This window comes from Devosia sp. YR412 (assembly GCF_900110945.1).
In the GTDB taxonomy this organism is placed as follows: Bacteria; Pseudomonadota; Alphaproteobacteria; order Rhizobiales; family Devosiaceae; genus Devosia.
The window spans coordinates 1-55,128 of record NZ_FOFL01000008.1 but is presented as its reverse complement, the minus strand read 5'-3'; the positions used below and the strand labels follow the sequence as shown (position 1 = coordinate 55,128).

Here is a 55,128-nt window from a genome sequence, read left to right as displayed (position 1 = left end):
CAAAGTGATGCTGCCGAACAGCCGCTGCGATTTTTCCAGCAGCATTGCCGTCAACCGCTCCGGCCCACTCTCCCTGGCCGCCAGCAGCGTCGCATGATTGTCGATCCACACCAGATTGGCGCGCTTGCCGCCGGCCGGCACCAGCGTAAACGGACCCTGCGGATAGTGGAATTCCACCGACGTGCCGCCCACCGAACGGCCGAGGTCGAGATCGCAGACCAGCGCCGACTGGCTGAACGCAGTTTCCCGCGCCCGAAGACCCGCCGCGCCGCGCACCAGCGACTTCTTGCCATCGGCTCCGATGATCAAAGGCGCCGTAAGGGTTGTGCCATCCGTCAGCGTGACCGTAGTGCCCTGCAGAGCGGTAACGCCGAGGTCACGGGTTTCGAGATTGCCCAGCGTCGCCGCCACGGCATGAAAACGCTCCAGCAGCGTGGTATTGGCAAAATTCCAGCCAAACGCCTCAAGCCCGGCTTCGCCCGCATCGAACAGCGTCTCCGGCGCACGGATCAGCCGCCCGGTGGCATCGATGATGCGGATCTGCGTCAGGGCATGCCCGAGCTGGGCCGGGTCATCCACCAGGCCGGCCTGCTTGAGGAAATCCACGCTCGGCATCATCAATGCGGACGTGCGCCGGTCCGGCGGCCCGACGGGCGCAAGATGAATGGTCTTGAGCCCCGTCTGCGCTACGGCAATCGCCGCAGCCACACCAGCCAGCCCGCCACCGACCACGATGGCATCCGCGTCATAGGCACTCATTGGACGGTCACCGTTGTTTTGGACCCGCTCGTGCCCAACAGGCTGCCGGCAAAGGAGCCGGCAAACATGGCGACGAGGAAGATCCAGAGATTGTCAGGCAGGAAGGCGATCAGCGATAGCGCCGGGCCCGGGCAGATGCCGGCCATACCCCAGCCGATGCCGAACAGCGCTGCGCCACCGATCAGCCGCGCGTCAATCGTCTTGGCCTGCGGCTCATGGAAGCTTGTGTCGAACACCGGTGCCTGCCGCCGTTTGCCGATCTGCACGGCAATGAACATGACGAGGATCGCCGGGCCGATGACAAAGGCCAGGCTCGGGTCCCAGCCGCCGCTCGGAATGGCGCCGAAATCGATGAAGCGCAGCACCTTCAGCGGGTCGACCATCTGCGAGACATAGAGACCGGCACCAAACAGCGCGCCGCTGACGCCGGCCGTGGCAAGATAGGACAGCCTGGCCATCACACCACCCCCGTCACGGCAACGGTGACGATGGCGACGCCGAAGAACACCACCACGGCGACCAGCGAACGCCGCGACAATCGCGCCAGCCCGCAGACGCCATGGCCCGAAGTGCAGCCATTGCCGATCCGAGTGCCGATGCCCGTGAGCAATCCAGCGATGGCCAGCCAGATCGGCGTCGGCACGCCCCATGCGGCTGGCGCTTCAACCAAGCGCACACCATTTGCGGCGAGCCCCGGAAACAGCTGTGCAGTGACGAATGTCCCGGCCACCAGCGCCACCAGAAACACCACACGCCAGAGCGTGCTGCCGGCCGGCGGCAGCACCTGGCCAAAAATTCCGGAGATGCCGGCGATGCGGCCATTGCCGAGCCAAAGCACGGCGGCGGCGAGGCCAATGAGGCTGCCGCCCAGGGCAGCAGAAAGCGGGCTGAACGATTCCATGCGGTCACTCATAAGGACTGTGGTCCGTAGATTACCACCCGCTGCAAGGCCGAAGCCAGCCTTGCGGCACCTGCTTTATGCTGCCCAATGCCGCACTTGGCGGAAAACCCTGCTGTAAAGCCTTTCCCCCACGACAGGCTCTGCTTAGATAGACACCAACAAAACTCGAAATGGAGCCGACAATGTTCGAACTACTGGCCGATCCCGCCGTCTGGGTCGCCTTCGGTACTCTGACGATCATGGAGATCGTTCTGGGCATCGACAATATCGTCTTCATTTCGGTGCTGGTGTCGCGCCTGCCGCGCGAGCAGGCCGAATTCGCCCGCAAGCTCGGCATTGGCCTGGCGCTGGTCTTCCGCATCATCCTGCTGTTCCTGATCAGCTGGATCGTCCAGCTGCAGGACCCGGTCTTTTCCGCCTTCGGCCAGGACTTCTCCTGGAAAGACATCATCCTGATCGCCGGTGGCGGCTTCCTGATCTACAAGGCGACGCATGAAATGCATGCCGCCATCGAGGACAACCACGAAGTGGGCGTCGGCGATGTGGTGAAAGCCTCGCTGCAGGCGATCCTCGTGCAGATCGTCGTCATCGACATGGTGTTCTCGATCGATTCGATCATCACCGCCGTTGGCATGGTCCCCGCCGACCAGGTCTTCGTCATGGTTGCGGCCGTGCTGGTCGCCGTGGGCGTGATGTTCGTCGCCTCCGGCCCGATCGCCAAATTCGTTGCCGATCACCCCACCACCAAGATGCTGGCCCTGTCCTTCCTGTTGCTGATCGGCGTGTCGCTGGTTGCCGATGGCACCGGCTTCCACATCGAAAAGGGCTATATCTACGCCGCCATGGGCTTTTCCGTGCTGGTCGAGGCGGTCAACATTTTTGCCAAGCAGCGCAAGGTTCGTCTCGGCGGCAAGCCGGCCGGCAAGCATGACTTTACGCCGTTTACTGGTGACACCGGCTCGGTCTCGTCCGCTGCTGGCGTCGCTGCCGTAACCCGCAAGCCGGCTGCCGCGACCACCAAGGCGGCCACACCAGTGGCAGCCGCAGCCAAGACGCGCGCCACGCCGCAGGCCAAGGCCCAGGCCCGCCCGAAGTCGGCACCGCGCAAGCCCAAGGCTCCGAAGTGACCCGGGCTGTCGTTGTCCACCAGACCGGTGGTCCAGAGGCCCTGAGCGTCGAGGACTGGCCGCTGGCCAGTCCCGGGCCGGGGCAGGTGGCCATCCGCCAAACCGCTGTAGGCCTCAACTTTATCGACACGTACCAGCGCTCCGGCCTCTATCCGATGCAGACGCCCTTCGTTGCCGGCAGCGAAGGTGCCGGTGTGGTTACCGCTTTAGGCGAGGGTGTCACCAGCCTCAAACTCGGCGATCGCGTGGCCTATCAGGGCCAGATCGGCGCCTATGCCGATGAACGCCTCGTCGTCGCCGATCGCGTTGTGCCAATTCCCGATGGCGTCTCCGACCAAACCGCTGCTGCCATCATGTTGAAAGGCCTGACGGCCTTTTACCTACTGTTCAAGACCTGGCCGCTCGCCAAGGACGAAACCATTCTCTGGCACGCGGCCGCCGGCGGCGTCGGCCAGATCGCCACGCAATGGGCCAAGTCGCTTGGCGCCACCGTGATCGGCACCGCCGGCAGCGATGAGAAATGCGATTTGGCCAAGGCGCAGGGCTGCGACCACGTTATCAACTATTCCACGCAAGACTTTGCCGCCCGCGTGCGCGAGCTGACCGGGGGCAGGGGCGTCGACGTGGTCTATGACGGCGTCGGCAAGTCGACCTTTGAAAAATCGCTCGATTGCCTGCGCCCACGCGGGCTGATGGTCAGCTTCGGCAATGCCTCGGGCGTGGTATCCATCCCCGATGTCACCGTGCTGTCGCGCAAGGGCTCGCTCTATGTGACGCGCCCGACCACGGCGCATTACTTCCAGACCCGCGACGAACTGCTCGAAGGCGCCGGCAAGCTGTTTGCCGCTGTCACGAGTGGCGCCATCAAGGTCGACGTGGCCCGCACCTTCCCGCTGGCCGAAGCCGCCAATGCCCATCGCGCACTCGAAGCCCGCGAGACCACGGGATCGGTGGTTCTGCTGCCGTAAACGAGACCGCGCCGGACTGGACAGCCCGGCGCTCTCCCGCTAAACGCTGATTTCGCAGGTTTGGCGCTTTGCTCCAGGCCTGCCGCGGAAGGGTGGCAGAGTGGTCGATTGCAGCGGTCTTGAAAACCGCCGATGTGCAAGCATCCGTGGGTTCGAATCCCACCCCTTCCGCCAATCAGCTCACCGGCGGCACTGAGTATTTCCGGGCGGTCACCAGCCAGATGCCCGACGTGACCAAGGCCAGTGCGGCGAGATTGTTCCACTGCACGATGTTCTCGCCGAGGATCACGCCCGACAGCGAAATGCCGAAGATCGGGATGGCGCAGTTGAAGATTGCGACCACGCCGACCGGATTGTGCTTGAGCAGCAGGCCCCAGAGCGAAAAGGCCAGCGCGGAGATTGCCGCCAGATAGGCCAGCAGCACGGCTGCACCGACGCTTGGCACGCTGAAGTGCCCACCGGCCAGCAGGCCAACCGATAGCAGAGCCAGGCCACCCAGCAGCAATTGCCAGCCCGTCATCAACCCGGTGTCCACCTGCTGGCTGATACCGCGCCCATAAAGCGTGCCGATCGAGAACAGCAGCGCTGCGGCCAGCACAAAACCCTCGCCGAGAAAGGAAATGCTGTTGTCGATCGGCGAAGCCAGATTGACGATGAGCACGCTGGAAAAGCCGAGCAGGCAGCCAATCACCCGTTGCCAGCTGAGACGGTCATTGGCCAACAGAAAATGCGCCAGCAGCACCGAAAAGAACGTGCTGGTGGCCGAGATGATGGATACCTTGACGCCGGTGGAATGTGCCAGGCCGACATAGAAGAACAGATATTGCGCACCGGTTGAGACGAGGCCAAGCAGCAGCAGGCGCGACATCTGTGCCGGTGGCTGGACCACCCGTTGCGCACGGATGAGGCCAAACAGCAGCAGCATGGCACCGGCCAGCACGAAGCGCACGCCAGCAAACACCATAATGGATGGTGTATCCGATGGCGCCAGTGCGAACAGCTCATAGCCATATTTGACGGCGGGAACCGCGCTGCCCCACAGCAGGCAACACAACAGGGCGATCGCCACGACAACGCGCCGGTCCTGCAACCGGCTCAAAGGGCTATTCAAGTCAGGCTCCTGCTCGCGCCGACTCGTGTGACATCGCGGAGATCGGCAGCCCGCTATAGCCATTCGGCCGGCTGGCGGCCACAGCCAAGCAATCGTGCAGGCCAGATCAGGCTCGACCAGACAGGCTTGCCCTGCTATGGCCTGCGGCCTGTCTGGACCCAGTGGAAAGGGAAGCCCCATGAGCCGCAAGGAATTTGATGTGTCGCGCATGCGCCGGCTCAAGCGCTATGCGACGCGTTATGGTCTCACCATTCTCACCGACGATAAGATGAAGGTGCTGGGAACCGCCGGCGGTCATCAGATCCGCGACGAAGAATACAAGATTTTGTACGGGAATGTGCCCAAGCCGTTTTCGGCATCGCTTGACGATATCGAGGCTTGGCTCGAGGCGAACACGGCGGGTGAAGCGTAAGGGCCGCTGCCCTATCTGTCCATGACCCTCCTGCAGGGCCCGGTCAAATTTTCATTATTTATTCTGTAACAGGAATCGCCGCACACTCTGTCCATTGGCTACACGGAGGTGCGTTCTTGTGTTCACTCTGATCAACGCCGACGCAGAAGACGACGACGCCGAAATCACCGATCCCCAGGAAATCGCAGAGCTCTTCGCTGCCATCGCCGCAGTCGCCATCGAGGCGATCGGCGTCGGGCAGGCCCGCGAGCTGTTCGATGCCGTGATCGAGCAGGACGGCAAAGACCCGAACTGACTGGACAAAACCACCGTCCCGGCAGGTCATACCCGGCCGTTGCTTTGCGAAGCAGTGGCATTATCGAACGGTCTTCCGAGCGCGGCAGAGTTCCGCCGCTTATGGACCGGGTTGACTGATCCGGGCGGGTCCATCAGGACTTGTCTATGCCCGTCTCCGCTACTTTCCCCAAGCCGACCATCATGCCGCTCGGCGATAGCGCCGTGCTCGTGCGCTTTGGCACGTCGCTCAGCGACGCTGCCAATCGCGCCACCATCGCCCTTGCGGCGCTGCTCGACGCTGCGCCGATTGCCGGCGTGGTGGAAATCATGCCCAATCTGGTGTCGCTGCTGCTGCGCTATGATCCGTTACTGACCGCGCCGGCCAGCATCGAGGGCGAATTGCGCCTGCGCCTGTTTGGTCTAGACGAGGCCGCAGAGGCGTCGCAGCGCTGGAGCATTCCCGTTAGCTTCGACGGTCCCGACCTCGACGAGGTCGCCGCTGCGCTTGGCATCAGCACTGCCGCTTTCGTCACAGCGCACAATGCCAACCCGCTCCGTGTCCTCGCCACCGGCTTTGCCCCCGGCTTCGTCTATTGCGGTCTGCACGACGGCCTGGTGCTGCCGCGCCGCCAGGAGCTCCGCGCCTCAGTGCCTGCCGGCAGCGTGCTGTTCGCCGCCGGCCAAACCGCCATCACCGCCACCGCCATGCCCACCGGATGGCATGTCATCGGCCGCACCAGCTTCAACAATTTCGATCCAACAGCGCATCCGCCAACCCAGCTCAGCGCCGGCGATCGCATCACCTTTACGGTCGCGCCATGAGCGCCGTCCTCAAGATCACCCGCGCCGGGCCGCTGACCAGCATCCAGGATCTCGGCCGCTTCGGCATGCTGCGCCACGGCATTTCCGCTTCCGGCCCGATGGATCGCATGGCTTATCTGGCCGCCGGGCAATTGGCCGGTGGCGGGCAGGGCGGTCTCGAATTCACCATGGCTGGGCTGGAACTAACCCTCGCTAGCGGACGATGCCGCGTGGGCTTTTCCGGCGGCAATTTCGTTATCCGTCGCAATGGACAGGCTCTCGCTTGGGACGGAACGGCAGAGCTCAACCCCGGCGACACACTCGCCATCACACCGGGCGCCTGGGGCAATTACGGCTATCTGCGTTTCGACGGCGACATAGCCGTCCCGCCGATGATGGGCAGCATCGCCACCAGCAGCCGCGCCGGCCTCGGCGGTCTCGATGGCCGTGCTTTGCGCGTCGGCGATGTGATCGAATTGTCCGGCTCGGGCGGCGCGCCGAGCCTACCCCTGATCGCCGAACGGCAGACCGGCCCCATCCGCGTCATCTGGGGCATCCACGCCGACCTGTTTGCACCAAACATCCGCCAGCGCTTTCTCGACGTCAGCTTCAGCATATCCTCCCGCCTCGACCGAATGGGCGTGCGGCTGGAGGACAGGGCGGAGGTCTTTGCCCATTCCTCCAACCTCTCGCTGGTCTCCAATGCCATCGTACCCGGCGATATCCAGATCCTTGGCGATGGCACGCCGATCGTCCTGATGCGCGACCACCAGCCGACCGGCGGCTATCCGCGCATTGCCACGGTGATCACGGCTGATCTGGATCGTTTCGCGCAATTGCGGCCCGGCAGCGCGGTTGCCTTTCAGCCGGTGACCTTGGAACATGCCCAGGCACTGTTGCGGGGCAGACCATGACCACCATCGACCTCAATGCCGACCTGGGCGAAGGCATGGGCACGGACGAGGACCTGCTGGAAATCGTCTCCAGCGCCTCGATCGCCTGTGGCGGTCACGCCGGCGATTCCGCGACGATCCGGCATATCCTGAAATTCTGCAAGGCGCGCGGCGTGCGCGCCGGCGCCCATCCCGGCTATGCCGATCCCAAGCGCTTCGGCCGCTTCCGGCTGGTCATGCCGCTCGATCAATTGCTCGGCCAGATTCGCAGCCAGCTGTTCCTCGTGCGCTTCATCGCCGACGAGGTGGGCACCCCGCTGAAATATGTGAAGCTGCATGGCGCCCTAGCCAACCAGACCGCCGAAGAGCTGGCCTTTGCCGTCGGCATTTTCGCCACCATCCAGGCCATGGACCCGAAAATGGCGGTGCTGGCGCTCGACAATAGCGAACAGGTCCGCGCCGCCAAGGCCGTCGGCATGCCACTCATCCGCGAGGCCTATGCCGACCGCGCCTATACCGCGGACGGACTGCTGGTGCCGCGCAGCCAGGAGGGTGCTGTGATCCACGACAGCGAGGCGGTGATCGCCCGCTGCCTGCGCCTGGCCAAGGCTGGCGAGATCGTCGCGATCGACGGCACCGTGCTCAAATCCTCCGCCCGCTCGATCTGCCTGCATGGCGATACGCCCGGCGCCGTCGATCTGGCCGGCGACGTCAGGGACGCGCTGGAAGGCGAGGGGATCACCATCGCCGCCGAGCCGCCGGAAATGCCGGATATGTAGTCGAAAAGATTACCCTGGGCCTCTCTGGGGAGAGGGTGAGTTCGGCACAATGCCTTTGGTTGAAAGGCCCAGGGTAGCTTAGATCGCCAAGTACTCGTGGCGAAGTTCGGTGTTTTCGAGGACCTCTCTCGCAGTGCCGGCAAAGGCCACCTCGCCGGTATCGAGGATCACCGCTCGATCGGCCAGTTTCAGCGCCGCCACGGCATTTTGCTCAACGATGATCGTGGTAATGCCCAGCGGCTTGATCGAATGCAGGATGCGCTCGATCTCCTGCACGATGACCGGCGCCAGCCCCTCATAGGGCTCGTCGAGCAGCAGGAGCTTCAAATCCCGCGCCAGCGCCCGGGCAATCGCCAGCATCTGCTGCTCGCCGCCCGAGAGCGTCACGCCCTCCTGCTTGCGCCGCTCTGCTAGCCGCGGAAAGCTCTGGTAAATCTGTTCGAGGCTCCAGCCATTGCCCGGCGCCACCTTGGCCAGGGTGATGTTTTCCTCCACCGTCAGGCCGGAGATAATGCGGCGATCTTCCGGCACCAGCTGGATGCCGGCGCGCGCGGCCTCGAAACTCTTCATCTTGTGGATTGGCTGGCCGTCGAGCCAGATTTCGCCCTGGCGCAATTGCGGATCGTCGGTGCGGGCAATGCTGCGCAGGGTTGAGGTCTTGCCGGCGCCATTGCGGCCGAGCAAGGCGAGGATTTCGCCCTGCCGCACATCGAGCGACACCCCCTGCACAATATAGCTTTCGCCGTAATAGGCATGCATGTCGCGGATCGAAAAGAACGGCCGCGTGGTCTCCAGCGTGGCAGCCGTGCTGCCGGCGAGCGTTCGAGCTTCCATGGCGATCGCGCTCATCAATGCGCTCCTCCGAGATAGGCTTCCTGCACCTTGGGATTGCCCCGCACCTGGTCGGGCGTGCCATCGGCGATGATGCGGCCCTGCGCCAGCACGGAAATCTTGTCAGCCAGCGAAAACACCACATGCATGTCATGCTCGATGATCACCTTGGTCATGCCGCGGCTCTTGATCTTCTTGAGCAGTTCGATGGTGGTATTGGTGTCGTGGCGCGACATGCCCGCCGTCGGCTCGTCGAGTAGCAGCAAGCGCGGATGCTGGATCAGGCACATGGCCAGCTCCATCCGCCGCTTGTCGCCGCGGCTGAGGCTGCCGGCCGCCATGTCGCGGCGGCCATACATGCCGACGTCTTCGAGCATGTCCTGCGCCTCGCGCAAAATGCCGGTCTCGCTGTCGAGCCCACGCAGCATGTTGAGCTTGAAGGCGCCGTCGCGCTTGGCCAGAGCCGGGATCATCACATTGTGCAGCACCGAGAGATCGGCGAAGATTTCCGGCGTCTGGAACACCCGGGCGATGCCCAGCTGGTTGATCTGATAGGGCTTGCGACCGGTCAGGATCGCGCCGTCGAACACCACCGTGCCCGAGGTCGGCGCCAGCTTGCCGATGATCACATTGAGCAGCGTCGACTTGCCGGCGCCATTGGGGCCGATGATGGCATGGGTCTGGCCCTCCTCGACCTGCAGGTCGATATCAGCCAGGGCATGCAGCCCCCCGAAGCGTTTGTGCACGTCAGCAACATGCAGGACGACATTGGGATTGGTCATGACTTCGTCCTCACTCGGCCGGTTGAACTTGCGATGCCGGCCGGTCGGGCGACTTGCGCTGTCGGTTGAACAGGTGGGCGATGCGGCGCACGCCCTCCATGATACCGCCGGGCAGGAAAACCACGATCAGCACGAACACCAGGCCCAGCGTCAGGAACCAGCCCTCGCCGACGAATTTTGAGGTGATGGCGACCATCACATTGTCGGCGCCTTCGGGCAGGAAGCCCCAGAAGCGATGCAGCATGGTGTCGTTGATGGCCGAGAAGATGTTCTCAAAATATTTGATCAGCCAGGCGCCGATCACCGGTCCTACTAGCGTGCCGGCGCCGCCGAGAATGGTCATCAGCACCACCTCGCCCGAGGCGGTCCACTGCATGCGTTCGGCGCCAGCGAGAGGATCGGTGACGGCCAGCAGCGCACCGGCGAGCCCGGCATACATGCCGGAGATGACGAAGGCGGCCAGTGTATAAGGCTTGGTGTTGAAGCCGGTATAGTTCATCCGCGTCTGGTTGGATTTGATGCCCTTGAGCATCATGCCGAAGGGCGAATTGGTGATGCGCTGGGCGATGAAGAAGGCGAGGATCAAAAAGCCGGCGCAGAAATAGAAGCCGGCAAAGCCGCCGAGCGACTGACCCAACAGTGTCGGCACCGGCTGCCCGGCCTGGGCCGAACCCATGGCGGCATCGAGATAACGCGGATCGTTGAGCGTGAGTTGGAGCCCGGTCTCGCCGTTGGTGATGGGCGTCAGCACGGAATAGGCGAGATTGTAGCTCATTTGCGCAAAGGCCAGCGTCAGGATCGAAAAGTAGATGCCGGAACGCCGCAGGCTGACATAGCCGATCAGTAGCGCAAACAGCCCCGAAACCACGATGGCGAAGAGCATGGCCGGAATAGCGTCGAGGCTGAGCAGCTTGAACGACCAGACGGCGGCATAGGAGCCGACGCCGAAAAAGGCAGCGTGGCCAAAGCTCAGGTAACCGGTGAGGCCAAACAGGATATTGAAGCCGACGGCGAAGATTCCGAAGATCATGAAGCGCTGCAAGAGGTCCGGATAGGCGGCGCCGAAGGGCTGCAGCCAGAGCGGCATGGCCAGCACCACCAGGGTGAAGCCCAGGAACAGCAGCAGGTCGTTGCGTGACATGGCGCGCATATCAGCTCTCCATCACGCCACGCCGGCCGAACAGGCCTCGCGGCAATACGAGTAGAATGACTACGGCGACGAGATAGATGATGATCTGATCGATGCCGGGAATGAGGGACTTCACCTGCGTCATCGAGGCGAAGCTCTGGAGAATGCCGAGCAGGAAGCCGGCAGCCACAGCGCCGGGCAGCGAGCCCATGCCGCCCACCACGACCACGACGAAGCTCAGCACCAGGAAGTCCATGCCGATATGATAATTGGGCGGTAGGATCGGCGTGTACATGACGCCCGCCATGCCGGCGACCACGGCGGCAAGGCCGAACATGATGGTGAAGCGCCGGTCGATATTGATGCCGAGGAGCCCCACCGTCTCGCGATCCGCCATTCCGGCCCGCACCACCATGCCGAACGTGGTAAACTGCAGGAAGGCAAAAACCCCGGCGATGATGGCAAAGGAGAACAGGAAGTAGACCAGCCGCCAGATCGGATAGGTGATGACATTGGCCTGCATGCCGAGGAACGCGCCGATATCGGCCGCGCCGCGCAGGTCGCTGGGCATGGGTTGGGGAATGGGATTCGGCCCGAAGAAGCTCTTGATTAGTTCCTGCGCCACGATGGCGAGGCCGAAAGTGACGAGAATCTGCTCGGCATGCGGGCGCTTGTAGAAATGCTTGATGATGCCGCGCTCGAGCCCGATGCCTACCAGCAGCATGATCGGAATGGTGATGATGATCGAGGCCGGCACCGAGTAGTTTACCAGCACCGCGCCGAAATCGCCGAACCAGGCCTGCACCAGCGGCTCGCGCACTTCGAGCGGCGCGCCCCAGGGCGACAGTTTGGTCGGATCGACGGTGACGGTTTCCAGCGTCAGCAGCTGGCGGAACAGCACGGCGCAAAAGGCGCCCAGCATGAACAGCGCGCCATGCGCAAAATTGACCACGCCCAGCGTGCCGAAAACCAGGGTGAGCCCCAGTGCGATCAGCGCATAGGCCGCGCCCTTGTCGAGGCCGTTGAGAAATTGCAGGAAGATGACTTCGAACATGGAAATGCTCCGGTTCACCTCTCCCTTTGGGGGAGAGGTGGCGTTTCGGTGTGCCTAGGGCGTCAAGCCGCCATCAGCACATCGGCACAGGCTCGGCCGGCCCCAGATCCCCGCCAAAGATGGTCGGGTCATAGGCCACGGCGTCGCGCGGGATTTCCTTGACGATATTGAGCACGTCATATTCGCTGGTCGGCGCGTCATTGCCCTGCACCACGAGCACATTCTTGATGCACTGGTGATCCTCGGCGCGATACAGCGTCGGGCCATTGCCCATGCCGTCGAACTCGAAGCCTTCCAGCGCCTTGATGACTTCGGGCGGATAGAAGGTGCCGGCGCGTTCCACTGCATCGGCATAGAGCAGGGCCTGCACATAGGCGGTGTGGGCAGCCTGCGAGGGCGGCGCGCCATAGGCGGCACCAAAGCTCTTGGTGAAGGCCACCGTCCCCGGATCCTGCAGGTTCCAGTGCCAGTTGGAGGTGCCGAAAATGCCCTTGATATTGGCACCGGCGCCCTTGGCCATCAGTTCGGAGAACAGCGGCACGACGATCTGGAAATCCTTGCCATTGGCCTGGCGGTCTCGCATGCCAAACTGCACCGCCTGGGTCAGCGAGTTGACCATGTCATTGCCATAGTGGTTGAGGATCAAAACGTCGGCGCCAGAATTGAGCACCGGCGTCAGATACTGGCTGAAGTCGGCCGCGCCCAGCGGCGTGCGCACGGCTTCGACGGTCTGCCAGCCGAGGCCTTCGGTGGCGGCCTTCATCGATTCTTCCTGGGTCCAGCCCCAGGTGTAGTCGGCAGTGAGATGATAGGCGCGGCGGTCGGCGCCATAGGCATCGACAATGGCTGGCGCCAGGCCAATGCCCGACTGATAGGCGTTGAAGAAGTGGCGGAAGCCGTAGCGGCGCTTGTCTTTGCCGGTAGTGTCGTTGGAATGGGTCAGGCCCGCCATGAAGATGACGCCCATTTCCTGGCACAGGCCCTGCACGGCAATGGCTTCGGCCGATGACGAGCCGCCGGTGACCATGATGGCGCCATCGCGCTCGATCATCCGGGTGGCGCCGGCCCGGGCCACGTCGGCCTTGGTCTGACTGTCCGAGGTCACGAAGGCGACTTTCTTGCCCAGCACGCCATTGCCCTTGAGCGCGGTCGGGGTGAGCACGTTGATCAGCCCGCCATCGCCTTCGCCGTTCAGATGCTGGACCGCCAGTTCGTAGGCCTTCTGCTCGTCGGCGCCTTCTTCGGCATAGGCGCCGGTCAGGGGCAGGTTAAGGCCGAAGGTCACGGTGTCGCCGGTCGGGTTGTTGCAGAATTCCTGCGCCCAGGCGCCCTTGCTGAAGATCAGCGGCGAAACGCCGGTGCCGATAATGCCGGCCATGCCGGTCTGCAGCACGCGGCGGCGGCTGAGACCACGCTTGAGAAGTGTCATTGTTTCCTCCTTTTGGCGCGGGGCTTCCGATACATGGCCGGCAGCTCACCGCAGGGAGGATTATGAGCCGCATCCGAAAACGGCAGCAATAGTCCGTTGTAAATGCAGCGATATTCTGTAAATAATTGTGCTGCTGCAGCGTGATAATAGTCAATTGATTGACATACATGCTGCGCGGGAGGACTTGTTTCATGCGCGCGCCTATTGGCTTTCGCATCAGCAACCGCAGGAAATCGCTCAAGATTTCCCAGGCGGCACTGGCACGTCTGGTCGGCATTTCGGCCAGCTATCTGAACCTGATCGAAAACAACAAGCGCGACATCGGCGGGGCACTGCTCAACCGCGTCGCCGCCCAACTCTCGATCGATATAGACGAGCTGGCCGGACGCAGCGAGCAGAAGCTGCTGCAGGATCTCGAAGAAGCCTTCGCCGATCCGCTGCTTGAGTCGCTGCCTTTCCAGCCCGACGAGAGGCGCGAGCTGGTGGCACAATATCCAGCCAGCGCCGGCGCGCTGTCACGCCTGCATCGCGCCTATGGCGCGGCCGTCACCAGCGCCGATGCCTATGCCGACCGGTTGCGCTCGGACCCGTTGCTCAGCCAATTGCTGCACCAGATCCTCTCCGGCATCACCGCCATCCGCTCCAGCGCCGAAATCCTTGAAGACGTCGCCGATCTCGACGAAGCCGAACGCCGGCAGTTCCTCGCCGCCATTGGTCGTGACAGCCGGACCCTTTCCGAAGTCGCGAGAAACCTGATCGGCCAGTTCGACACCTCAAGCCAGATCCGCCGCAGCGTCTCGCCGGCCCGTGAAATCGACGACCTGCTGATCGAGCGCGAAAACCATTTTCCACTGCTCGAAGATGTAGCCGACGCGTTACGCTTGGAGGCCGGGCGGGCAGGGACGTTTGGCAGCGCCACGCTCTCCAGCCTGCTTGCTGAAAAGTTTGGCGTCGAGGTTCGCATCGGCGGCTTGCCCAGTGAGCCCGAATATCCCGGCCAGTACCGTTTCGACCCCACGACCCGCCTGATGTGGTTCCACGGCGCCACCACCCTGGCGACACGCCAGTTCCAGCTCGCCCGCCTCTATGGCGAGCTCGCCGCGCCCGACGCCATCGCCGCATCGCTCGAACAGGCGACGCTCTCGACACCCACCGCCCGGCGCCTGGCCGCGCGCGCCGTCGGCTCTTATCTGGCCGGCGCCATGGTCTTCCCCTATGCCCGCGTGCTCGCCGATGCCGAGGCCTGCGCCTATGATATCGACCACCTGCGCCAGGTCTATCACGCCAGCTTCGAGCAAGTGGCGCATCGCCTCGTCAGCCTGCGCCGCCCCGGCCAGCAGGGCATTGCCTTCGGCTTCCTGCGCTCCGACCCCGCCGGGCGCCTGACCAAGCATTTCCCGCTGCCCGGCCTCCTCTTGCCCAATAGCGGCCACGCCTGTCCGCTCTGGGCCATCTATGGCGCCTTCCGCACGCCCGACGTGCCGTTGCGCCAAGTGGTCCGCTTCTCCGATGGCTCGCGCTATCTCTTCCTCGCCCGCACCGTGCAGCGGCGCACCGCCTCCTTCCACGAATCCGCCGTTGCCTCCTCGGTCATGCTGGCCTGCGACGTGCTGCAGGCCGACCGCACCGTCTATGCGGCCGGCCTCGATCTGTCCGATCTCGATGCCGATATTCCGGTCGGCCCCTCGTGCCGCCTCTGTCCGCGCCGTGATTGCCCGAGCCGGCAGGAGGAGGCGCTGTCCACGCAAGGCCAGTCCCGCACCCGCGGTCCATTGCTGCCCCGCAGTTTAGCGCTTGGCGATCCTCCGTGATTGCGCTTTAGTATCGCCATCTGCGGAGGGGAGACCGCGGATAGGTCGAGGGGGGACTTTGGCAATCGATATTCTCATCGCCGAGGATGAGCCGAGCATTCTTGAATCGCTCGATTTCATCCTGCGGCGCGCCGGCTGGAGCATCAGCGCGGTCAGCGATGGCGATGCGGCGCTCGATGCCGTGCGCCGCCTCAAGCCGCGTATGCTGGTGCTCGACGTCATGCTGCCCAAGCGCAGCGGCTTCGATGTGCTCAAGCAAATCCGCGCCAGCCTCGAGACCGCCAGTCTGCCGGTGCTGATCCTCACCGCCAAGGGTCAGCAGCAGGACCGGCGCATTGCCGAGGAACTGGGCGCCGACGGTTTCGTCACCAAGCCCTATGCCAATGCCGATGTGGTCGGGGCGGTGCGGCACCTGCTGGGCGAAGATGTCGGAACGCCCTAGGCGCATCCGCGGCGGCATGTTCCTGCTGACCATGCTTGGCGGCCTGCTCATGCTGCCGCCGCTGGTCTATGTGTTTGACCAGAACATCAGCCATTTCGGCATTCCGCAAATCGTCTTCTACCTCTTCGCGCTCTGGCTGCTGCTGGTCATCGGCACCGGCCTTCTGGCCCATGCCATGCCGCGCGATCCCGGCGACGGAGAGGGCTGATGCTGTCGGCCGATTTCGTTATCGCCACCGCCATCGCCTATGTCGGCCTGCTGTTCGTGCTCGCCTATTTCGGCGATCGCCGCGCCCGCAGCAACAAGCGCTCCTTCCTCCATTCCCCAGCCGTCTATACGCTCTCCATCTCGGTCTATTGCACCAGCTGGACCTTCTATGGCGCCGTCGGCAATGCCGCCCGCTCGGGCCTTGAATTCCTCACCATCTATCTGGGCCCGACGCTCGTCTTCGTCGGCTGGTGGTTCCTGTTGCGGCGGCTGGTCCGCATCAGCCATCTGCAGCGCATTACCTCGGTGGCTGATCTGCTGTCCTCGCGCTTCGGCAAGTCCAACCGGCTGGCCGTGCTGATCACCTGCATCGCCGTGGTCGGCATCGCGCCCTATATCGCGCTGCAGCTCAAGGCCGTGACATCATCGATCCAGGCTGTCGCCGGCTCGTCCGAATTCGGCCAGGGCAGCCTGCAGGGCATTGACGACGTCGGTCTTGCCTTCGGCATTGCCGCCGGCATGGCGCTGTTCACTATCCTGTTCGGCACCCGCCATGTCGACGCCAAGGAACAGCATCACGGAGTGGTCGCCGCTATCGCTTTCGAGGCCGTGGTCAAGCTGACGGCGCTGCTCGCCGTCGGTATTTTCGTCGTCTATGTCGGCGGCGGCTTCGAGAGCATTTTCGCCGAAGCCGCTGCTAAGGGCATCGTCGTCGATGCGCAGGACACATTCGACGCCCGCTGGCTGACGACGCTTGGCCTGTCCGTCGCCGCCATCGTCTGCCTGCCGCGCCAGTTCCAGGTGACGGTGGTGGAAAATTCCGACGAGAACCACCTGCGCGTCGCCAGCTGGGCCTTCCCGGCCTACATGCTGCTGATGAGCCTGTTCATCCTGCCCATCGCCGTCTTCGGCCTGACCAAGATGCCGGCCGGTTCCAATCCCGACATGTTCGCGCTCACCCTGCCTCTGGCCTTCGGTCAGGATGGGCTGGCGCTATTTGCCTTCATCGGCGGCTTTTCCTCCGCCACGTCGATGATCATCCTTGAATCCATCGCTCTCTCGATCATGGTCTCCAACCATATCGTCATGCCGCTGATCCTGCGCTTCAGTTCCGGCGTCAGCAGCGACGGCCGCGGCGTCACCCGGCTGCTTTTGGTGGCCCGGCGCTTTTCCATCGTGCTGATCCTGTCACTGGGCTTTTTCTATTTCTTCTTTACCCGCGACAGCGACGCGCTGGCGCCGATAGGCCTCATCTCCTTCACCGCCATCGCCCAGTTCTTCCCCGCCGTCATCGCCGCCCTGTTCTGGCGCGACGCCTCGCTCAAGGCCGCCACCACGGCCATCGCCGCCGGCTTCGTCTTCTGGGTCTGGTGCAGCTTCCTGCCCAGCTTTGAATCGGTATCGCCGCATGTCGCCTGGCTTTTGGCCAATGGCCCCTGGGGCATCTCCTGGCTGCGCCCCGAAGCCATGTTTGGCCTGGACGGGCTCGATCCTTTGGCCCATGCCGCCTTCTGGAGCCTCTCGGCCAACATCCTGCTGCTGACCCTGGTTTCGCTCGTCACCTCGCCCTCGGCGCTGGAGCGTATCCAGGCCAGCATTTTTGTGGATGTGTTCAAGCGCGGCCATGTCCCGCGCGGCAATTTCGTGCCGGGCTCGGCCACCGCCAACGACCTGTTCTTCGTCGCTGAACGCGTGCTCGGCGATCGCCGCGCCGCCGCTCTCTTCGAGGCCGAGGCCCGCGACAGCGGCGTCGATCCCGACATGCTGGAGCCATCGCCCGGTTTCATCGGCCGGCTGGAGCGTGAACTCGCCGGCTCGATCGGCGCCGCCTCGGCCCACGTCATGCTGTCGAAAGTCGTCTCCGGCAGCGATGTCTCGCTTGAGGAAATGATGCAGATGGCCGACGAGACCCAGCAGGTCATCAGCTATTCCCAGGAGCTGGAAAAGACCTCGGCCGAACTGCGCTCCACCGCCCAGCAGCTCGAAGACGCCAATGCCCAACTACGCGAGCTCGACAGCCAGAAGGACGAATTTTTGAGCCAGGTCAGCCATGAGGTGCGTACCCCGATGACCTCCATCCGCTCCTTTTCGGAAATCCTGCTCGATGGCGGCGAAATCGACGCCGGCCAGCGCCAGCATTTCGTCTCGACAATCCATCAGGAAAGCCTGCGCCTGACCAAGCTGCTCGACGAAATTCTCGATCTCTCGGCGCTGGAGCGTGGCGAACGAAGCTGGGAAAACCGCCCCGTCGATGCCGAAGCCGCACTCGACCGGGCGCTGACCGTCTGCGAAGGCCTGCTGCGCGGCGTCATGGTGGAGCAGGGCGGTCGCGCCCAAACTACCATGGTCGAAGGCGATGCCGACCGGCTCTGCCAGGTGTTCATCAATCTCATCAGCAATGCGGTCAAATACAATGACTCGGCCAAGCCGCTGCTCCGCATCGCATCGACCGTGCGCGCCGGCAGCTATACCGTGGATATCGCCGACAATGGCCCCGGCATCGCCAAGGGCGAGCGCAAGCTGATCTTTGAGAAATTTTCACGCGGCCAGCGTGCCACCGACCAGAGCGGGGCAGGGCTCGGTCTCGCCATCTCCCGCCAGATCGTCACGCGCATGAACGGCTCGCTGGACCTCGTGCAGGGCGCATTGCCGGGCGCCTGTTTCCGCGTGCGGCTGGCGGTCATGCGCTAGTGATTACCGCTATCGGGAATGTTCAGCACATGCCCGCAGGCCTTGCAGTGCACGGCATCCGGCTCATGCTTGCTTAACCCGCATTGCGGGCAGGGAAAATGCACCTTGGCCGGCCGGAAGATCGACTGCGCCAGCCGCACGAACAGTGAAATGCCGATGATCATGATGATGATCGACGCTAGTTTACCCCCGCTGCCGGGCAGGGTGATGTCGCCAAAGCCGGTGGTCGTCACCGTCGCTACGGTAAAATACAGCGCATCGATATAGCCCGCGATGCTCGGCTCGTCGCCGCGATTGGCAAAGGCGGTATAGACGAAGCCGGTCACCACGAAGAGAAAAACCAGCAGGTTGATCACCGCCTGCACCGGTTCCTGGTAGATCCCCAGCCCGCGTTTCTTCAACGGTCGCCAGAACCCCGTGCTCCGTGTCAGCGTCCAGAGCCGCAGGATGCGCAGAAAGCCGAGGTTGATGAGCCAGGCGGGCGCCAGCAGGGTCGCGAGAATGAAGATATCGACGATGACCGGCATCTGCCGCAGCCAACGCCAGATATCGGTAGAGGCCAGCGCCCGGGCGATCAGGTCGAGTGCCAAGAGCGCCGCGATCGAATAGTCGATCCAGAGGAACGCCTCGTTCTCGCGCAGCAAAGGGGTGGCGATAAAGAAGACGATGATCGCCAGGTCCACCACCAGCACGGCAAATTGGAAGCGCTGCGCGCCCGGCGCCGAGCTGTGATAGAGCAGACGCAGTCTGCTCCGCAGACGAGCGAAGCCGGATTCTTGGGGTGTGGTCTCGACGACCGTCTTGGGTTTCTTGCTACGCATCACCAACTGCCTTGCCAGCCTGCAACAGCGAGCGCAAGAAGACGTTCCCGTTCGGGGCCAGACATTTCAAGGTAGTTCGACGATGACCATCTCCGTCTATGACGTGACCGTGCCGGTATTCACCCGCATGCTGACCAATCTGCTTGCCGTTATGGACAAGGCCGAAGCCAATGCCGGCGAGCGCAAGTTCGATACCGCGGTGTTTTCAGACATGCGCCTGTCGCCCGACATGATCCCCTTCCGCGGCCAAGTCATGATCGCCACCGACCATGCCAAGGGCTGCGTCTCGCGCCTGGCCGGCAAGCCCGTTCCGTCCTGGCCCGATGAAGAAAAGACCTTCGAAGAACTGCGCGCTCGCATCCAGAAGGCGCTCGATCTCCTCGCCACCGTCACGCCCGAAGAGCTGGCCGGCAGCGAAGACCGCGACGTCACGCTTAAGCTCGGCGGCAAGGATGTCACCATGAACGGCCTCGTCTACGTGACCGAGCGGGCGCTGCCGAACTTCTTCTTCCACGTTACCACCGCCTACGCGATCCTGCGCCACGGCGGCGTGCCGGTCGGCAAGCGCGACTATATTGGCTAAGCAAAAACCTAGTTCTTGCCACCCGGCCGCACGACAGGCGTTGTCGTTGCGGTCGGCGTGGTGGAACCGCCGTTGGTCTGCGTGCCCGTGGTCGTCGTCTGCGTAGCCGGCGAACTGGATCCCGGATTGGCGTCCGTCCGGCTCTCGACACAGGTGCCCGGGTTGCGCACGCGGAACGGCTGCAGCAAGGCACCCTGGAACCGCGCATAGCGGAATTCTGCGCTCAGCGGCTCCCTGCTGGGGTCATTGCGGCGATACAGCAGGGTGCGCTGGTTGCTCGCCAGACCCACTTCGCAGCGGCTGGTCAACTCCTGACAATCGTTGGCGTCATTGCAGACCCGCAGGGCGCCATCGAACAGCATCACCTTGGTATTGCTGCGCTCCACCACCAGGTCGAATTCGGTACCGCGCACCGCAATCGAAGCCGTCGGGGTATTGATCGTATAGGCCGGCTTCGGACTCTTGCCGGTGATGAAGCGGAACGAGCCGCCCAGCGCATTGATGGTAAGCTTCTGCGCCCGGTTGTTGCTCGCCAGCAGGTAGTTTTCTATCAAAAGCGCCGAGCGCGGCCCCACCACGAGGCGCGTCTCGTCGTCAAAGATGATCTGCACCTGGCCGACGGCGCCGGTGACGATGACCTCGCCCACCGACACATCGGCGCCCACCTGCAACACGCGATCGGTGCTACCCAGCCGTGCCGAGGCATCCGGATTGACGCCGACCGCCGTGCCTTCGCCCTCGGCAAAAGCTGGAACAACAGCCAGCAATAGGCCCAATACAAATAAAACTGTGCGTGAAAACTGTTTCATCATGGCCTGCTTGTCGCAATGCTTGGGTGAACCGGCAATGAACGACACTATTCGCGAGACGACCGGCGCCACAAGAGCCTCACGAAACGCCATACGCAGCTTGGGAAAAGCATGCGCCTCTGTTGCCGTAACCCCAAGCAAAGGTTAATGGCAGCAGATTACGCGGCGTCGTCCGCAGCCCAGCAAGAGGCAAAGATGAGACTGGCATTCGTCATACCGGCCTATAATGAAGAGGCGCTGATCGGCAAATGCCTGGAATCGGTGGTGGCCGAGATTGCCCGCTCGGGCGTTGATGCCGAAATCATCGTGGTCAACAATGCCTCCACTGACCGCACGGGCGAGATCGCCCGCAGCTTCCCCACCGTCCGCGTCGTCGACGAGCCCAAGAAGGGCCTGGTCAATGCCCGCGACGCAGGCTTTGCCGCCAGCGAAGGCTTTGACCTCGTCGCCAATATCGACAGCGACACCATGGTGCCCGAGGGCTGGCTGACTACGGTCGCCGACGAATTCAACCGCGACCCCAAGCTGGTCTGCCTCAGCGGCCCTTACGTTTATTACGACATGAGCCCCTGGAGCCGTTTCCTCGTCGGCATGTTCTATGGCCTGACCTGGCTGATCTATGTGCTCAACCGCTATATCCTGCGCGTCGGCTCGGTGGTGCAGGGCGGCAATTTCATCTTCCGCCGCCAGGCCTGGGCCGATGTCGGCGGCTATGACCGCTCCATCCAGTTCTTCGGCGAAGACACCGATGTGGCCGTGCGCCTGTCCAAGGTTGGCGGCGTCAAATTCACCTTCAAACTGAAAATGAAGACCTCGGGCCGCCGCCTCGAGAAGGAAGGCGTGTTCCGCACTGCCGGCACCTATACGCTCAACTTTTTCTGGGTCACCTTCCGCGGCAAGCCGGCCACCAAGGACTATACCGACGTCCGCCCCGACTGAGCCAGATCGGCAACAGCACGGTTACCTGCCATTAAGTTTCCCAAAAGCCGGGAATCATCGGATGCTGTATCTGCGCTAGTGTGACGTGCCGCATGGTGCGGCTGAGGACTGGACCGTGCCGACGATCCCCTCGCAACTACCACAACCGACGACGGCGGCCCGCACCGGCACGCTGCAGGCGCTGGCTTTGCAGTCGGGCCAGATGCTCGATGCGAAAATCATCGGCGCAATGCCCAATGGCGGCACCCAAGTCGAAATCCGCGGCCAATTGCTCAATCTCATGCTGCCGGTCCCGGTCAAGCCTGGCGACACCATCCAGCTGCAGGTGCAAGGCGCCGGGCAGCAGATGAAACTGGCGCTGCAGGTGGTGACGGCACCTGTCACCCCGCCCGCCAGCCCCGCACCTGCTGCACCGCCGCCGCAGTCCAATACGCCGCTCGCGCCACCGCAGGCCCAGCCAGCGCCGCAGCCATTGGCCACTGCGCAAGCCGCTGTACCGCCGCCAGCCGCGCAGGCCGCAACCGCGCCCCAGCCATACGCACAGCCACTGGCCCAGCCGCCCGTCACCACGGCTCAGCCGGCGGCGCCGCAGGCACCCCTGGCCACGCAATCGGCCCCACCGCTGACGCAAGCGATCCCACCGCCGCTCTACCCGCAATCCCCCGCCAACCCCAATCCCGTCGCCGTGGCCCATGCCGCCACCGCCGCGCCGCAACCGGCCCCAGCCGTCAGCGCCCCCTCGGCCGGCGTCGCGCCTATCATCGCCGCCGCCCCCGTCGGCGGCGCCACCAGCAATCCGCTCTCCGGCAATCCGACGCCGCAGTTCTCCACCGCGCAGGCCGCGCTGGCCCAGATGGTTCACACCGACGTACCGCAGCAGGGCTCCATCACCGCTCTCACCACGGCGCTGACCAGTCTCGCCGGCAAGGTCGTGTTGCCCGAGCCGGTGGTGAAGGCCGCCCAGCAGGTGCTCGCCGGCCGCGTCGCCATCGACGCCCCCAAATTCGACGGCGCGGCGCTGCAGTCTGCCATCCGCGGCTCGGGCATTTTCCAGGAGTCGGCACTGGCGCAAAGCCAGTCGCCGCTGCCACAGACCGACATGAAGACCGCGCTGCTCACCCTGCGCCAGACCCTGACCACCTGGCTCGGCCAGCAGGCGCCTACGGCCGCCGTCTCGCAGATCGCCCCGCCGCTAAAAGGGCAGGTGCCGCGCGCCCGGCCCGGTGAGGCACCGCCGATCGATCCCGATGCGCCACCCGAGGAAATCGGCAAGCACCTGCTCGAACGCACCGAATCCGCGCTGGCCCGCACGCGCCTCCATCAACACGCCTCGCTGCCTGACCCCGTCGCAAAGACTGCCGACTGGAGCATGGACCTGCCGGTGCTGATCGGCCAGCACCAGACGCTGATGCAGTTCCAGATCCACCGCGACCAGCAGGGCGATAGCGATGCCGTCACCGAGCGCGGCTGGCAGATGCGCTTTGCCATCAACCTGCCCGAACTCGGCGAGGTCGGCGCCCAGGTGTCGCTGCGCGCCGGCACCACCGGCGTCATGCTCTGGGCCAGCGATCCCGATGCCGCCGCTGCGCTCAACGAAGAAGTCGGCCTGCTGCGCGAAGCCCTCTCCGCCGCCGACCTCCGCCTCGGCGCGGTCATCGTCCGCTCGGGCGAGCCGCCGGCACCCGCCGTAGCGCCCTCCGGGCATTTCTTGGACGCCCGCTCATGAGCGACGAGATCAAGCCCCAGGCCCTGGCCGTCGCGCTGCAATATGAAAAGGGCAGCCGCGAAGCCCCCAAAGTCGTCGCCAAGGGCCGTGGCCTCCTCGCCGAGCGCATCGTGGAACTGGCCGAGGAAAACGACATCATCATAGAAGCCAATCCCGTCCTCGCCCAGGCCCTGAGCGGTGTCGAGCTCGACGACACCATCCCGCTCGAACTCTACGAGGCCGTCGCGGTGGTCATTGGCTTTGTGCTGCGGGTCAGCGCCAAGACCTAGGCAAAGAAAAACCCCGCAAACCATAGGCTTGCGGGGCTAAATTCATGTAACTGATGCGCTACTGAACGCCAAGCATCTGCTTGGTGGCCTGCTCGGCCATGTCGGCGGCCTGCTTGACCTGTTCGGGCGTCATGTTCTGTGCCTTGGCCATGTCCTCGGCGGCCTTACGGGCCTGAGCAATGGCTTCTGCCTTCTGCTCAGGGGTCATCGAAGCGGCCTGCGCCTGTATCGCCTGCATGGCCTGTTCCGGCGTCATTGCCGATGCATCAGCTGGCGTCGCTGCAGCGGCAGCCGGCGCTGCAGCGGCCGGGACAGCCGGAACGGCGGCCGCCGCAGGCGCCGCAGCCGGTGCGGCTTCAGCCGGGGTCTGCGGATCGCTGCAAGCGGCCAGGGTCAGCATGGCAAGAGCGGCGACGGGCAGCAAAAATTTGGCGATCATGAAAATTTCCCTCTGGATTCGGCACCTTAACGGCCGATCACGACCTCGTTACACCGCGGGCTCCGGCAAAGTTTGGGCGTTGGCATGGCGAGAATGGGGCAGGGACAGGCAATCATGCTCACAACCATTGCAACGCCGCATAGGCTTTCCCACTTGTTAAAACAGAAAGCGTCATTCAGGGAGCAAGACCATGCCGAATAGTCAGGACCAGCAGGCCATCGACAGCCTGTTCGACCGTATTGAGGAAGTCGCCCGCAAGTCGGCGCCGCGTGACGCCGATGCCGAGGTGATGATCCAGCAGCGCCTGCGCGACTATCCGCCCGCGCCCTACTACATGGCGCAAACCATCCTGATCCAGGAACAGGCGCTGCGGCAGGCGCAGGAGCGCATCGAGCAATTGGAGGCCAGCCAGCGCCCGGCCGGCGGCTTTCTCGGCGGTCTGTTCGGCGGCGAGGAACCCCAGCGCCAGCCACAGGCGCGGGCACGCGGCCCCTGGGATCGCCAGCAGCAGGATGATTTCAACCGCCGCGGCGTTGGTGGTGGTTTTCTGGCTGGTGCCGCGCAGACCGCGCTCGGCGTCACCGGCGGCGTGCTGCTCGGCAGCGCCATCGCCGGCATGTTTGCCGGCGGCGTCAATGCCGCGGAAGTTACCCCTATTGATGAAGCGCCGCAGCCCGACGATCAGGATTTCGACGCCGGGGGTGACGATCTCGGCGGCGGCGACTTTGACTTCGGTGGAGACTTTTAACCGCAATATAAATCAGAGATGAACGCCGGCTTCGGCGGGCGTTCAACTTGCCTGGTTTACGGCTATACTCATTGTAACGCTGACAAGGGTTTGGCCATGCTCACCACCAATCGTCACCGCCGGATTTTCCTGCGCAATGCGCTGTTCCTGGCCGCCATTACCGCCATTGCGGTGCTGCTCGGCGTTCCCGCCAAGGCCTATGAGGCCCAACAGCTGTTTTCCAATGACGAGGGGCAGGTCGAATTCGTCATGCCTTCCGGCAACATTGGCTGTATCTACACGCCGGCCGGCGGCACCTCGGTCTATGAGACCCAGGATGGCCTAGCCGAAATCCAGTGTGATCGCATCGAGCCCAACTATATCCGCGCCATTCTGGGCGGGCAGGGCGAGGGCTACATTCTCAGCGATGTGGGCGACGCCAGCTGCTGCTCGCTGAGCCAGACCTTTGACTACGACCATGTCGTAACGCTCGGGCCGTTCCAGTGCCTCTCCGAGCGCCAGGGTCTGACCTGCGCCCGCGACGATGGCCACGGCTTTTTCCTCAGCCGCAAGCTGGTGCAGGCCAAGTAGTCTAGAACGTGCCCGGCGTGCGCTTTTCGTAGAATTCGTTGCCGCCCGCTTCGAGCACATAATACATGTTGTTATAGGGAAAGCGCAGGCCGGCCGTGTGGAAATGCTGGGCATTCTGCACGCCCGGATGCCGCGCACCGGCCAGCACCGCGTCGGCCATCTGCGAGGCGAGCACCGCGCCGCTGTCGGTCATCTTCTTGGTGAGCACGCCCTGGGCGAACTGGTTCTTCTGCCCGACCACGCCGCAGACCGAGCGAGGATAGCGCCCGTCATAGACCCGGTTCATCACCACCGTGCCGACTGCCAGCATGCCATCGGAGCTCGAACGGTTGGACTCGAAATACATCGCGCGCATCAGGCATTCCTTCTCGGAAAGCTGCGCCATGCCGAAGTTGATGCCGAGAAAACTGCAGCCGCCGAGGCTCGTCGCGACGATACTCAGCGCGGCTATCCGCAGGAGGGCTTTTGAAAGCGCCATGGGGCATCTCCGGTCTGTTGCAATTGTGCAAGTTTGACCGAAAATGCCCCAATAGGCTTAAGGCTCGCTTCACCCAAAGGGTTAGCGAAACGTAAACTTAGTCGCGGGTGAAGAGGAGAGCCGAGAGCAGGGCGATGGTGCCCAGCACGGCGATCACCGGGATCGGGTTTTCCTGAACGGCCTTGCTGGCCACATGGGCCTGCTTGTTAGCCTGACGCAGAGCGATCGAGCCCTGGTGGCGCACTTCCTTGGCCAGCGCCACGGCATTGTGCTGCACATCATGCAGGGCATTGCCGCTGTAATCGTTCACCGCGTCGGTGATCTCGGCGATCTCCTTGCGCAGCACTGCGATCTGGTCGAGCAGGGCTTCGGTGATGTCTTCGCCATCCTTGCGGGCAGCCCTGATTGTACGTTTTGCCGTGATGGCCATGATGACGCTCCAAGAGTGAATTGACTGCTCGCTCAACTCACCCTGCGGCCGGAAGTTCCGCCGGGGCCGATTTCCGCGGCAGTTTCACGCAGCAATGATTGAAAAAATCCCGCCGCTGCCCTTGGATAGACGCTATTCTCATCCCAGATGCTGGACAGGCATTTGCCACCAGAGGGGACATGACCAATGGCATCCAAGAGCCACGCCCGCCTCAATCGCCAGTTCGACCGCTTGCAGAAGCGCATTCCGGAAGCGGCGGCACGCCTGCTCGAGCGGCTCCGCCGGCCTGAAGCGCGGCTGATCCGCATTCCGCTTGGCATCCTGCTAGTCCTGGGTGGTATCTTCAGCTTCCTGCCCGTGCTCGGCATCTGGATGCTGCCGCTCGGCCTGCTGCTCCTGGCTATCGACCTGGTCATCCTGCAGGGCCCGGTCAATTCCGCCATCGTCCGCGGCACCCGCAAATATTCCACCTGGAGCCGTGCTCGTCGCGACAAGAAGGCCGCCGCCAGCAATCAGCGGTAGGCGCTTTCGATCAGATCGATCGCCGCGGCCAGCTTTTCGTCGATGACATGCAGATATTGCGTCCAGTCATCGACATGGCCCAGTTCGTCGGCGCCGTCGGAAATCCCGCGCAGCGCCAGCAACGGCACGCCAAACCCCTGGCAGGCCCGCAGCACGGCATAGGTCTCCATATCCACCATCTCGGCGCCGATCCCATCATAAGTCGCGCCGGACACCACATTGCCGCCCGTCGATAGCGTCGCCGTGGGCAGGCCGTCCAAAGTTGCCAGCGGCAGCACTGGCGGCAGGTCCAGAAACGGCGTTTGTCCTTTGGGAAAACCAAGCGCTGACGCATCCATGTCGCGATAGGAAACGCTGCTGGCCTGATAAACGCCGCAATGTTCCAGCACCCGCGATCCGGCCGAGCCGAGCGACACCACAAGCCGGGGCAGGGTGCCTTGATGGGCCGCTTCGGCCAATGCCCGCGTCACCGCAATAGCAGCCTCCACCGGCCCCACGCCGGTCATCACCGGCGTGATCCGCGCCTGCAGATGCGGGCCATATTCGGCCTGTGCAGCCATGACATAGAGGATGGTCATGCCTGCATCCCTAGCATGGAAGATTGGCTTGCGCAGCCGCGCCGTTACCGCTTCGGTAAGAGGCATGTGACAAACTGATGACTGAGTTGAGTATTCAGGGGATCAAAGTGCGTTTCGCGGTTATTGAAGGTAGCAAATGGGGTGAGCCGTCCTGGCAGTCCAACAGCGCCTCCCAAGCCAGGGTTCTCGTCGAGGATGTCGAAGCCGAAGCCCGCCGGCGCCTGCGATCCTGCAAGATCAGCGACTACCGCACCCGCGAATTCCTCACCGGCCAGCCCATGCCGGACGCCATCCGCCACTTCGCCCTGCAAGTCGAATTCGCCGCCCAGGCCATCGCCCGCCTGTCGCCGATCCCGGACGATTTCGACAGCGACGTATACTGGCCGCAGATGCTTTAGCCAAACCGTCTGCGCCTCTTACCTCTCCCTTTGGGGGAGAGGTCGGCGTAGGCCGGGTGAGGGGGACGTTCGCCGTCAAGCCGCCTTCTTCACCTTCGCCACCCGCTTGCGCGCCGGCCTGATCTCCGCCACGCCTGCGGCCGCTATCTCGGCCAGCGCCTTGAACCAATATTGCTGGTCCAGTCCGGCCGGGCAGCCGTCCTGTTCCCACATCTCATAGGCACGGCGTCTGACCTGGTCTTCCATCGGTAACCTCATGCTGACTGGTGGCCCCAGCCTGCGCCAACATGGTTTCCATCGGGTGAACATGTCGAATTGGCGCCAGCTCGTTCGTCATGCTGACAGGACATGTCAGGCCGCAATGCTGCATTGGGTCGGACAGGTTTTCCGACTATTGTCCGCATGATAGCGAAAGCAGAGCCAGACCATGACCCCGTTTCACCAAATCCTCGGCAACAATCTCGTCGCCAATATCACCAATTTCACGGTGTGGTTCGCGCTGACGTTCTGGATCTTCATTGAGACCCAGTCTGTCTTCGCCACCGGCATGGTGGCCGGCATTTATCTGGTGTTCACGGCCGCCTTCGGTATCTGGTTCGGCAGCATCGTCGACCACAATTCCAAGCGCCTCGCCATGATGGGCTCGAGCGTTGTCTCGGCCGCTTTCTACACGATCGCACTCGCCATGGTTTTCCTCGAGCCCGAGGGCGGTTTCGAAAATCCCTATGGCTGGTACCTTTGGGCCTTCGTCTTTCTCATCATGCTGGGTGTCATCGCCGGCAATATCCGCTCCATCGCGCTGCCGACGCTGGTCACCATCCTCATTCCCGAGGGCGAGCGCGACAAGGCCAATGGCCTCGTCGGCATGGTCAGCGGCATCGGCTTTCTCACCACTTCGGTGATCTCCGGCTTCCTCGTCGCCTGGGGCGGCATGCTGGCGACGCTGGTTCTGGCACTGGTCCTGACGCTGCTGGCCTTCGCGCATCTGCATTTCGTCAAGGTGGACGAAGGCCACGTCGCGCTCGCCGAGGGCGAAGTGGCCGAACCCAAGCGCGTCGACCTCAAAGGCACCATTGCCGTCATCGCCGCCGTGCCGGGCCTCTTTGCGCTGATCTTTTTTGCCACCTTCAACAATTTCCTTGGCGGCGTCTTCATGGCGCTGCTCGATGCCTATGGCCTGTCGCTGGTCTCGGTGCAGGTCTGGGGGCTGACCTTCGGCGTGCTCTCCATCGCCTTCATCATCAGCGGCATCATCATCTCCAGGGTCGGTCTGGGAAAGAACCCGCTCCGCACGCTTCTGCTGGTCAATGTCATGACCTGGACGGCCTGTTGCTTCTTCACCATCCAGCCCAGCTTCTGGCTGCTGGTCGCCGGTTGCGCCATCTGGATGTTCCTCGGCCCCTTCGCCGAGGCCGCCGAACACACGACTTTACAAAAGGTCGTGCCGCTGGAACGCCAGGGCCGCGTCTTCGGCTTTGCCCAATCGATCGAGCAAGCCGCCTCGCCGCTGACTGCTTTCCTGATCGGCCCGCTGACCCAATTCGTGGTCATCCCCTTCATGACCGACGGCGCCGGCGCCGCAGCCATCGGCCCCTGGTTCGGCACCGGCCCGGATCGCGGCATCGCTCTGGTCTTCACCGTGGTCGGCGTGATCGGCGTCGTCGTCACGTTGATCGCGATGAACTCGCCGCAGTATCGCCAGCTGTCGAAAGCCTATGCCGATGCGCCGGACAATGACGACGGGGAGGGCGGTGCCGCGGTTGCAACGCCGGCCTAGGCCGGTTGCAACCGCCCGTCGATCTCGACCGGCCCAGACGGCTTCGGAAAGGTCAGCGCCACCAGCGCCGCGGCAATGCCGATGCCGGCCGAGCTGACATAGAGCCATTGGTAATCGCCAAACGTATCGAACAGCCAGCCGCCGCCCACTGGCCCAAAGGCCATGCCGATCGACGACGTCATGGTGATCCCGCCCAGCACCGTACCCATCACCTTGGGGCTGAAATACTCGCGGGCCAGCACGGCATAAAGCGGCATAACCCCGCCATAAGCGAGGCCCAGCACCGCCGCCAGCATGTAGAACTGCGTCAGCTCGTCGATGTAGATATAGCTGTAAATGCCCACCGCCTGCAGCACGAGCCCGCCGACGATCACCCGCTTGACCCCGACCCGGTCTGCCAACAGGCCGAACAACAGCCGCCCGAACAGGCCCGCCAACCCTTCGACACTATAGATGCTGGCCGCCGCCATCGCCGAAGCGCCGCACAACATGGCATAGCTCACCGTGTGGAAGATCGGCCCCGAATGCGCCGCGCAGCACAGGAAAAACACCGCTGCCAAAACGATGAACTGCGGCCGCTTCATTACCGACAGGATCGACGTTCCCTGCGCTGGCGCCGCGACAAGACCGGCCTGCGGCGCTTCCTCCACAGCCGGCGGCGGTCGTCGCACCAGCAGCGCCAACGGCAGGATGATCAGCGTCGCCATCAGCGCCGTGGTCATCATGGCAGTGCGCCAGCCCATCTGCTGGATCAGCACCGTGGCCAACGGCGTCATCACCATCGGCGCCACGCCACCACCCAGCGAGACCAGCGAGACGGCCAGGCTGCGATGCTTGTCGAACCAGCCCAGCACGGTCGCCATCAACGGCGCGAAGAAGGCGCCGCCCGACGCGCCAACCAGCCCGCCATAGGCGATCTGGAACACCAGTATATCCGTCGCCTGGCTGGCAATGAACAGCCCGATCCCCAGCGTCACCGCGGCGATGAGCACCACCGGCCGCGCCCCGATCCGGTCGGTCAGCGTGCCCCACAGAAATCCCGCCACGCCCATCACCAGAAAGCCGATGGTCATGGCGCCGGATATGCCGGCCCGCGTCCAGCCGGTCTGGTCGGCGATCGGTTGCAGATAGACGGGCAGGGCGAACATCGCGCCCATTGCCACACAGGTGATCAGCGCTCCCGCACCGACGATGACCCAGCCGTAATTGCGTTCCATATGACAGACCCTCCCAGTCCTGCCCGATCGACGAACCAGCCCGACCCGGATCGACATCGCCCTCAAGAATATTGCGTCTGCCACATAAACTGCGCAAGGGACCGCAGACTGGCGGGAATCCAGCCGACGCGCTATGGGCAAGGGGCGGGGCGTGCGGTCATGCTCCCATAACGCGTCACCCCAGAAGGCCGGGCATGATCACCTGTTTCGATATCGGCGGCTCCGCCATCAAAGCCGCTACCGCCAGCGGCTCTGAAAGCCTCACGCCACTCGGTCGCGTCCCAACGCCCCTACAGGATTTTGCCGCTTTTACCGCGGCCATCGCCCAACTGGTCGAGACCGGCGGCGCCACCGCCGGATCGCCCATTGCCATTTCCATCACCGGCGTGATCGATCCGGACAGCGGTATCGCTACGGTCGCCAACATTCCATGTCTCGATGGCCGCCCCCTGGCGCAGGATCTCGGCGCTGTGCTGCAACGCCCGGTGCTGGTGGCCAATGATGCCGATTGCTTCGTGCTGGCGGAGGCGCATGCCGGCGCGGGCCGGGGCCATCGGGTGGTCTTCGGCGCCATTCTGGGCACCGGCGTCGGTGGCGGCATGGTCGTGGACGGCCAATTGCATCGTGGCGCTGGCGGTTGGGCCGGCGAATGGGGCCATGGCACCATTGTCGCCACCGAAGTCAGCGTGCCGCCGTTCAAAATCGCACATTTCCCGTGCGGTTGCGGCCGCATAGGCTGCCTCGACACCGTCGGCGGCGCCCGCGGCGTGGAGAAACTGCACAAGCTGTTGCACGGCACTGAGCTCGCCAGCTTGGCCATCATCGAGCAATGGACAGCCGGCGACGCCGCAGCTGCACAAACCGTCGATCTCTACATTCAGCTCGTCGCCCAGCCGCTGGCACTGGTCGCCAATATCGTCGGCCCCGACATCATCCCGGTCGGCGGCGGCCTGGGCAATAGCGCGCCGCTGATTGCCCGGCTGGATAGCGCCGTGCGGTCCCGCATCCTGCGCCAGACAGATCGCCCGCTGGTCGTACCCGCCCAGCTCACCGCCGATGCCGGCCTGATCGGCGCCGCCAATCTCGGCTTTTCTCAAGGATGGCACTGATGTTGCTCGAAGTCTGCGTCGACGACGCTGCCGGTCTCGCTGCGGCCATCGTCGGCGGGGCCGATCGGGTCGAACTCTGCTCGGCACTGGAACTGGGTGGCCTGACACCATCGCCGGGCCTGATCGCTTTGGCCGCCCATGCGCCGATAAAAGTCCGTGCCATGGTCCGCCCGCGCCCCGGCGATTTTGTCTTCGGCGCCGCCGATATCGAGACCATGCTCTGCGACATCGCCGCCATCCGCGCCGCTGGTCTCGATGGCGTGGTGCTGGGCGCCAGCCTGCCGGACGGCCGGCTCGATATCGAAACTTTGCGCGTACTGACCCGCGCCGCTGCAGGCCTCCGTCTCACGCTGCATCGGGCAATCGACCTAGTGCCCGACATGGCCGAAGCCGTGGAACAGGCCGTGGCCCTCGGCTTCGATACCATCCTCACGTCGGGCGGCGCATTAAACGCCTTGGAAGGCGCCGATACCATTGCCTTGGCGAACAGCGTGGCCGCCGGCCGGCTGACCGTCATGGCGGGCGCCGGCGTCAATGACACCACCGCGCCCCAACTGCTGGCGAAAGTCAGGCTCGACGCCCTGCACGGCTCCTGCTCGGAGCCCGCATCAGCCGCCAGCACACCGGCCGCGCGTCTGGGCTTCGAGAGTGCAGCCCGCAGAAACACCTCTGCCGCCAAGGTCGCCGCGCTCAAAGCGGCGATGCTCTAGCGAAGCGAAAACCGCACGGTTGCCGTCAGCGTCGCCCCGGCAATGTCGGCCGGAGGCGGCGGCAGCGGCGAGGCACGACGGGCCGTATCCAGCGCCGCCTGATCGAGCACGCCCGAGCCTGACGAGCGCGAAATCCGGATCGATCCGAGCTGTCCGCTGGCGCTGACCGAAAAGCTCACATCGACGCTGCCCTCGATGCCATCATTCTGCGCCTGCTGCGGATAGACCTTGCGCCGATCGAGCAGCGCCAGCGCCTGTGCCTGCCACTGTTGCGGCGATACCGCGCTGGCTGCGGGCGCAGCCGGAGCACTGGCTTGCTGCCGAGCGGGCGGCGGCGTTGCGGCCGGTGCCCGTGGCGCCGGTTGGCGCCGCACCGGCGGGGGCAGTGCCGCCGTGTTCTCGCGCTGCGCCTGCAGCCGCGGCGAAATCGCCACCGGCATGGGGACATCCGGCTCGGCTGCAAGCACCTCATCGGGCGGTAACGCCGGCACGGGCTCTTCCTCGACCCCGGCCATCTGTTCCACAGGCTCAGGCTCCACAATCTCCTGCGGGAGCGGTTCCACTGGCTCTGGCGGCTGCTCAGCCAGCGGCTCGACCTGCTCCGGCAGCTCCGCCGTTTGCAACTCCGGCTTCACTACGTCCGGCTGCACGGTCTCGGGCTGCACGGTCTCAACCGGTTCAACCACCTCCGGTGGCAGCTCTTCAACCGGCTGCGCGGTTTCCGGCGGCAATTCTTCCACCGGCTCGGCGGGCTCGGGTGGCAACACTTCGGCCACTTCCGGCGTCGCCTGTTCCACCGGCACCACGGGCGCCAGATCCAGCAGGATCACCGGCTCCGGCTCGCCCACGGTCAAGGCCGGCGTCGGCAGGCTGCGCACCGTATTGGCCACGCCAAAGCCAGCCGCCAGCACCACCAGCAGCGCAATGCCCCAACGGGCGCCGTCGCCGAAGGTGATCCCGTCGAACCGCTCGCTTCCCCAGCCTTCGCCTGCACTCATGGGGCGGGTTCAGTCGCCGGCAAGGTTTCGAGCCCGACCAGCGCAATCTTGAGATAGCCGCTGGCGCGCAGATCATTGAGCAGCGTCATCAGGTCGCCATAGGGCACCGCCTGGTCGGCGCGCAGAAACAGCCGCTGCTCGCGGTCGTCATCGGTCGCCGTCTCCAGCGCTGCCGTCAGCGCTTCGGGCGCCACCACGTCATTGCCCACATTGATGCTCAGGTCATCGCGCAGCGTCACGTAGATCGGCTGTTCCGGCCGCGGCTGCGGCGTTGCGGTCGAGCCGGGCAGGTCGACATTGACATCCACTGTTGCCAGCGGTGCCGCAACCATGAAGATGATCAGCAGCACCAGCATGACGTCGATGAACGGCGTCACGTTGATTTCATGCTGCTCGTCGAGCTCGTCGTCGCCGCTCTCGCGAATGCCGCCGGCCATTACTGCGCCTCGGAGTGGCTGAAATCGAGATCGCGCGACACCAGCCGCTCGATCGCTGCCGCCGTATCGCCCAAAACCTGTCGGTAGCCGGCGATCGAGCGGGAGAAGACGTTGTAGATCACCACGGCCGGAATGGCAGCCACAAGGCCTATGGCCGTGGCCAGCAGCGCCTCGGCAATGCCCGGCGCCACCACGGCCAGATTGGTGGTCTGGGCCTGCGAAATGCCGATGAAGGCGTTCATGATGCCCCAGACCGTGCCGAACAGGCCGACAAACGGCGCCGTCGAACCGATGCTGGCCAGAACGCCGGTGCCCCGCGACAACCGCCGGCTCGCCGCTGCCTGCAATCGTGCCAAGCGCGAGGCGACGCGTTCCTTGAGGCCATCGCCACCGGCCGCCGGAATGGCCGTCCACGACATGCGCACCTCTTCTTCGGCCGCCTTGAGCAGGATGCTGCCGGCGCCACGCTGCTGCGCCGTGGCATCCAGCGCCTCCTGCAGCGTCCGCGACTGCGACACCGCCCGCAGCGTCCGCCGCATGCGCTGCTTGGCGCCCAGGATCTCCAGCACTTTCGCTACGAGGATCAACCAGGTGAAGAGGCTCGCCACCGCCAGCCCGATCATCACGCCCTTGACCACCCAATCTGCCGCCATGAACATCGCCCAAGGTGACAGGTCATGCGGGAGCAGGGCAGCGGGCAGGGCGGCAGGGGCGTCCTGCGCGAAGGCCGGGACGGTCAGGATCAGCGTGACAAGCAGCGGGCGGACGAAACGAGCGGGCATGAGGAGGGCCTTAAACAAAATCTCCGGCCGCGTCGTGCGGCCGGAGAGAACAGTTGTCAACGAGAAGCGGCAATTACCACTTCTTGTGTACGCTCAGCGTTACCGTGCGACCGGCACCATAACCACACGAGGTCAGGTTCTGGCAGCTCGCCACATAGGAAGTGTCGAAGAGGTTCGACGCCGTGAGGGCAACGCCCCAGTCGTCCCGCTCGTAGCGCAGGCTGGCGTCGAACAGCGTCGTCGCCGGAACCTTGGTCGTATTGGCATTGTCGGCCCAGGATTCGCCGAGGAAGCGTACGCCACCGCCGATGGTCAGGCCTTCGAACGTTCCACCGGGAATGGTGTAGTCGACACCCAGCGATGCGGTCAGCGTCGGGATCTGCACCGGCGACTTGCCGACGGCGATCGGATCGAACGGCGAACCGGCGGTTTCGAGAACCTTGGCTTCGAGATAGGTCAGGCCGCCCTTGAGCGTGAAGTCACCGACATTTGCTGCCGCTTCCAGTTCAGCGCCGCGCATCTGCACCTTGCCTGCCGACAGGAACACATAAGTGCCGGGAGCTGCCGGATCGGGTGCCGCGACATTGCTGCGCGTGATGTTGAACACGGAGGCGGTGATCAGGCCGTCAAAGCCGGTCGGCTCATACTTGACGCCGGCTTCCCACTGCTCGCCCGTCTCGCTCTTGAGCAGGTTTCCGGCAAGGTCGGTATTGAGCGACGGCGTGAACGAGGTCGCATAGCTGGCGTAAGGCGTGAGGCCATTGTCGAACTCATAGCCTAGGCCAACGCGGCCGGTGAAGACGCCATCATTGCGCGTGACCGGCACAGCCGATTCAACCGTCGTGTTGGCATTGTCGTAGCGGCCGTTAAGGGTCAGGATCCAGTTGTTGAAGGAAATCTGGTCCTGCGCATAGAAGCCGAGCTGGTTCATGCTGGTCGGCGTACCGGTCAGAGTCAGCGTCGGAAACGCCAGGCCATAGACCGGGTTGTAGATGTCGAGCGGCGTCGCACCGGCGAAGGCGTAGTTGGTCTTCGGGTTGATGCGGTAGTTCTTGTAGTCGACGCCAAACAGCAGGTTGTGCTCGAGCGGACCGGTTTCGACATTGCCTTCGAGCTGGGTGTCGATGCTCAGGATGCCGGCCTGGGTGCGGTGCGCAAATCGGTCACGCGACAGCAGGGTGCCATTGAGGTTCGAGAAACCGTTGCTGTAGACATAGTCTTCGGTCAGATCGACGGCAGCGTAGCGTGCATTCTGACGCACCGACCAGTCGTCATTGATGTCATGCTCGATCTCATAGCCGATCATGAACTGCTGACGGCTGTAGACGTCGGCATTGGGGTCGCCATAGTTCAGATTGCGCGGAATGCGGACGCCGCCGGGGGCATCGACCACGGTGCCGACATAGGGCAGGAAACCGGTGCTGGTATGGTCCAGATCGATATTCTGATACGATGCATAAAGCGTCACGTCGGTGTCGGCAGTCGGGGACAGCTTGACGCTACCCTGCACCACGCCGCGCAGATCGCGGGCATTGGTGGTCTGGTAGCCGCCACCGGAAATCTTGCCGGTCAGGCGGTAGGCTGCGGCGCCATCGGCAAGCCCGTCACCGACATCGAAGCCGAAATAGGCATTGCCGAAATTATTGATGCCCACTTCGGTGTAACGCAGGCGCTCGCCGGTCGGACGCTTGCTGACGAAATTGACCACGCCGCCGACATTGGCGCCGCCATAAAGCACCGACGCCGGCCCCTTGAGCACTTCAACCTGCTCGAGCATGAAGGGATCGACGAGGAACGTGCCGAAGCCGGTCTGGTAGAGCGGCAGATCGTCGAGCAGAACACCTGTCTGGTCGGCCTGGAAGCCACGCACATAGAGCCAGTCGGTATCGGCATCGGTGCCGTAGGTGGAGGGGTTCACGCCGGATGTGTAGCGCAGCACTTCATCGGCCTTGGCGCCCGGATACTGGTCGAGCTGCTGGCGGCTGACCACAGACACCGACTGTGGCACCTTGGTAACCGCAACGGCAAGCTTCGAGCCGGCCGTGGTACGCACGGTGGCGGCTTCAGAACCGGTGCCATCGGCCTCGACCACGATTTCACCTAGCGCAATCGGCTGGGTCTGAGCCATTGCCTGCGTGCCGAGGGCGGTCGTCAATAAAAGCAGCGGTATCAGCGCGCGGGATAGCGTCATCAATCTCGGTTCCTAAGCGGAGGCGTGGCCATGGTCTTGCCACGCATGTGGTCCAAATAAGATGACCTGTTAATTCATGTTAACCGGCAAGGATTGTCGGTCCTTGCGGTCGGTTGAACGTTCTTGCGGCGATCTCACAACTGCGTGCCGCGCAACCAGGCGGCTGGGGTAAGCCCGGCATATTGCTTGAACACCCGGGTCATATGCGCCTGGTCGGCAAACCCGGCGGCACTGGCAATCTCGCTGAGGCTGCTGGCCTGCTCGCGTAACCGCGCCTTGACCCATTCGACGCGTGCTTGCACCTGCCACTGATGCGGCGTGACGCCGGTGGAGGCCTTGAAGGCCGAATTGAAATAGGAGGGCGACAGCCCCACCAGCGCCGCCAGATCGGGCAGCCGCACCGTGGTCAGGCAGTGCTCGTCGAGATATTGCGTCACCACGCGCAACCGCCGCGGCGACAATTGCCCACGGATATCGCCCTTGGGCCGCGCCAGCTGGAACAGTTCCACAAATATCGCCGTGGCAAGGCTCTCGCCATAAAGATTATGCAGCCCCGGCCCGGTGCATTCCCCCGCCAGCAAATGCGCCAGCCCCAGGATCCGATCATTGTCGAACATCAGCCGCGGCGTCACCGGAATGCCGCTGTCGAGCGGCAGGCCGAGCCGGGTCGAAAACTGCTGCAGGTCGATATGCAGGTCGAGATGGCGGATGCGCACATTCTCGTGCACCGACGACCAGGTCCGCACGCCGGGCGGAATATAGCTCAGCCGCCCGGTCGTCACCGCAGCGTCCTGCGAGTCGAGCGTCAGCTGGATCGACTGCGGCATGGTCTCGTCCAGCACCACGAACAGCCTCGCATGCGGCGAGACATATTCGCCATGCGCGCCCGAGGCCCCGGTCACCTCCCAGACGTCGGCCAGCATGCCGTCCCAGCTGCGCCAGCTGGGCAGGCCGCTGGGGGAAAACCCTTCGACAATGGACTGCATATTGGGGTGGAACATCGGCGGCTTCTAAGTTGATCGTAAAATTCAAGTTATCTGCAAATGGCGTCCATGTCACGCATGGCTCGCTATGCACATGCAAGACAAAGCTGGATCAAATCCCATCAAACCGGGTGCCACGCTCTTAACTGTCACCAATTCGTCACTGTGGACTGTGGCAACTTCGCCGCTTGCAAAGCATTTATGACGCAGTTAACGATTTGCTACCGGGTGCTGCAGGCGGGCAACGCCGAATGACCCGGAGTGAACGGCTGACAAGGAGCGATCATGCGTAGTCAACCGAAGAACGTCGCCAATATGTGGCGTGCCGCGAGCTGGACACTGGTTTGCCTGTTGTCCATGGGACTGGTTTTCTCCGTCGTTGCTGGCGTCTAGGCGCTAGGTTATTCACTTCAGCAATTCAGAAGGGCGCCCGGCCACTGGGGCGCCCTTCGTCTTTCCCGGGAGCCTTTGATGAAGCTGCTGATCGGCAATCGCAATTATTCCACCTGGTCGCTGCGCCCCTGGCTAGTGCTCAAGCATTTTGGCATTTCCTTCGAGGATGAAGTGCTGCAGCTGTCCGGCGACGGCTGGCGCGACGTGCTGGCGCAGCGTTCGCCGACTGGCAAGGTGCCGGTGCTGCTCGACGGCGATCTTGTGGTGCCCGAAACCATCGCCATCATTGAATATCTGGCCGATCGCTTTCCCGACAAAGCCATCTGGCCCACCGATATCGGCCAGCGCGCTCTGGCTCGTGCTGCCGCCGCAGAAATGCATGCCGGCTTCACCAGCCTGCGCAGCCACGCCCCGATGAACCTGCGCGCCTCCCATCCCGGCAAGGTCAGCGTCGATTCCGTGGCCAAAGACCTGCATCGGCTGGAAACGCTCTGGGGCGACCTGCTGACCCGTTCGGGCGGCCCATTCCTCTTTGGCGACTTCACCGCCGCCGACGCCATGTTCGCGCCCGTAGCCACCCGCATCCGCACCTATGCCTTGCCGGTCTCGGACCTGGCAGCAGGCTATGTGGAAGCCATCTATGCCCTGCCGGCCTTTCAGGATTGGCTGGCCCAGGCGCTGCACGAGCCCTGGATCGTCGATGACGACGAAATCGACGTCATCCAGGGCCGCGTCAAGCCGGGGACGCTGGCATGATCCATATGATCAAGCTCTGCGTCGGCGTCTCCAGCCTGGCCGAGCTGGAAAGCTATCGCAATGAGCGCGCCCATTGGTGGGACGCCGATTATGGCGAAGACGTGCATGTGCATCGAACCCGCATGATGCCCAAGCGCGGCGCCGAAATGGAAGGCCAAAGTTCGATCTATTGGGTGATCGCCGGGCAGGTGGTCTGCCGCCAGCCGATCCTGCGGCTGGCCCAGTTCACCAATGCCGAGGGTATCAATTACTGCGATATCATCATGGCCCCGGACATGGTGCGCACCGTGCCCTATCCGAAACGTCCCTTCCAGGGCTGGCGCTATCTGCGCCCCGAGGATGCCCCGCCCGATCTCGGCGCCAATGAAAATGCCGACTCGCTGGCTCTTGCCGCCGACCTGGCCAAGCTCGGCCTGATCTAGGCTAGAGCGCTGCCATGGTGGAATAGGAGGCCACCGGGCAGGCGCCGTTCGGATCGAGCGGCGACATGCGCGGATCGTTCAGATTGAACACATAGCGTTGCTGGCACACGTCCCAGGCCGGTGGCTGCTTGCTCTGGTCAAAGGCATCGGCACCTATCTTGAGGTCACGCCAGAAGGCGACATGCGGGCTCGACGCATGGCGGGCGAAATTGTCCTCGGTCATGCGGAACGGCAGCAATTGCAGCTGGAAGGCCGGGCTGCCGCCCTTGAACACTTCGCGCGCCAGCGCATAGATTTCCTTGATGCCCTCGTCGGTCATGGCGTAGCAGCCGACCGACAGGCAATCGCCATGGATCATCAGGTAGGAGCCGGTGCGCTGCAGCGCCTGGTCGAACTTGTTGGGAAAGCCGACATTGAACGACAGGTGATAGGACGATTTCGGGTTCAGCAGCGCCGGGGTAACGTCATAAAACCCTTCGGGCGACTGATAGTCGCCTTCCTTGATCTTGGGCCCCAGCGTGCCCGACCACTTGCAGATCGGATAGGTTTTCAGCAGCGCATATTGCCCCGACCGCGTGCGCTTCCAGACTTCCAGTTCCGAGCTTTCCTTATAGACCCGGATCATCATCGGCTCGCCTGGCGCCGAGCCGATCGCCGCCATGCGTTCCAGCAGCGACTGCGGCAGCGGCACATTGCCCCGATTGTCGCCAACGAACTGGCAGCCGGCCAGCACCGTCACGGCGATCAGTAGCGCAAGGGCGCGCAGCGCATTGGTCAGCATGGCTCTATCCATAAAGTTTTCGCCAAAATGGACACAAGCGGTTACCGGAGGGTGAACTTGACGAAACTGTGCGCAAGCCCCGCGACCCTTGCCGTCCCGCCATCGGCCCCACATATTGCAATCATGGCAGAACAAGACCCCGTCGCGCGCAAGACCTCCGGCCTTCCCCAGCAGGGCAAGGTCAGCGGAGATATTTCCGCCTTCGTAAAGCAGGTCGGCGCCATGGCGCGGCCCAATGCAGCGCAGGACGGCCGGCTGCTGTTTGCCCTCGACGCCACCATGAGCCGCCAGCCCACCTGGGATCTCGCCTGTTCGCTGCAGGCCGAAATGTTCCGCGCTATCCCCAAGCCCAGCGCCTTGCAAGTGCAGCTTCTCTATTTCCGCGGTTTCGGCGAATGCCGGGCCAGCAAATGGGTCATTGATGGCGAGGCTCTGGCCAAACTGATGAGCGGCATTGCCTGCCAGGGCGGCCATACGCAGATCGGCAAGGTCTTCGCCCATGCCCGCACCGAACATGCCAAGCGGCGCATCAATGCCGTGGTCTATGTCGGCGATGCGATTGAGGAAAATATCGACGAGCTGGCAGACAAGGCTGGACAGCTTGGCCTGCTCGGCCTGCCACTATTCATTTTCCAGGAGGGCCGCGACGCCACGGTGGAAGCTGCCTTCCGCGACTTCGCCCGCCTGACCAAGGGCGCCTACGCCCGCTTTGACGCTTCGGCACCCCAGGAGCTGGCAGCCTTGCTCAAAGCCGTCGCCGCCTATGCTTCTGGGGGCAGGGATCTGCTCAAGCTGCAATCCAGCGGCCACGCGCAAGCCCTATTGGCGCAGTTGCCGCGATGAGTTGGTTCTTCCTCGGCGGCTTCCTGCTGCTCGCCGGCTTTGCAGGCTATAACTATCTCCGCAAGCTCGACCGCCGCTTCCTGATGCGCAGCCTGCGCTGGCTGATCGGCGGATTCGGCGCCCTGATCGCTATTGGCCTGCTCTTTGCCCGGCGCATCGATCTCGCCTTCTTTGCCGGCGCCGCGGCCTTTTCCGTCCTGCGCACCGGCCGGCTCGGCCCGATCTCCTTCGATGGCCCGGCCATGGACGCCGGCAATATCTCGAAAGTGCAAAGCTACCGCTTCGCCATGGAGCTCGACCACGACACCGGCACGGTCTCCGGCCGGGTGCTCAATGGTCAATATGCCGGCATGGACCTGATGGACCTCGGCGAGCTGGAAACCCGAATCCTGCTCGAAGAAGTTGCGACCGATTCTGACAGCCTGAGTCTGCTCGAAAGCTGGCTCGACGCCAATCGCAGCGGCTGGCGCGAATATTTTGCTGAGCAGGACGCCGGTGGCCCGTCGCAATCAACATCCTCCGACCCATTGGCGGAAGCCTATGACGTGCTCGGCCTCAAGCCCGGTGCCAGCGAGGAGCAAATCCGCGCCGCGCATAGGGATTTGATGAAAGCCGTGCATCCCGACCACGGCGGCTCCAGCTATCTCGCTGCCCGCATCAACCAGGCCCGCGACCTGCTGCTCAACCGGTGACACGTTCCGGTACATTAACACTTTGCTCATGTTAACCGCTCCTTAACCACGCAAGCCGTTGTTAGCAGTCACGGCAAGGGCTCTGATTTGGAGGCGGCGATGGCACGTGACGGTGCGCATGTCATTGTGGTTGGAAATGAAAAGGGCGGCTCGGGCAAGTCGACCACGGCCTTCCATCTGGCCGTCTACCTGCTCTATGCCGGCCATCGCGTCGCCACCATCGACGTCGACAGCCGCCAGCAGACGCTGACCCATTATGTCCGCAACCGCCGCGCCCATATGCAGGAGACCGGCCGCAAGCTGCCCAATCCGCTGCATTTCCACCTGCCTTCGGCCTGGGGCGACTCGCTCAAGGAAAACCAACAGGCCGAATTCGACATGTTCCGCCGCTCGGTGGGGGAGGTCGAAAACAAGGTCGATTTCCTGATCATCGATACGCCTGGCTTCGACACCAATCTGACGCGTCTCGCCCATTCGCTGGCCGACACGCTGGTGACCCCGGTCAATGACAGCCTGATCGACATCAATGTGCTGGCCCGCATCGATCCGGACACCGGCCTGCCAATCGAAACCAGCCACTATGCCCGCCTCGTGCAGCGCGCCCGTTCCGAACGCCTCGCCATCGGCGGCGAGGTCATCGACTGGGTGCTGGTGCGCAACCGCATTTCCATGCTGGCCTCACGCAATGCGCGGCAGGTGCAGGGCACGCTCGATGGCATCGCCACCCGCTTCGGCTGCCGTCTGGCCGACGGCATTGCCGAGCGCGTCATCTTTCGTTCGCTGTTTCCATCAGGCACTACGGTCTTTGATCCGCTCGAGGACGAAGTCGAATCCGCCTCGGTCTCACACGTCAGCGCCCGGCAGGAATACCGCAACCTCGTGGCCTCGCTGAACCTGCCGCTGCTGCCCCGCCACGTCGAGCCTATCCGCCTTTCGGCTTGAACAGCCTGCACCGTTAATCGTTAACTGAAAGTTCACCATAACGGCCCTTGCCAGTCGGGCCGCAAGCGTGAGACTTCCGGACCTGTCGGTTGTCGGGGGTATCATGGCGCGTCGTGGCGTTCATGTCATTGTGGTTGGTAACGAAAAAGGCGGGTCGGGCAAGTCCACCACCGCCTTTCATCTGGCCATCTACCTGCTTTACGAAGGCTTCAAGGTCGCTTCGCTCGACGTCGACAGCCGCCAGCAGACCATGACGCATTATGTGCGCAACCGGCGCGACTGGTCCCGCAAGCACGGCATCCAGATTCCCCACGCCACCCATTTCCATCTGCCCCTGGCGCGCGGCGACTCGGCCAAGGAAAACAACCGGCAGGAGTTCGACCTGTTCCGCCAGGCCGTGGCCGAGGTGGAACATGATGCGGATTTCCTGGTCATCGACACGCCCGGCTTCGACACCAATCTGACGCGGCTGGCTCATTCGCTGGCCGATACGCTGATCACCCCGGTCAATGACAGCCTGATCGACCTCAACGTCATCGCCCAGTTCGACCCGGTCACCGGCGAACCGCGCGAGATGAGCCACTATTCAAGATTGGTGCAGCGAGCCCGTTCCGAGCGTCTCAGCATCGATGGCAAGACCATCGACTGGGTGCTGGTGCGCAACCGCATCTCCATGCTGTCGTCGCGCAACATGCGGCAGGTGCAGGCCATGCTGGAGCGGGTGGCAACGCGGCTGGGCTGCCGGGTGGCCGACGGCATTGCCGAGCGGGTGATCTTTCGCTCGCTGTTTCCGACTGGAATGACGGTGTTCGATCCGCTGGATCAGGACCTTTTGGGCGGCGTACCGTCCATGTCGCATATGTCAGCGCGACAGGAATATCGCAATCTCGTGGCGGCGCTTCATCTGCCGACCAGCGAGATCGCCGCGGCGGCCAAGCCGGACGAGGCCGCCTTCATTCACATGATGAAGACCGACGTTTAGTCCGCGCCGCGCTTGAGGCTGAGTCTGATGGCGCGGGCGCCACCGGGGGCAAACACGTCGAGATCGATGGCCACCGGCTCCTGCACCATGCGGCGGGTGCGCGACGATAGCGCCAGCACCACGCCCAGCAATTCGCCGACGCTGCGCTTGCGCGGTAGCATGCGCTGGGTGATGCCGCGCAGGGCGCGATTGCGAACCGCCATGTCTTCCGACAGGAGGCTCGACTGGCCGACGAAATTGGCCAGCTCTGTCAAGGCAGTACGTTCGCTCATTGGGCTACTCCAAACACAGGCGCCAATTTGCTGTTCGGGTGAGCGGCACAAAACGCGCGTCGCTCGTACTTTCGTCACGGCTCAGATACGCGAGCCGGCAGGCTTAGCTCTGCATCGCCAGGCAGCTGAGATCCTGCTGCTTGAGCTGGTTGCACATGGCCGTAGCGTCATCGCGATCGCCGAAGCCGACGAAGCGGGCGCGGAAGAAGGTCTGGCCGTTCTTTTCGAAGCGCTCCACATAGGAGCGGAAGTCACCCAAGTTGCCGACCTTGCCGGCAGCAGCCGACAGCATGGCCCGGGCACTATCTTCCGACGGGCCGGCGCCGATCTGCACCACCCAGCCACCAGCGGCGACATCGGCCGTTTGCACCGAACCCGAGGTCATCAGGTCGACCGGCTGCTCGCTGCCGACATTGGCCGACGGCGGCACGAAGCCGAGCGGGGCGGATGGCACGGTCTGGCCTAGGGCCGACGGCGGCGCGCCGAGATTGTAGCTTTCGCTCAGCCAGGCACCGATAATGTCCTGGCTCGGATAGGCCGGCTGTGGCGCCTGCGACGGCGCGGCCAGCGTATTGGCCGCCTGCACGGCGGCCTGCTGGTTGAGATCGGCTGGAACCGGCACCGGCTGCGGCGCCGTGCTGGCCACCACGACGGCGGGCATCGGCTGCGCCGGCTGGTTGCCATTGGCAGCCACCAGCTGCGCCAGGCGGAAGCCGGGCAGGGGCATTGGCATCACGAAGACTGGACCAGCGGACGGGGCCGACTGCGCCACGGCAACCTGCACATTGCCGCTACCCTGGCGGCCGGGGACCGGCACCTGAGCCAAATAGGAGCCGCTACGACCCTTGGGCAGATAGTTGGCGACGAGCTCGCGCACCTTCTGGTCGCGCGCGCCGGCCGAATTGAAGCCGAAGGCCACGACGACGATATGGCGGCCATCCTTGCGGGCGGCGGTAAGCAGGTTCGAGCCGGCCGCATTGATATAGCCGGTCTTGATGCCATCCACGGCGCCCATGTAACCGAGCACGCGGTTGTGGTTGCCATAGGTCGACTTGCCGTAGGAAAAGCTCTTGGTCTGGAAGAATTCGTAATAGCTGGGGAAGTGCTGGTAGATGGCAATGCCCAGGATCGCCTGATCGCGCACCGTGGTGGTCTGGCCGCCGTCGGGTAGGCCCGAAGCATTGCGATAGGTGGTGTTCTTCATGCCCATGGCACGCGCCGTCGCGGTCATGCGCTCGGCGAATTTTTCTTCCGAGCCGGAAATATGCTCGGCGATGACGCGGGCCATGTCATTGGCCGACAGCGTCACCAGCGATTTGATGGCGTCTTCCACGGTAATGGTGGCGCCGGCGCGCAGACCGAGCTTGGTCGGCACTGCCGCGGCGGCATGCTTGGAAACCGTCATCTTGGTGGAGAGTTTCAGGTTGCCGGCGCTGAGTTCCTGGAACAGGACATACAGTGTCATCACCTTGGCGACCGAGGCGGGATAGCGCTTGCTGTCGCCATTTTCTTCATACAGCACCTGGCCCGACTTGGCGTCGACCACGATGCCGGCATATTTGCGCAGGTTTTCGATAGCGTGAGCCGGAGCCGCCATATGGGCGGTCACCGCCAAGGCGACGACGATTGCGGCAAGGGCACGTGTAAACACAACGCGCCATGGGGTTTTCGCCTGGGAAGCCACCCGGTACTCCAACTTTAAACTCGGGCACTTCTGTGCCCGTACGCAACACAACTGAGAGATTTCCGGGGAGCCCCACGCGCCCGTCGATCTGCTAATTCCCAGGAGAATACGTCAGCGCCGTTACCATTCCGTAAAATGCGATCGAATTTGTCCGGGATGTGTCGGGCGGGTCACGAAGCGTTGACAGCGAGCGGCACGGGAGGGCGTGGATGCTGCCAAAATCCCCGAAAGCCGCCGTTTATCGACCTTCACAAAATCGCGAAGCTTTGCCCCTTAACACCGGCCATCTTTTGCCTACATAATGGTCCTCACCATGCTGCTTCGTTTTCCCTTACGCAGATGTCTTTCCATGATCATGCCTGACCTCCTCGCCAACCGTGATGAGGCCCCGGACGCTCTGCGTCTGGTGCCTGTGCCCGTTCATGCCGGGCCCAAGGAGGATGATCCTGGCAAGGGTAGTGGGGGCGACAAGGGCGGCACCGAGACCGGGACCATCACCAAGACCCGGCCCAAAACCAAGCGCCCAAGCCTCTATCGGGTGCTCTTACTCAACGACGATTACACGCCGATGGAATTCGTCGTTCTGGTCTTGCAGGACGTCTTCAACAAGTCGCGTGAAGAGGCCATGCAGATCATGCTGCACGTTCACCAAAAGGGGGTGGGTGAGTGCGGCGTATATCCATACGAGGTCGCCGAAACCAAGGTGACCCGCGTCATGGATACGGCACGCAAAAATCAGCATCCGCTGCAATGCGTGATGGAAAAGCAATAGGAACATCATATGCCCTCATTTTCCCGCGGACTTGAAAAGGCTCTGCATCAGGCGATGAACCTGGCGCGTGAGCGCAACCATGAGTTCGCTACGCTCGAGCACCTGCTGCTGGCCCTGACCGACGACCGTGAAACGATCGCCGTGCTCACCGGCTGCGACGTCGATGTCGACGCGCTCAAGAGCGACCTCGAAGATTTCATCAATGAGGAACTGGACAGTCTCATCGTGGCCAATGGTCAGGATGCGCGGCCCACCGCCGCCTTCCAGCGCGTCATCCAGCGTGCCGTGATCCATGTCCAGTCATCCGGTCGCGAAGAGGTTACGGGTGCCAATGTGCTCGTCGCCATCTTTGCCGAACGCGAAAGCCATGCCGCCTATTTCCTCGAACAGCAGGACATGAGCCGGCTGGACGCGGTCAATTTCATCAGCCACGGGATTACCAAGTCGGGTCCCAGCGAGGAACGCAAAGTGCGTGGAGCCGAAGACGGCGAAGGCAATTCCGAAGGCGGCGCCGAGGCCAAGAAGAGCTCGGCTTTGGCCGATTTCTGCGTCGATCTCAATGCCAAGGCTAAGGCCGGCAAGATCGATCCGCTGATCGGCCGCGACGCCGAGCTGCGCCGCACCATCCAGGTGCTGTGCCGCCGGTCCAAGAACAACCCGATCTATGTCGGTGACGCCGGCGTCGGCAAGACCGCCATTGCCGAGGGTCTGGCCCGCAAGATCGTCGAGGGCGACGTCCCAGAAGTGCTCAAGGAAGCGATCATCTATTCGCTCGATATGGGTTCGCTGCTGGCTGGCACGCGCTATCGCGGTGACTTTGAGGAGCGCCTCAAGGCCGTGATGAAGGAGCTCGAAAAGCTCCCCAATTCGGTGCTGTTCATCGACGAAATCCACACCATGATTGGCGCCGGCGCCACCTCCGGCGGTGCGCTCGACGCATCCAATCTCCTGAAGCCTGCCCTGGCTTCCGGCGCGATACGCTGCATCGGCTCGACCACCTATAAGGAATACCGCCAGTTCTTCGAGAAGGACCGCGCCCTGGTTCGGCGCTTCCAGAAGATTGACGTCAATGAGCCGTCCGTTCCCGATGCGATCGAGATCGTGAAGGGGCTGCGGCCCTATTTCGAAGAGTTCCACAAGATCAAGTATACCGACGAGGCCCTCAAGGCCGCCGTCGAGCTCTCGGCCCGTTACATCAACGACCGCAAACTGCCTGACAAGGCGATCGACGTGCTCGACGAGACCGGCGCCGGCCAGATGCTGCTCAAGCTCGAGGATCGCAAGACGATCATCGACGTGGAAGACATCGAGGCGACCATAGCCACCATCGCCCGCATCCCGCCAAAATCGGTGTCCAAGTCCGACGCCGAACTGCTGTCGAGCCTTGAAACCAGCCTCAAGACCGTGGTCTTCGGCCAGGACGTGGCGATCACAGCCCTGTCCTCGGCGATCAAGCTGGCCCGTGCCGGCCTGCGCGAACCGGAAAAGCCGATCGGCTCTTACCTCTTCACCGGCCCGACCGGCGTCGGCAAGACCGAAGTCGCCAAGCAGCTCGCTGACTCGCTCGGGGTGGAACTGCTGCGCTTCGACATGTCCGAGTATATGGAGCGTCACACGGTCTCCCGCCTGATCGGCGCCCCTCCGGGCTATGTCGGCTTTGACCAGGGCGGTCTGCTCACCGATGGCGTCGACCAGCATCCACATTGCGTCGTGCTGCTCGACGAAATCGAAAAGGCCCATCCCGATCTCTACAACATCCTGTTGCAGGTGATGGACCACGGCAAGCTGACCGATCACAACGGCAAGTCGGTGGATTTCCGCAATGTCATCCTGATCATGACGTCCAACGTTGGCGCCATGGACCTGCAGAAGAGCCCGATCGGCTTCGGCCGCAAGCGCGAGCAGGGCGATGACGAAGAGGCGATCAACCGCCTGTTCACGCCGGAGTTCCGCAACCGTCTTGATGCGATCATCTCGTTCGCCCCGCTGCCGCGCGAAGTCGTCCGCCGCGTGGTCGAAAAGTTCGTCCTTCAGCTCGAAGGCCAGCTGGCCGAGCGTGGCGTGACCATCGTGCTGCAGCCGGAAGCCGCCGATTGGCTGGCCGAACGCGGCTATGACGAGCGCATGGGTGCGCGGCCTTTGGGTCGCGTCATCCAGGAGCACATCAAGAAGCCTCTGGCCGACCAGGTGCTGTTCGGCGAACTGGTCAATGGCGGCACGGTTACCGTGGCCGTGGTCGGCGAGGGTGCTGAGGCCAAGCTGGAGCTGATTGCGGTCCCACCGCGCCCAGCCAAACCCAAGGCGCTGCCCAAGCCGAAAAAGCCCAAGGCAACTGCCGACAAGAACTAAGTGAAGAGGCCCGGAGCGATCCGGGCCTTTTTGTTTGCTCACTTGTCGTCACCCGGATGTCATCCAGCTTCGCTACTCCGGTAATGTTACACCATTACGGAGCTTTCGATGATCCGCCACACACTCCTCGCCACTCTGCTGCTGGCTCTGCCACTCGTCCCGGCTCGATACGCAGGCCCTGCAAAACGAGGGCGGCTTCTGACAAATCCTTGCCGCGCGAATACATGTCGCGGAAGCGTAAGGACGGGGTATCGGCAAAGGCCGGCGTGATCTGGGTGAGCAGCGGCGCTGCAGCCAATGCGCCGAGAAACTGGCGTCGATCCATGTCCAATATCCTTTCGTCCCGCTCAAAATAACGCCGCAGCGCTCTATGCGTATGACGCTCACGGCTTCGTGAAAAGCGCAGGCCGCCGGCACGAGTGCCGGCGGCCGCTTGATCGCTGGACCTTACTTGGCGGCGTTGAGCTCGAGAGCCTTGGCCATCACGTGGTAGAGGTAGTTCTGCTCGACAACGCCGTCGAACAGATAGGCCTGCGGGCCCTGGGCGAAGACGGCCACGTCATCGCCGGCATGGCTTTCCGAACCCATCGGGATCAGCGCCTGCTGCAGGAAGTCGATGTCGGTGGTGTCGACGTCCTTGAGGTCGGCGCGGATGGTCAGCGGCGCATCGGCGTCGGCACCTTCCGGCAGGGTCGGGGGATTGGCCGGGTCGAAGGAAGCAGCGCCCGGTCCGTTCATGTAGCCAAGGGTGGTGTAGGCCTTGCCGTCATCGGCAACACCGGCAATGCCCAGGATCGGGTTGTTGCGGGTCGGGTAGCCGGCGATCGAGAAGACGTGGCTGTGATCGGCGGTGATCAGGATCAGCGTTTCTTCGGGGTTCACGGCGTCATAGGCAGCCTGGACGGCTTCGGAGACGGCGATGGCGTCGGTCAGGGCGCGGGCAGCATTGCCGGCGTGGTGGGCGTGATCGACACGGCCGCCTTCAACCATCAGCATATAGCCGGTTTCGTTCTTTTCGAGGATCTCGATGGCCTTGGTGGTCATGTCGGTGATCGAGGGCTCGCCGCCGGCATCCTTGGCGCGGTCGGCTTCATACTGCATGTGCGAGCCGTTGAAGAGACCCAGAACATGGCTGGTGTCGGCGGTCAGGGCGTCGAAACCTTCCTGGTTCCAGACATATTCGCCATCGTTATACTTGGCCTGCCAGTCGGCGATCAGGTCGCGGGTCTTGCGGGCGCCGGACTTGGTCTCGTCTTCCGGATCCTTTTGGCTGTCGAGCATGAAGTTGGAACGGCCGCCGCCGAACACCACTTCAAAGCCGTCACCGAAGGACCAGTCGACCAGCTGCGAAGCGATGTCGGGGCAGGTGCCGACGGCATCTTCTGGAAGGGCGGCATCATTTTCCCAGTCGCGGCCAACGGTATGGGCATAGGCAGCGGCGGGCGTCGCATGGGTGATGCGGGCGGTCGAGATGATGCCCGTTGCCAGACCGGCTTCTTCGGCCTGTTCGAAGATCGACATGGTGGTGGCGCCGGCCTGAGTGGAACAATCTTCCAGCACAGCAGTCTGGTCGACGCCGATGGTGCCGTTCAGCGACTTGACGCCCGAAGTGATGGCGGTGGCGGTCGGAGCCGAGTCGGCGACCTGGCTGTCATGGGTGTAGGTCTTCACGAGGGCGGTATGCGGCAGCAGCTTTTCGAAAGCGAGCGAATGGCTCTCGCCGTCGACGCCGGCCAACTGGCCTTCGTGGATACGGGCAGCGGTAATGGTGGGGATGGAGAAGCCATCCACGATGAACATGATGACATTCTTGGCCTTGCCGGTATTCGGCTGGATGGCTTCCTTGGCAGCAAGCGCTTCCTGGGCGGCGAGGAAATAGCTGTCATTGGCCTGCGGCAGGGTCGATTGGGCAAAGGCGGGAGCCGTGAGGGCGATCACGGACACGCCAGCCACAAGGGCACGGGCGAGAGAGGTCATGGGCGCTTCCTGTCTGTCGGTAACGGGGCCGTGAGGGCGGCTGCGCTGCACCGTAGGAAGTCCGCATGACAGACCGATTGCAGCTTTATTTCAGTTCGGTGACGCCGCCGGCGCACGGCAAATCCTAAACGCCTCGGCAATCTTTCCTAACGCTTTGCTAACCAATCGCGTCCAATTCCCGCTATCCCCGCTCTTCTGGCTAGACGGGAACAAATGACGAACTTATAAGAACATTATAGCAACACGGGAGATGCAGATGCTCACTTTCATCAAGGACTTCGCCGCATTCGTTACCCTCGGCGCCTTCACCATCGGCTCGCTGACCTGGATGGATGTGCTGGCCCGACTCGTGTGACGCTGCCCTGTGGATAGCGGCGCGCGCAACCTCAGGTTACGGCGCCACCAGTGATATAGGTAAGCGCATGAACGGTCCCGGCTTTATCCATCTTCACGTCCATTCCGCCTACTCCCTGCTCGAGGGCGCGCTGCAGCTTGAGACGATTCTCAAGCTCGCCGCCGCCGACAACCAGCCGGCGCTCGGCATTGCCGATACCGGCAATCTGTTCGGCGCTTTGGAATTCTCCGAAAAGGCCAGCAAGAAGGGCATCCAGCCCCTGGCCGGTGTCGAGCTGGCCATCGACTTTGCCGCCGCCGAGGAACGGGTCAGCGAACGCGGCCATGTCGCTTGGTCCGGCAAGTCGAGCGTCGTCCTGCTCGCCCAGACCGAGGAGGGATTCGCCAATCTCTCCCGCCTGGTTTCCCAATCCTACATCCAGGGCGACGGCGGCACCGCCCGCGCCCAGCTCGACTGGCTGAGCCGCGAGCGCCTCGAAGGCCTGATCTGCCTCAGCGGCGGCCCCGAAGGCGCCATCGACATGGCCTTCGCCCAGGGCCAGGATGCCAATGCCATCCGCCGGCTCGACCGGCTGGCTGATCTCTTCGGTGACCGCTTCTATGTTGAGCTGCAGCGCCATGGCCGCAGCCAGGAACTCAGCGTCGAGCCGCGCCTCGTCGATTATGCCTATCGCAAGGGTATTCCGCTGGTCGCCACCAACGAGCCCTTCTTCAAGTCGGTCAAGGAATTCGAGGCGCATGACGCGCTGCTGGCCATTGCCGGCGGCACCGTTTTGGCCCAGACCGAGCGCCGCAAGCTCAACGACCAGTATTATTTCAAGACCCGCGCCGAAATGGCCGCGCTCTTCTCCGACCTGCCCGAAGCGCTCGACTCCACTGTCGAAATCGCCCAGCGCATTTCCTATCGCCCGCGCACCCGCAGCCCCATCCTGCCCAAATTCGCCGCCGCGCCCGACCTCAGCGAAGACGATGCCGTCGCCGCCGAAGCCGCGGCGCTGCGACAGATGGCCGAGGATGGTCTGCGCGAACGTCTCGCCACAGTCGGCACGGCGCCGGGCAAGACCGAGCAGGTTTATTGGGACCGGCTCGAATTCGAGCTCAACATCATCCAGTCGATGAAATTCCCGGGCTATTTCCTGATCGTCGCCGATTTCATCCGCTGGTCGAAATCCCAGGGCATTCCGGTTGGCCCCGGCCGCGGTTCGGGCGCGGGCTCGCTGGTGGCCTTTGCCACCACCATCACCGACCTCGACCCCCTCGCGTACAATCTCCTGTTCGAACGCTTCCTCAATCCGGAACGCGTTTCCATGCCCGACTTCGACATCGATTTCTGCCAGGACCGCCGCGAAGAGGTGATCCGCTATGTGCAGAAGAAATACGGCACCGAGCAGGTCTCCCAGATCATCACCTTTGGAACGCTGCAAGCCCGCGCCGTGCTGCGCGACGTCGGCCGCGTGCTGCAAATGCCCTATGGCCAGGTCGATCGTCTCTGCAAGCTGGTGCCGGCCAATCCTGCCGATCCCTATTCGATCGAGCGCACCATGGCCGAGATCCCCGAGTTCAAGCGCATGGCCGACGAGGACGAGACGGTGGGTGACCTCGTCGCCATTGCCAAAAACCTCGAAGGCCTGTTCCGCCACGCCTCGACCCACGCCGCTGGCATCATCATTGGCGATCGCCCACTACAGGATCTGGCGCCGCTTTATCGCGATCCGCGCTCGGATATGCCGGTCTGCCAGTATAATATGAAGTGGAGCGAGGCGGCGGGCCTCGTGAAGTTCGACTTCCTCGGCCTCAAGACGCTGACCACGATCCAGTACGCCGTCAACATGGTCAACCTCGATGGCGGCAGCTTCCGCATCGAGGACATCGAGATCGACGACAAGCCGACCTATGACCTCTACGCCCGGGGCGACACCTTTGGCGTCTTCCAGGTGGAAGGCGCCGGCATGCGCCGCGCCCTGGTCGATATGAAGCCCGACCGCTTCGAGGATATCATCGCGCTCGTGGCGCTCTATCGCCCCGGTCCGATGGACAATATCCCCCTGTTCAATGACCGCAAGCACGGCCGCGAAGAGGTGGAATATCCTCATCCCGACCTTTCGGTCGTGCTCGACGAGACCTATGGCATCATCGTCTATCAGGAGCAGGTGATGCAGATCGCCCAGCTTCTGTCGGGCTACTCGCTCGGCGAAGCCGACATGCTGCGCCGCGCCATGGGCAAGAAGATCAAGGCCGAGATGGATGCGCAGCGTGAGCGCTTCCGCGAGGGCGCCATCAAGCACGGGCTCAAGAAGTCGCTGGCCGACACGATCTTTGACCTCTTGGCCAAATTCGCCAACTACGGCTTCAACAAGAGCCATGCCGCGACCTATGCCCTGGTCTCCTACCAGACCGCCTATCTCAAGGCGCATCACCCGCACGAATTCCTCGCCGCCTCGATGACGCTCGATATGGGCAATACCGACAAGCTGGCCGAATTCCGCAGCGAGGCCAAGCGCCACAAGATCGAACTGGTGCCGCCCTGCGTGAACTCTTCGCAGGTGGTCTTCTCGGTCAAGGACAAGCGCATTCTCTATGGCCTCTGTGCGGTCAAGGGCGTCGGCCGCCAGGTCGCCGAGCATATTGTCGAGGCGCGCGGCAATACCCCCTTCAAGGACTTGGGCGACTTTGCCCGCCGCGTCGATCCGCGCATTCTCTCCAAGCGGACGCTCGAAACCCTCGCCAATGCCGGTGCCTTCGACGCCATCGTGCCGCGCCGCGAAGTGGCCTTTGCCGCCATCGAAACCGTCATGGGCATGGCCCAGTCGCTGACCCATGAGCGCAACGAGGGCCAGTGGAACATGTTCGACGCCGGCGAGCCCGAACCGCTCCGCCTGCCGGCCGGCGTGCCCGCCTGGACCACCACCGAGCGCGCCGACCGCGAACTCTCGGCCATCGGCTTCCACCTTTCGGCTCATCCGCTCGACGCCTATGCCGACCTCTTCGAAAAGCTCCGCGTGCAGCGCTGGGCCGACTTCGAACGCGCTGTCAAGGATGGAGCCGGAGCAGGGCGTCTCGCCGGCACGATCAGCGGACGCCAGGACCGGCGGACCAAGAAGGGCACGCCGATGATGATCCTGACGCTTTCCGATCAGACCGGCAGTTTCGAAGTCATCGCCTTTTCGGAGCAGATCAACGAATTCGGCGCCATGCTGCAGCCTGGCAAGTCGGTGATCCTGCAGGTCGGCGCTGACGAACGTGCCGAGGGCATCAGCCTGCGCCTGCTGTCATCCCAGCCTCTTGATGGCATCGAAGACAAGATCGACCGCCGTCTCACCGTCTTTGCCGCCGACGCCAAGGCACTCGGCTCCATCGCCGCCCAGCTCAAGCGGGGCGGGGAGGGCAGTGTCAACTTCGTCGTCATCCGCGACGGCGGCGCCCGCGAATATGAAATCGAACTCCCCGGCAGCTACCGCCTCACCGCGGAGGTCGCCGGCGGCATCAAAGCGCTGGACGGGGTGACCGACGTGCGGTTCCATTAGAGCTGGATGTGGGGCAGGGACAAATAAAGCGCGGGGGAGGCGAGCTTTTCGGCCCTTCCTCCCTCGCTTCGGGGGCTTTCACCCCTTGGCCCCAAGAACTAGCCCGGGTCCGTGTAAGAGCAATGCAGCCGGGCAGGGCGCGTTCCCTGACAGGTGCGTGACCGGTTGCCCTTGAGGCTGGACACACCCACCGGCCGTCACCCTCGGGCTTGACCCGAGGGCTCTACACTTGCCGGGAGCATCGTGAAGTACAGTCCCCTCGGGTCAAGCCCGAGGGTGACCATCGAGGATTTGGCAATCTCAGCGCGTAGCTCTATCCTCCTTATCCACGCCCCTCCACCAGCGCGCATAATGCCGCCATCCACCCCGCATGGGCGGCCTGCAGGCGACAGTGGCGGGAGTGGGCCGGGCACGGGACTATGCCAGTCGCCGTGGGTTCACGCCCGGGCCGTCGGTATGCGAGGTTAT

57 protein-coding genes, 1 tRNA gene and 1 pseudogene (1 of these 59 only partly in view) are annotated in these 55,128 nt (G+C 63.5%); 32 read left to right on the top strand and 27 right to left on the bottom strand.

The features are described from left to right. The 3 genes in view from BM045_RS18265 to BM045_RS18255 are tightly spaced (each overlapping or abutting the next) and all read right to left on the bottom strand, a layout consistent with a single transcriptional unit that may run on beyond the window. Window positions 1-759: the 5' portion of an FAD-dependent monooxygenase gene (locus BM045_RS18265; protein WP_092185896.1), read on the bottom strand. Its footprint begins 393 nt before the window's first position; only the first 759 of its 1,152 coding nucleotides appear in the window; its start codon is at window positions 757-759; the stop codon falls past the left edge of the window. Then, window positions 756-1,217, bottom strand: a complete 462-nt coding sequence (locus tag BM045_RS18260; protein WP_092185894.1) for a DUF6691 family protein — start codon at window positions 1,215-1,217, stop codon at window positions 756-758. The genes BM045_RS18265 and BM045_RS18260 overlap by 4 nt, the downstream gene beginning before the upstream one ends. Next, window positions 1,217-1,660 (bottom strand): YeeE/YedE family protein, encoded by a 444-nt coding sequence (locus BM045_RS18255; RefSeq protein ID WP_092185892.1) that lies wholly within the window; start codon window positions 1,658-1,660, stop codon window positions 1,217-1,219. The genes BM045_RS18260 and BM045_RS18255 overlap by 1 nt, the downstream gene beginning before the upstream one ends. 182 nt (window positions 1,661-1,842) lie before the next feature. Here BM045_RS18255 and BM045_RS18250 point away from each other — a divergent pair, with 182 nt between their 5' ends. From BM045_RS18250 to BM045_RS18240, 3 genes are all read left to right on the top strand, one after another. Further along, on the top strand, window positions 1,843-2,787 hold the full coding sequence (locus BM045_RS18250; protein WP_092185890.1) for a TerC family protein: 945 nt from the start codon (window positions 1,843-1,845) through the stop codon (window positions 2,785-2,787). Further along, the gene (locus BM045_RS18245) at window positions 2,784-3,755 is read left to right on the top strand and encodes a quinone oxidoreductase family protein (protein WP_092185888.1); all 972 of its coding nucleotides are present in this window, start codon (window positions 2,784-2,786) and stop codon (window positions 3,753-3,755) included. The genes BM045_RS18250 and BM045_RS18245 overlap by 4 nt, the downstream gene beginning before the upstream one ends. 86 nt (window positions 3,756-3,841) lie before the next feature. Further along, a tRNA-Ser gene (locus tag BM045_RS18240) sits at window positions 3,842-3,929 on the top strand. A gap of 1 nt (window position 3,930) precedes the next feature. On the opposite strand, the gene BM045_RS18235 is transcribed toward BM045_RS18240, so the two are convergent. Next, a complete protein-coding gene (locus BM045_RS18235; protein WP_210185046.1) occupies window positions 3,931-4,866 on the bottom strand; it encodes a DMT family transporter in 936 nt (311 codons plus the stop codon). A 178-nt stretch (window positions 4,867-5,044) separates the two neighbouring features. On the opposite strand from BM045_RS18235, the gene BM045_RS18230 reads away from it, so the two are divergent. The 5 genes from BM045_RS18230 to BM045_RS18215 all read left to right on the top strand — a co-directional run bounded on the left by BM045_RS18230 (window position 5,045) and on the right by BM045_RS18215 (window position 8,027). Further along, window positions 5,045-5,278 (top strand): hypothetical protein, encoded by a 234-nt coding sequence (locus BM045_RS18230; RefSeq protein ID WP_092185884.1) that lies wholly within the window; start codon window positions 5,045-5,047, stop codon window positions 5,276-5,278. A gap of 118 nt (window positions 5,279-5,396) precedes the next feature. Beyond that, a complete protein-coding gene (locus BM045_RS19020) occupies window positions 5,397-5,573 on the top strand; it encodes a hypothetical protein (protein WP_156460475.1) in 177 nt (58 codons plus the stop codon). 146 nt (window positions 5,574-5,719) lie between these two features. Continuing rightward, the gene (locus BM045_RS18225) at window positions 5,720-6,376 is read left to right on the top strand and encodes a 5-oxoprolinase subunit B family protein (protein ID WP_092185882.1); all 657 of its coding nucleotides are present in this window, start codon (window positions 5,720-5,722) and stop codon (window positions 6,374-6,376) included. Continuing rightward, window positions 6,373-7,269 (top strand): 5-oxoprolinase subunit C family protein, encoded by an 897-nt coding sequence (locus BM045_RS18220; protein ID WP_170848586.1) that lies wholly within the window; start codon window positions 6,373-6,375, stop codon window positions 7,267-7,269. The genes BM045_RS18225 and BM045_RS18220 overlap by 4 nt, the downstream gene beginning before the upstream one ends. Next, complete coding sequence (locus BM045_RS18215) at window positions 7,266-8,027, top strand: LamB/YcsF family protein (RefSeq protein WP_210185045.1); 762 nt, start codon at window positions 7,266-7,268, stop codon at window positions 8,025-8,027. The genes BM045_RS18220 and BM045_RS18215 overlap by 4 nt, the downstream gene beginning before the upstream one ends. Window positions 8,028-8,105: 78 nt before the next feature. Here BM045_RS18215 and BM045_RS18210 read toward each other — a convergent pair whose 3' ends face one another. From BM045_RS18210 to BM045_RS18190, 5 genes are all read right to left on the bottom strand, one after another. Continuing rightward, entirely contained in the window at window positions 8,106-8,861 is a 756-nt protein-coding gene (locus BM045_RS18210) for an ABC transporter ATP-binding protein (RefSeq protein WP_244523066.1), read from the bottom strand. A 14-nt stretch (window positions 8,862-8,875) separates the two neighbouring features. After that, entirely contained in the window at window positions 8,876-9,640 is a 765-nt protein-coding gene (locus BM045_RS18205; RefSeq protein ID WP_092185876.1) for an ABC transporter ATP-binding protein, read from the bottom strand. A 10-nt stretch (window positions 9,641-9,650) separates the two neighbouring features. Next, window positions 9,651-10,790, bottom strand: a complete 1,140-nt coding sequence (locus BM045_RS18200; protein WP_092185874.1) for a branched-chain amino acid ABC transporter permease — start codon at window positions 10,788-10,790, stop codon at window positions 9,651-9,653. 1 nt (window position 10,791) lies between these two features. Further along, window positions 10,792-11,823, bottom strand: a complete 1,032-nt coding sequence (locus BM045_RS18195) for a branched-chain amino acid ABC transporter permease (protein WP_092185872.1) — start codon at window positions 11,821-11,823, stop codon at window positions 10,792-10,794. A 73-nt stretch (window positions 11,824-11,896) separates the two neighbouring features. Then, window positions 11,897-13,252, bottom strand: a complete 1,356-nt coding sequence (locus BM045_RS18190) for a substrate-binding protein (protein WP_092185870.1) — start codon at window positions 13,250-13,252, stop codon at window positions 11,897-11,899. Between the two features lie 191 nt (window positions 13,253-13,443). Between BM045_RS18190 and BM045_RS18185 the strand changes: the two genes are divergently transcribed. The 4 genes from BM045_RS18185 to BM045_RS18170 are packed head-to-tail and all read left to right on the top strand — an operon-like array spanning window position 13,444 to window position 18,403. Next, window positions 13,444-15,063 (top strand): helix-turn-helix domain-containing protein, encoded by a 1,620-nt coding sequence (locus BM045_RS18185; protein WP_170848585.1) that lies wholly within the window; start codon window positions 13,444-13,446, stop codon window positions 15,061-15,063. A gap of 58 nt (window positions 15,064-15,121) precedes the next feature. After that, window positions 15,122-15,505 (top strand): response regulator transcription factor, encoded by a 384-nt coding sequence (locus BM045_RS18180; protein WP_092185866.1) that lies wholly within the window; start codon window positions 15,122-15,124, stop codon window positions 15,503-15,505. Then, window positions 15,489-15,713: a hypothetical protein gene (locus BM045_RS18175; protein WP_139198836.1), complete on the top strand. Its 225-nt coding sequence runs from the start codon at window positions 15,489-15,491 to the stop codon at window positions 15,711-15,713. The genes BM045_RS18180 and BM045_RS18175 overlap by 17 nt, the downstream gene beginning before the upstream one ends. Continuing rightward, window positions 15,713-18,403 (top strand): sensor histidine kinase, encoded by a 2,691-nt coding sequence (locus BM045_RS18170; RefSeq protein ID WP_092185862.1) that lies wholly within the window; start codon window positions 15,713-15,715, stop codon window positions 18,401-18,403. The genes BM045_RS18175 and BM045_RS18170 overlap by 1 nt, the downstream gene beginning before the upstream one ends. Here BM045_RS18170 and BM045_RS18165 read toward each other — a convergent pair. Next, window positions 18,400-19,224: an ion channel gene (locus BM045_RS18165; protein WP_092185964.1), complete on the bottom strand. Its 825-nt coding sequence runs from the start codon at window positions 19,222-19,224 to the stop codon at window positions 18,400-18,402. The genes BM045_RS18170 and BM045_RS18165 overlap by 4 nt on opposite strands. Before the next feature lie 82 nt (window positions 19,225-19,306). Between BM045_RS18165 and BM045_RS18160 the strand changes: the two genes are divergently transcribed. Continuing rightward, window positions 19,307-19,807 (top strand): DUF1993 domain-containing protein, encoded by a 501-nt coding sequence (locus BM045_RS18160; RefSeq protein ID WP_092185860.1) that lies wholly within the window; start codon window positions 19,307-19,309, stop codon window positions 19,805-19,807. Window positions 19,808-19,815: 8 nt separating this feature from the next. Here BM045_RS18160 and BM045_RS18155 read toward each other — a convergent pair whose 3' ends face one another. Beyond that, a complete protein-coding gene (locus tag BM045_RS18155) occupies window positions 19,816-20,709 on the bottom strand; it encodes a FecR family protein (protein WP_092185858.1) in 894 nt (297 codons plus the stop codon). Between the two features lie 102 nt (window positions 20,710-20,811). On the opposite strand from BM045_RS18155, the gene BM045_RS18150 reads away from it, so the two are divergent. From BM045_RS18150 to BM045_RS18140, 3 genes are all read left to right on the top strand, one after another. Then, a complete protein-coding gene (locus BM045_RS18150) occupies window positions 20,812-21,555 on the top strand; it encodes a glycosyltransferase family 2 protein (protein ID WP_092185856.1) in 744 nt (247 codons plus the stop codon). Between the two features lie 115 nt (window positions 21,556-21,670). Then, window positions 21,671-23,281: a flagellar hook-length control protein FliK gene (locus tag BM045_RS18145; protein ID WP_139198835.1), complete on the top strand. Its 1,611-nt coding sequence runs from the start codon at window positions 21,671-21,673 to the stop codon at window positions 23,279-23,281. Further along, window positions 23,278-23,550, top strand: a complete 273-nt coding sequence (locus BM045_RS18140; RefSeq protein WP_092185852.1) for an EscU/YscU/HrcU family type III secretion system export apparatus switch protein — start codon at window positions 23,278-23,280, stop codon at window positions 23,548-23,550. Before BM045_RS18145 ends, BM045_RS18140 begins: the two co-directional genes overlap by 4 nt. 58 nt (window positions 23,551-23,608) lie before the next feature. Here BM045_RS18140 and BM045_RS19080 read toward each other — a convergent pair whose 3' ends face one another. Next, window positions 23,609-23,989, bottom strand: coding sequence for a hypothetical protein (locus BM045_RS19080; RefSeq protein WP_210185044.1), 381 nt, complete (start codon window positions 23,987-23,989; stop codon window positions 23,609-23,611). Between the two features lie 190 nt (window positions 23,990-24,179). Between BM045_RS19080 and BM045_RS18130 the strand changes: the two genes are divergently transcribed. Both BM045_RS18130 and BM045_RS18125 read left to right on the top strand, forming a co-directional pair. Further along, window positions 24,180-24,737 (top strand): DUF2076 domain-containing protein, encoded by a 558-nt coding sequence (locus BM045_RS18130; protein WP_092185850.1) that lies wholly within the window; start codon window positions 24,180-24,182, stop codon window positions 24,735-24,737. A gap of 96 nt (window positions 24,738-24,833) precedes the next feature. Next, entirely contained in the window at window positions 24,834-25,307 is a 474-nt protein-coding gene (locus BM045_RS18125; protein WP_244523064.1) for a hypothetical protein, read from the top strand. Window positions 25,308-25,326: 19 nt separating this feature from the next. Here BM045_RS18125 and BM045_RS18120 read toward each other — a convergent pair. Both BM045_RS18120 and BM045_RS18115 read right to left on the bottom strand, forming a co-directional pair. Then, window positions 25,327-25,692 (bottom strand): annotated as a pseudogene (locus BM045_RS18120) (cell wall hydrolase); the annotation flags it as partial. A 190-nt stretch (window positions 25,693-25,882) separates the two neighbouring features. After that, a complete protein-coding gene (locus BM045_RS18115; protein ID WP_092185846.1) occupies window positions 25,883-26,215 on the bottom strand; it encodes a hypothetical protein in 333 nt (110 codons plus the stop codon). A gap of 186 nt (window positions 26,216-26,401) precedes the next feature. On the opposite strand from BM045_RS18115, the gene BM045_RS18110 reads away from it, so the two are divergent. Next, entirely contained in the window at window positions 26,402-26,737 is a 336-nt protein-coding gene (locus BM045_RS18110) for a hypothetical protein (RefSeq protein WP_092185844.1), read from the top strand. Here the strand turns inward: BM045_RS18110 and BM045_RS18105 are convergent. Then, window positions 26,728-27,315, bottom strand: coding sequence for a 5'-methylthioadenosine/S-adenosylhomocysteine nucleosidase (locus BM045_RS18105; protein ID WP_244523063.1), 588 nt, complete (start codon window positions 27,313-27,315; stop codon window positions 26,728-26,730). The two genes, BM045_RS18110 and BM045_RS18105, sit on opposite strands and share 10 nt — an antisense overlap. Window positions 27,316-27,422: 107 nt before the next feature. Between BM045_RS18105 and BM045_RS18100 the strand changes: the two genes are divergently transcribed. After that, the gene (locus BM045_RS18100) at window positions 27,423-27,713 is read left to right on the top strand and encodes a hypothetical protein (protein ID WP_092185840.1); all 291 of its coding nucleotides are present in this window, start codon (window positions 27,423-27,425) and stop codon (window positions 27,711-27,713) included. Window positions 27,714-27,788: 75 nt separating this feature from the next. On the opposite strand, the gene BM045_RS18095 is transcribed toward BM045_RS18100, so the two are convergent. Further along, window positions 27,789-27,959: a DUF2934 domain-containing protein gene (locus tag BM045_RS18095; protein ID WP_210185043.1), complete on the bottom strand. Its 171-nt coding sequence runs from the start codon at window positions 27,957-27,959 to the stop codon at window positions 27,789-27,791. Between the two features lie 181 nt (window positions 27,960-28,140). On the opposite strand from BM045_RS18095, the gene BM045_RS18090 reads away from it, so the two are divergent. After that, the gene (locus tag BM045_RS18090) at window positions 28,141-29,490 is read left to right on the top strand and encodes an MFS transporter (RefSeq protein WP_092185836.1); all 1,350 of its coding nucleotides are present in this window, start codon (window positions 28,141-28,143) and stop codon (window positions 29,488-29,490) included. On the opposite strand, the gene BM045_RS18085 is transcribed toward BM045_RS18090, so the two are convergent. Next, the gene (locus BM045_RS18085; RefSeq protein ID WP_092185834.1) at window positions 29,487-30,707 is read right to left on the bottom strand and encodes an MFS transporter; all 1,221 of its coding nucleotides are present in this window, start codon (window positions 30,705-30,707) and stop codon (window positions 29,487-29,489) included. The genes BM045_RS18090 and BM045_RS18085 overlap by 4 nt on opposite strands. A 194-nt stretch (window positions 30,708-30,901) precedes the next feature. Between BM045_RS18085 and BM045_RS18080 the strand changes: the two genes are divergently transcribed. Beyond that, on the top strand, window positions 30,902-31,816 hold the full coding sequence (locus BM045_RS18080; protein WP_092185832.1) for an ROK family protein: 915 nt from the start codon (window positions 30,902-30,904) through the stop codon (window positions 31,814-31,816). Next, window positions 31,807-32,526: a copper homeostasis protein CutC gene (locus BM045_RS18075; protein ID WP_092185830.1), complete on the top strand. Its 720-nt coding sequence runs from the start codon at window positions 31,807-31,809 to the stop codon at window positions 32,524-32,526. The genes BM045_RS18080 and BM045_RS18075 overlap by 10 nt, the downstream gene beginning before the upstream one ends. On the opposite strand, the gene BM045_RS18070 is transcribed toward BM045_RS18075, so the two are convergent. The 5 genes from BM045_RS18070 to BM045_RS18050 all read right to left on the bottom strand — a co-directional run bounded on the left by BM045_RS18070 (window position 32,523) and on the right by BM045_RS18050 (window position 37,935). Next, window positions 32,523-33,524, bottom strand: coding sequence for an energy transducer TonB family protein (locus tag BM045_RS18070; RefSeq protein ID WP_092185828.1), 1,002 nt, complete (start codon window positions 33,522-33,524; stop codon window positions 32,523-32,525). The genes BM045_RS18075 and BM045_RS18070 overlap by 4 nt on opposite strands. Then, window positions 33,521-33,961 (bottom strand): TonB system transport protein ExbD, encoded by a 441-nt coding sequence (exbD, locus tag BM045_RS18065; RefSeq protein WP_092185826.1) that lies wholly within the window; start codon window positions 33,959-33,961, stop codon window positions 33,521-33,523. Before exbD ends, BM045_RS18070 begins: the two co-directional genes overlap by 4 nt. After that, window positions 33,961-34,743 (bottom strand): tonB-system energizer ExbB, encoded by a 783-nt coding sequence (exbB, locus tag BM045_RS18060; protein WP_092185824.1) that lies wholly within the window; start codon window positions 34,741-34,743, stop codon window positions 33,961-33,963. Before exbB ends, exbD begins: the two co-directional genes overlap by 1 nt. Before the next feature lie 73 nt (window positions 34,744-34,816). Then, window positions 34,817-36,934, bottom strand: coding sequence for a TonB-dependent siderophore receptor (locus BM045_RS18055; protein WP_092185822.1), 2,118 nt, complete (start codon window positions 36,932-36,934; stop codon window positions 34,817-34,819). A 134-nt stretch (window positions 36,935-37,068) separates the two neighbouring features. Then, a complete protein-coding gene (locus BM045_RS18050) occupies window positions 37,069-37,935 on the bottom strand; it encodes a helix-turn-helix domain-containing protein (protein WP_092185820.1) in 867 nt (288 codons plus the stop codon). Window positions 37,936-38,388: 453 nt separating this feature from the next. Between BM045_RS18050 and BM045_RS18045 the strand changes: the two genes are divergently transcribed. Next, window positions 38,389-39,066, top strand: coding sequence for a glutathione S-transferase family protein (locus BM045_RS18045; protein ID WP_170848584.1), 678 nt, complete (start codon window positions 38,389-38,391; stop codon window positions 39,064-39,066). Then, window positions 39,063-39,488, top strand: a complete 426-nt coding sequence (locus BM045_RS18040) for a DUF1489 family protein (protein ID WP_244523062.1) — start codon at window positions 39,063-39,065, stop codon at window positions 39,486-39,488. The genes BM045_RS18045 and BM045_RS18040 overlap by 4 nt, the downstream gene beginning before the upstream one ends. Window position 39,489: 1 nt before the next feature. Here the strand turns inward: BM045_RS18040 and BM045_RS18035 are convergent, their stop codons facing one another. Further along, window positions 39,490-40,269 carry a L,D-transpeptidase family protein gene (locus BM045_RS18035; protein ID WP_244523061.1) on the bottom strand — a complete coding sequence of 260 codons (780 nt, stop codon included), beginning with the start codon at window positions 40,267-40,269 and terminating at the stop codon, window positions 39,490-39,492. 123 nt (window positions 40,270-40,392) lie between these two features. Between BM045_RS18035 and BM045_RS18030 the strand changes: the two genes are divergently transcribed. From BM045_RS18030 to BM045_RS18015, 4 genes are all read left to right on the top strand, one after another. Beyond that, on the top strand, window positions 40,393-41,112 hold the full coding sequence (locus tag BM045_RS18030; RefSeq protein WP_092185816.1) for a hypothetical protein: 720 nt from the start codon (window positions 40,393-40,395) through the stop codon (window positions 41,110-41,112). After that, complete coding sequence (locus BM045_RS18025) at window positions 41,109-41,804, top strand: DnaJ domain-containing protein (RefSeq protein WP_092185814.1); 696 nt, start codon at window positions 41,109-41,111, stop codon at window positions 41,802-41,804. Before BM045_RS18030 ends, BM045_RS18025 begins: the two co-directional genes overlap by 4 nt. A 99-nt stretch (window positions 41,805-41,903) precedes the next feature. Beyond that, on the top strand, window positions 41,904-42,746 hold the full coding sequence (locus BM045_RS18020; protein ID WP_092185812.1) for a division plane positioning ATPase MipZ: 843 nt from the start codon (window positions 41,904-41,906) through the stop codon (window positions 42,744-42,746). 103 nt (window positions 42,747-42,849) lie between these two features. Next, on the top strand, window positions 42,850-43,728 hold the full coding sequence (locus tag BM045_RS18015; protein ID WP_092185810.1) for a division plane positioning ATPase MipZ: 879 nt from the start codon (window positions 42,850-42,852) through the stop codon (window positions 43,726-43,728). On the opposite strand, the gene BM045_RS18010 is transcribed toward BM045_RS18015, so the two are convergent. Together BM045_RS18010 and BM045_RS18005 are read right to left on the bottom strand one after the other, a co-directional pair. Then, complete coding sequence (locus tag BM045_RS18010; RefSeq protein ID WP_092185808.1) at window positions 43,725-44,000, bottom strand: hypothetical protein; 276 nt, start codon at window positions 43,998-44,000, stop codon at window positions 43,725-43,727. The two genes, BM045_RS18015 and BM045_RS18010, sit on opposite strands and share 4 nt — an antisense overlap. A 103-nt stretch (window positions 44,001-44,103) precedes the next feature. Continuing rightward, window positions 44,104-45,651, bottom strand: coding sequence for a serine hydrolase (locus BM045_RS18005; RefSeq protein ID WP_139198834.1), 1,548 nt, complete (start codon window positions 45,649-45,651; stop codon window positions 44,104-44,106). 388 nt (window positions 45,652-46,039) lie between these two features. Between BM045_RS18005 and clpS the strand changes: the two genes are divergently transcribed. Both clpS and clpA read left to right on the top strand, forming a co-directional pair. After that, window positions 46,040-46,456 (top strand): ATP-dependent Clp protease adapter ClpS, encoded by a 417-nt coding sequence (gene clpS, locus BM045_RS18000; RefSeq protein WP_092185957.1) that lies wholly within the window; start codon window positions 46,040-46,042, stop codon window positions 46,454-46,456. 9 nt (window positions 46,457-46,465) lie between these two features. Continuing rightward, window positions 46,466-48,805, top strand: a complete 2,340-nt coding sequence (gene clpA, locus BM045_RS17995; protein WP_092185804.1) for an ATP-dependent Clp protease ATP-binding subunit ClpA — start codon at window positions 46,466-46,468, stop codon at window positions 48,803-48,805. A 94-nt stretch (window positions 48,806-48,899) separates the two neighbouring features. Here the strand turns inward: clpA and BM045_RS18780 are convergent, their stop codons facing one another. Continuing rightward, entirely contained in the window at window positions 48,900-49,130 is a 231-nt protein-coding gene (locus BM045_RS18780) for a hypothetical protein (RefSeq protein WP_139198833.1), read from the bottom strand. Window positions 49,131-49,252: 122 nt separating this feature from the next. Continuing rightward, the gene (locus BM045_RS17990; RefSeq protein ID WP_092185802.1) at window positions 49,253-50,782 is read right to left on the bottom strand and encodes an alkaline phosphatase; all 1,530 of its coding nucleotides are present in this window, start codon (window positions 50,780-50,782) and stop codon (window positions 49,253-49,255) included. Between the two features lie 422 nt (window positions 50,783-51,204). Between BM045_RS17990 and dnaE the strand changes: the two genes are divergently transcribed. After that, window positions 51,205-54,660, top strand: coding sequence for a DNA polymerase III subunit alpha (gene dnaE, locus BM045_RS17985; protein WP_092185800.1), 3,456 nt, complete (start codon window positions 51,205-51,207; stop codon window positions 54,658-54,660). Window positions 54,661-55,128: the final 468 nt, after the last annotated feature.

Excerpts from the sequence above, each read along its gene's own strand:
- BM045_RS18215 (WP_210185045.1), top strand. The coding sequence starts at position 7,266 with ATGACCACCATCGACCTCAATGCCGACCTGGGCGAAGGCATGGGCACG.
- BM045_RS18045 (WP_170848584.1), top strand. The coding sequence starts at position 38,389 with ATGAAGCTGCTGATCGGCAATCGCAATTATTCCACCTGGTCGCTGCGC.
- BM045_RS18090 (WP_092185836.1), top strand. The coding sequence starts at position 28,141 with ATGACCCCGTTTCACCAAATCCTCGGCAACAATCTCGTCGCCAATATC.
- BM045_RS18050 (WP_092185820.1), bottom strand. The coding sequence starts at position 37,935 with ATGTTCCACCCCAATATGCAGTCCATTGTCGAAGGGTTTTCCCCCAGC.
- BM045_RS18200 (WP_092185874.1), bottom strand. The coding sequence starts at position 10,790 with ATGCGCGCCATGTCACGCAACGACCTGCTGCTGTTCCTGGGCTTCACC.
- BM045_RS19080 (WP_210185044.1), bottom strand. The coding sequence starts at position 23,989 with ATGATCGCCAAATTTTTGCTGCCCGTCGCCGCTCTTGCCATGCTGACC.
- BM045_RS18250 (WP_092185890.1), top strand. The coding sequence starts at position 1,843 with ATGTTCGAACTACTGGCCGATCCCGCCGTCTGGGTCGCCTTCGGTACT.
- BM045_RS18780 (WP_139198833.1), bottom strand. The coding sequence starts at position 49,130 with ATGGATCGACGCCAGTTTCTCGGCGCATTGGCTGCAGCGCCGCTGCTC.
- BM045_RS18225 (WP_092185882.1), top strand. The coding sequence starts at position 5,720 with ATGCCCGTCTCCGCTACTTTCCCCAAGCCGACCATCATGCCGCTCGGC.
- BM045_RS18055 (WP_092185822.1), bottom strand. The coding sequence starts at position 36,934 with ATGACGCTATCCCGCGCGCTGATACCGCTGCTTTTATTGACGACCGCC.
- BM045_RS18150 (WP_092185856.1), top strand. The coding sequence starts at position 20,812 with ATGAGACTGGCATTCGTCATACCGGCCTATAATGAAGAGGCGCTGATC.
- BM045_RS18165 (WP_092185964.1), bottom strand. The coding sequence starts at position 19,224 with ATGCGTAGCAAGAAACCCAAGACGGTCGTCGAGACCACACCCCAAGAA.
- BM045_RS18155 (WP_092185858.1), bottom strand. The coding sequence starts at position 20,709 with ATGGCGTTTCGTGAGGCTCTTGTGGCGCCGGTCGTCTCGCGAATAGTG.
- BM045_RS18030 (WP_092185816.1), top strand. The coding sequence starts at position 40,393 with ATGGCAGAACAAGACCCCGTCGCGCGCAAGACCTCCGGCCTTCCCCAG.
- BM045_RS18175 (WP_139198836.1), top strand. The coding sequence starts at position 15,489 with ATGTCGGAACGCCCTAGGCGCATCCGCGGCGGCATGTTCCTGCTGACC.
- BM045_RS18070 (WP_092185828.1), bottom strand. The coding sequence starts at position 33,524 with ATGAGTGCAGGCGAAGGCTGGGGAAGCGAGCGGTTCGACGGGATCACC.
- BM045_RS18095 (WP_210185043.1), bottom strand. The coding sequence starts at position 27,959 with ATGGAAGACCAGGTCAGACGCCGTGCCTATGAGATGTGGGAACAGGAC.
- BM045_RS18035 (WP_244523061.1), bottom strand. The coding sequence starts at position 40,269 with ATGCTGACCAATGCGCTGCGCGCCCTTGCGCTACTGATCGCCGTGACG.
- BM045_RS18015 (WP_092185810.1), top strand. The coding sequence starts at position 42,850 with ATGGCGCGTCGTGGCGTTCATGTCATTGTGGTTGGTAACGAAAAAGGC.
- BM045_RS18190 (WP_092185870.1), bottom strand. The coding sequence starts at position 13,252 with ATGACACTTCTCAAGCGTGGTCTCAGCCGCCGCCGCGTGCTGCAGACC.
- BM045_RS18170 (WP_092185862.1), top strand. The coding sequence starts at position 15,713 with ATGCTGTCGGCCGATTTCGTTATCGCCACCGCCATCGCCTATGTCGGC.
- BM045_RS17990 (WP_092185802.1), bottom strand. The coding sequence starts at position 50,782 with ATGACCTCTCTCGCCCGTGCCCTTGTGGCTGGCGTGTCCGTGATCGCC.
- BM045_RS18220 (WP_170848586.1), top strand. The coding sequence starts at position 6,373 with ATGAGCGCCGTCCTCAAGATCACCCGCGCCGGGCCGCTGACCAGCATC.
- BM045_RS18075 (WP_092185830.1), top strand. The coding sequence starts at position 31,807 with ATGGCACTGATGTTGCTCGAAGTCTGCGTCGACGACGCTGCCGGTCTC.
- BM045_RS18195 (WP_092185872.1), bottom strand. The coding sequence starts at position 11,823 with ATGTTCGAAGTCATCTTCCTGCAATTTCTCAACGGCCTCGACAAGGGC.
- BM045_RS18040 (WP_244523062.1), top strand. The coding sequence starts at position 39,063 with ATGATCCATATGATCAAGCTCTGCGTCGGCGTCTCCAGCCTGGCCGAG.
- BM045_RS18105 (WP_244523063.1), bottom strand. The coding sequence starts at position 27,315 with ATGACCATCCTCTATGTCATGGCTGCACAGGCCGAATATGGCCCGCAT.
- BM045_RS18085 (WP_092185834.1), bottom strand. The coding sequence starts at position 30,707 with ATGGAACGCAATTACGGCTGGGTCATCGTCGGTGCGGGAGCGCTGATC.
- exbD (WP_092185826.1), bottom strand. The coding sequence starts at position 33,961 with ATGGCCGGCGGCATTCGCGAGAGCGGCGACGACGAGCTCGACGAGCAG.
- BM045_RS18020 (WP_092185812.1), top strand. The coding sequence starts at position 41,904 with ATGGCACGTGACGGTGCGCATGTCATTGTGGTTGGAAATGAAAAGGGC.
- clpA (WP_092185804.1), top strand. The coding sequence starts at position 46,466 with ATGCCCTCATTTTCCCGCGGACTTGAAAAGGCTCTGCATCAGGCGATG.
- BM045_RS18185 (WP_170848585.1), top strand. The coding sequence starts at position 13,444 with ATGCGCGCGCCTATTGGCTTTCGCATCAGCAACCGCAGGAAATCGCTC.
- BM045_RS18010 (WP_092185808.1), bottom strand. The coding sequence starts at position 44,000 with ATGAGCGAACGTACTGCCTTGACAGAGCTGGCCAATTTCGTCGGCCAG.
- BM045_RS18025 (WP_092185814.1), top strand. The coding sequence starts at position 41,109 with ATGAGTTGGTTCTTCCTCGGCGGCTTCCTGCTGCTCGCCGGCTTTGCA.
- clpS (WP_092185957.1), top strand. The coding sequence starts at position 46,040 with ATGCCTGACCTCCTCGCCAACCGTGATGAGGCCCCGGACGCTCTGCGT.
- exbB (WP_092185824.1), bottom strand. The coding sequence starts at position 34,743 with ATGCCCGCTCGTTTCGTCCGCCCGCTGCTTGTCACGCTGATCCTGACC.
- BM045_RS18125 (WP_244523064.1), top strand. The coding sequence starts at position 24,834 with ATGCTCACCACCAATCGTCACCGCCGGATTTTCCTGCGCAATGCGCTG.
- BM045_RS18080 (WP_092185832.1), top strand. The coding sequence starts at position 30,902 with ATGATCACCTGTTTCGATATCGGCGGCTCCGCCATCAAAGCCGCTACC.
- BM045_RS18255 (WP_092185892.1), bottom strand. The coding sequence starts at position 1,660 with ATGGAATCGTTCAGCCCGCTTTCTGCTGCCCTGGGCGGCAGCCTCATT.
- BM045_RS18210 (WP_244523066.1), bottom strand. The coding sequence starts at position 8,861 with ATGGAAGCTCGAACGCTCGCCGGCAGCACGGCTGCCACGCTGGAGACC.
- BM045_RS18140 (WP_092185852.1), top strand. The coding sequence starts at position 23,278 with ATGAGCGACGAGATCAAGCCCCAGGCCCTGGCCGTCGCGCTGCAATAT.
- BM045_RS18110 (WP_092185844.1), top strand. The coding sequence starts at position 26,402 with ATGGCATCCAAGAGCCACGCCCGCCTCAATCGCCAGTTCGACCGCTTG.
- BM045_RS18160 (WP_092185860.1), top strand. The coding sequence starts at position 19,307 with ATGACCATCTCCGTCTATGACGTGACCGTGCCGGTATTCACCCGCATG.
- BM045_RS18260 (WP_092185894.1), bottom strand. The coding sequence starts at position 1,217 with ATGGCCAGGCTGTCCTATCTTGCCACGGCCGGCGTCAGCGGCGCGCTG.
- BM045_RS18130 (WP_092185850.1), top strand. The coding sequence starts at position 24,180 with ATGCCGAATAGTCAGGACCAGCAGGCCATCGACAGCCTGTTCGACCGT.
- BM045_RS18115 (WP_092185846.1), bottom strand. The coding sequence starts at position 26,215 with ATGGCCATCACGGCAAAACGTACAATCAGGGCTGCCCGCAAGGATGGC.
- BM045_RS18205 (WP_092185876.1), bottom strand. The coding sequence starts at position 9,640 with ATGACCAATCCCAATGTCGTCCTGCATGTTGCTGACGTGCACAAACGC.
- BM045_RS18230 (WP_092185884.1), top strand. The coding sequence starts at position 5,045 with ATGAGCCGCAAGGAATTTGATGTGTCGCGCATGCGCCGGCTCAAGCGC.
- dnaE (WP_092185800.1), top strand. The coding sequence starts at position 51,205 with ATGAACGGTCCCGGCTTTATCCATCTTCACGTCCATTCCGCCTACTCC.